Origin of the sequence: Rubrivivax albus (assembly GCF_004016515.1) — a bacterium.
GTDB lineage: Bacteria > Pseudomonadota > Gammaproteobacteria > Burkholderiales > Burkholderiaceae_C > Rubrivivax > Rubrivivax albus.
Genome location: NZ_SACT01000001.1, coordinates 1 through 57671, shown reverse-complemented (window position 1 = coordinate 57671; position 57671 = coordinate 1). Strand labels below are relative to the sequence as shown.

Sequence of the window (57671 nt, the reverse complement as noted above, 5' to 3'; positions counted from 1 at the left end):
ATCCGACAATTGTCGGGCCATGCACACCACCACCGCCCAGCTCTTCACCGAAGCCCGCACCCCCGGCGGGTGGCTCGACACCCCGGTGTCCGACGACACCCTGCGCGCGCTCTACGACCTGCTCAAGTGGGGTCCGACGGCCGCGAACAGCACGCCGGCACGCTTCGTCTTCGTGCGCTCGCTCGAGGGCAAGGCGAAGCTGCTGAACTGCGTGTCGCCCGGCAACGCGCCACGCGTGCAGGCCGCGCCGGTCACCGCCATCGTCGGCATGGACCTGGCATTCTTCGAGCACCTGCCGACGCTCTACCCGCAGACGGACGCCCGCAGCTGGTACGCCGGCAAGGACGCTGCGATCCAGGACACGGCCTTCCGCAACAGCAGCCTGCAGGGCGGCTACCTGATCCTGGCCGCCCGCGCGCTGGGCCTGGACTGCGGGCCGATGAGCGGCTTCGACGCGGCCAAGGTGGATGCCGCCTTCTTCGCCGGCACGGCGGTGAAGAGCAACTTCATCTGCACGCTGGGCCACGCCGACCCGGCGCAGGCGCGGCCGCGCAACCCGCGGCTGCCCTTCGAGACCGCCTGCGAGTTGGCCTGAGCCTCCTCACCGACCCCGGCTTCTACGCCGTCGCGGTGCCGGCGGTGCTGCTGATGGGCATGTCCAAGAGCGGCTTCGGCGCCGGCTTCGGCGCGCTGGCCGTGCCGCTGATGGCGCTGGCCATGCCGGTGCCGCAGGCCGCGGCCATCATGCTGCCGCTGCTGGCGGTGATGGACGGCCTGGGCCTGGCGGCGCTGTGGCGCGAACGCGACCGCGCGCTGATCCGCCTGCTGCTGCCCGCCGGGCTGGTGGGCACGGTGCTGGGCACGGTGCTGTTCGGCTGGCTGTCGGCGCACGTGGTCGCCGGACTCGTCGGCGCGCTGACGCTGGGCTTCCTGGCCATCCGCCGCTTCTTCCCGCCGCGGCGCGATGCACCGCCGCCGCCGCGCTGGCTGGGCTGGCTGCTGGGCATGACCTCGGGCTTCACCAGCTTCGTGGCCCACGCCGGCAGCCCGCCGATCGGCTTCTACGTGATGCCGATGCGGCTGTCGCCGGTGGTCTTCACCGCGACGATGGCGGTGTTCTTCGCCGCCATCAACGCATCGAAGTGGGTGCCCTACTGGTGGCTGGGGCTGATCGACACGACCAACCTGCTGGCCTCAGCCGTGCTGCTGCCCCTGGCCCCGTTGGGCGTCTGGCTCGGCGTGCGCATCGTGCGCATCATCCCGCCGCGGCTGTTCTACGGCCTGTTCGAGCTCGGCATGCTGTTCACCGGGCTCAAGCTGCTGTGGGACGGCGTCCAGGGCTAGCACGTCCTCGTCGCCGATCCAGGCCGCCAGCAGCGTCCAGGCCACGGCCAGCACCACCGGGCCGACGAAGATGCCCACCAGGCCGAAGGCGAACAGGCCGCCGATGACGCCGGCCAGGATCAGCAGCATCGGCAGGTCCGCGCCCAGGCGGATCAGCACCGGGCGGATCACGTTGTCGATGGTGCCCACCACCACCGAGGCCACCAGCAGCACGACGGCCCAGGTGGTGTCGCCCTGCCAGAACAGCCAGCCCACCGCGGCCAGCAGCACCGGCAGCGGGCCCACCTGGGCCAGGCACAGCATCAGCATCACGGCCGTCAGCAGCCCGGCCAGCGGCACGCCGGCGATCTTGAGCGCCAGCCCGCCGAGCACCGACTGCACCAGCGCCGTCACGCCCACGCCCAGCGCCACGCCGCGGATGGCGTCACCGGCCAGTTCCACCACATGCCGCCCGCGCACCCCGCCCAGGCGTTCGCCGATGCGCAGCACCGTGGCCGCCCAGGCCTCGCCGCCCTGGTACATCACCGCGGCGATGGCCACCGTGCCCAGGAACTGCACGATCAGGTAGCCCAGGCTGCCGACCTCGCTGACGAACCAGCGCGTCAGGTTGCCGGCATACGGCGCCACGCGCTCGAGCAGGCCGTCGATGCCGGCGGCCACCAGGCTCTGCCACAGCTCCACCAGCGTCGGGCCCAGCACCGGCAGCGTGGCCAGCCAGGCGGGCGGTTCGGCCATGCGGAACGAGGCCGCCAGCTTGGCCCATTCGACGATGCGGTCCACGTTGCCGACGATGGTGACGATGGCCACCACCAGCGGCACCACGAACAGCAGCAGCAGCGCCAGCGACATCACCGTCGTGGCCAGCCAGCGCCGGCCGCCGGCCACGGCTTCCACGCGGCGCATCAGCGGCCAGGTGGCGATGACGACCATGGCCGCCCAGATGGCCGGGCCGACGAAGGGGCGCAGCACCCACAGCGCGCTGACGATCAGCGCAGCCAGCGCCAGCACGCCCAGCGTGGTCTGGGCCAGGGCCAGGCGCGATGCGCCGGAGCTGTCTTCCGCAGCCATGGCCTCAGCGCCGCTCGACGTAGGGCTCCACGCCCACCGCATCGAGCCGGTAGCCGCTGGTGCCCATGCTGGAGGCAGCGCGCTCGATCCTCAGCTTGCCGCGCACCCAGACGGCTTCCATCGTGCGCGACTTGACGGGCGTCTTCGCGTGCACGTGCACGATCTGGTTGGCAGGCGGCGGCGGGGTGTGGATGCAGGCGCCGAAGTAGGGCACGAGCAGGAACGACGTCAGCCCCGCCGGCGTCTCGTCCAGCGGCACCACGAAGCCCGGCAGGCGCACGGCGCGGCCGTCCATGGCGGGCACGGTGGGGGCCTTGTCCCAGATCTCGCGCAGCTTCTCCAGCATGGCCTGGGCCTTGGGGTCGGCGTCGTTCAGGCCGCTGCCCTCCGGCGCACCCAGGCCCATGCCCTGGAGGTCCTTCAGCGGGTCCCAGTCCTTGGGCACGAGCTCTTCCCACTTGAGCTCGCGGAACTCGGCCGCGCGGGCGGGCAGGGCCGCCGCTGCAGAGGCAGCGGCCAGGCCCAGGAGCAGGTGTCGGCGTTGCATGCGAGGCATTGTGCCGCGCCTATGATGGTCCCATGCCCACCTCGCTCGAAGGCCGGTTCGTCGTCGCGATCTCCTCGCGTGCGCTGTTCGACTTCGAGGAGGAGAACCGCCTGTTCGAGGCCACCGACGACCGCGCCTACATGCAGCTGCAGCTGCAGCGGCTGGACCAGCCGGCGCCGCCGGGCGTGGCGTTTTCGCTGGTGCACAAGCTGCTGGCGTTCAACCGTGCCGATCCCGATGTGCCGCGGGTCGAGGTGGTGATCCTGTCGCGCAACGACCCGGTCTCGGGCATGCGCGTGTTCCGCTCGGCCCAGCACTACGGCCTGCCGATCGAGCGCGGCGTGTTCACCCGCGGCCAGAGCCCGTGGCGTTACCTGAAGCCGCTGGCCGCGCACCTGTTCCTGTCGGCCAACGAGGCCGATGTGCGGGGGGCGCTCACGGCCGGCGTGCCGGCGGCGCGCGTGGCCACGCACGCGGTGCGCGCGTCCGACGCCCACCCCGACGAACTGCGCATTGCCTTCGACGGCGACGCGGTGCTGTTCTCCGACGAGGCCGAGCGCGTCTTCCAGCAGGGCGGGCTGCCGGCCTTCCAGGACCACGAGCGCACACGCGTGGACACGCCGCTGGCGCCCGGCCCCTTCAAGCCGCTGCTCGAGGCCCTGCACAGGCTGCAGCAGTCACCGGCGCCGAACATGCGCGTGCGCACGGCGCTGGTCACCGCGCGCAGCGCACCGGCGCACGAACGCGCCATCCGCACGCTGATGAACTGGCAGGTCGACGTGGACGAGGCGCTGTTCCTCGGCGGCCTGGCCAAGGGCCCGTTCTTGCGCGAGTTCGAGCCCGACTTCTTCTTCGACGACCAGACGGGCCACGTGGAAAGCGCCGCCGGCCACGTGCCTGCCGGGCACGTGGCCGCTGGTATCGCGAACGAGGCCAACCCCTGCGAACAGGGGGGGTAGGCCAGCCGACGTCACGAGGCTTTCATCGCGCCGCCGGAGCATGGGTTCTCCATCAAGGAGGATTCCCATGTTCAAGTCCATCGCCGCGGCGGCCGTGCTGGCCGCTACCGCCATCGCCCCCGCGTCCAGCGCCCATGCGCTCACCATGGGCGACATTGCCTTCACTGGCTTCAACGCCGACCAGGACAACTGGTCCGTCGTGGCCCTGGCGGACATCGCGCCCGGCACCGAGATCTACTTCAGTGACAACGAGTGGAACGGCACGGCCTTCAACGACACCAACGAACACACCATGCTGTGGAACTCCGGCGCGGCAACCATCGCGGCCGGCACGGTGGTGCTCTTCACCGAGATCAGCTCCAGCAACTTCGGCGTCTCCGTCGGCAACCTCAGCCTGGCATCCGGAGGCGGTAGCAACTTTGGCCTCTCGGCCAGCGACGAGACGCTCTACGCCTACCTGGGCACCGACGCCGTCACGCCCACCCTGTTCCTGGCCGGCTTCAGCACTGAAAGCGGCACCGGCAACCTGACGGCGGCAGGGCTCACCCTGGGAGCCACTGCTGTCCAGGTGACCAACAGCGCGGACTATGCGGAGTACGTCGGGCCACGTTTGGGCCAGGCCACCTTCGGCGCCTACGCCATGCTGGTGAACGACGCCTCCTCGTGGAACGTGCTGGTGGGCGGCGACCAGAGTGCACTGGTGCCTGACACCACGGCCTTCAGCGTCACCGCCGTGCCCGAACCCGGCACCTACGCCATGCTGCTGTCGGGCCTGCTGGCGATCGGCACCTTCGTGCGCCGCAAGGGCTGAACAGCGCCATGCGTCTGCTGCACTCGATCGCCGCCGCTGCGCTGGCGGCCTGCTGCTTGCCCGCCTGGGCCCAGGCCAGCGTCACGATCCCGGCCCTGCAGGGGTCGGGGCTCGTCAGCCCGCTGGCCGGCCAGCGCGTGACCACCGAGGGCGTGGTCACACACGTGGTCAACAACGGCTTCTTCCTGCAGGACCCGGTGGGCGACGGCGACCCGGCCACGTCCGACGGCGTCTTCGTCTTCACGTCCAGCGCGCCGACGGTGAACGTGGGCGATGTCGTGCGCCTGACCGGCACGGTGACCGAGTTCGACGTCTCGGGCAGCACCGCCAACCCGGCGGCCGAGGCACGCCCGCTGACCGAGCTCACCAGCATCAGCGGCCTGACCGTGCTCGGCAGCGGCAGCGTGGCACCGACCGTGGTGACCCTGCCGGTGCCCGAGGCCGACGGCCTGGAACGCTACGAGGGCATGCTGGTCACGCTGCGCGGGCCGCAGGGTGACCCGCTGACGGTGCAGCAGAACTTCTTCCAGGGCCGCTACGGCCAGCTCACGGTGGCCGCGGGCGGGCGGCGCGAGACACCGACCAATGCGCATCGCCCCGGCACACCGGAGGCGCTGGCACTGGCCAGCCTGAACGCGCGCAGCACGCTGCTGCTGGACGACAACAGCAGCCGTCAGAACCCCGTGCCCACGCCCTACCTGGACCCGACCAGCGGTGTGGCACGTGCCGGTGACACGGTCGCATCACTGACCGGCACCATCGACTTCGGCCTGGCCACCAACAGCAGTGCGGGCATCGTGGCCTACCGGCTGCAGCCCACGATGGTGCCGGCCTTCACCGCCAGCAACCCACGCCCTGCCTCGCCCCCGGCCGTGGGCGGCAACCTGAAGCTCGCAGCCTTCAACGTGCTGAACTACTTCACCACGTTCACCAACGGCAGCGACGCCTTCGGCAACAGTGGCCAGACCTGCACCCAAGGCGGCAGCACGCCGTCGGCCAGCCTGTGCCGCGGCGCCAGCAACGCCACCGAGTTCGAACGCCAGCGCACGAAGATCGTCGCCGCACTCGCCGCCATCGACGCCGACGTGATCGGGCTGATGGAGATCCAGAACAACGGCGACATCGCGGCACAGCACCTCGCCGACGCGCTCAACGCCGTCACCGGTGCCGGCACCTGGGCGGTGGCCGGCGGCGCGGTCAGCGGTGGCGGCACGGGCACCGACGCCATCCGCACCGCGATGCTCTACAAGCCGGGCCGGCTAGCGCGCGTGGGTGCGGCCGTCAGCGACGCCGACCCGGTGCACAACCGCCCGCCGCTGGCACAGACCTTCGAGGCGGCCAACGGCGAGCGCTTCACGGTCATCGTCAACCACTTCAAGTCCAAGGGTTGCGGCGACGCGACGGGCCCCGACCTGGACCAGACCGACGGCCAGGGCTGCTACAACGCGCAGCGCACGGCGCAGGCCCACGCGCTGGCCGGCTTTGCCGCCAGCCTGACGTCCGGGGGCGGCCGCGTGCTGATCACCGGCGACCTCAACGCCTACGGGCAGGAGGACCCGATCACCACGCTGGCCGCTGCCGGCTACGCCGACCAGTTGTTGCGCTTCGGTGCGGCGGGGGCGCCGGTGTACTCCTATGTCTTCGACGGCGCAGCAGGGCGGCTGGACCACGCGCTGGCCAGTGCACCGCTGGCCGTGCTGGTGACCGGTGCGACGACCTGGGCCATCAACGCCGATGAGGCGTCGCTGCGCGATTACAACCAGGAGTTCAAGGCCCCCAACCTGTGTTCAGGCGCGCCCTGCCCGGCCGACCCGTACGCGCCGGACGTTTACCGGGCCTCCGACCACGACCCGGTGATCGTGGGCCTGGCGCTGTACAAGCCCGTGGCGGGCGACGCCGGGCGCAACGTGCTGATGGGCAGCACCGGCGACGACCTGATCACGGGCTTCGCCGGCGCCGACCGCCTCACGGGCGGCACCGGAGGCGACCTGTTCGCCTACACGTCGATGCGCGATGCGGGTGACGTGGTGACCGACTTCATCCCGGGCGAGGACCGCATCGACCTGCGCGCCCTGCTGGCGCCCACCGGCTACGCCGGCGAGGACGCGGTGGCCGACGGTGTCGTACGCTTCCGGCCGGCGCTGGGCGGCAGCACGCGGGTCGAGGTCGACCTCGACGGCCCGTCCGGCGGCGGCGCCTTTCGCGCCCTGCTGACGCTGCGCGGCGTGAGCCCGGTGGCGCTGGACGGCCGCCGCGACCTGCTCGTGAAGTGATGCGGAGCCCGACGATGAAACATCTCCTGACCCTGGCCGCGCTGGCCTTGCCCGTCGGCGCGGCACACGCCGGCTGGTCCACTGCCGGCGACGTGCTCGACAGCGGCACCACGCTGACCCTGACCACCGCCTGGCTGGCACCCGGTGACCCGGATGCGCCGTTCAACCTCAGCGGCTCGTCGGCGGTGGACATCGCGCTCGTCGAGGCCGCCGCCGGCGTGCCCGCCTACGCGCTGGATCGGGGCGAGGACGCGGCCACCGAAGGCTCGGTGGCCTGGCAGTCGCTGGCCGTCGCCGCAGGCGACACGCTGCGCTTCGAGTGGACCTTCGACAGCGTGGACGACACGTTTGCCGACCACGCCTTCGCGGTGCTCGATGGCCAGGTGTTCACACTGGCTACCGGTCCGGCCGCCAGCGCGGGCGCTTTCAGCCGCGTCTTCGACGGGGCGGCCACGGTGTCGTTCGCCGTCGGCGTGGTCGACCTGGCGGACGTGCTTGGCGTGTCGACGCTGATGGTCTCCGACCTGGCGCTCACGCCAGCGGTGCCCGAACCGGGCGGCCTGGCGCTGATGCTTGTTGGCGGCGGCGCGTTGTGGGTGCGGCGGCGCCTGGCCGCGACACGGTCGGCGCAGCACGGCTGAACGGGACCGGTCAGCGCAGCCAGGCCTGCAGCTGTGCCGCCACGTCGGCGCGGCTGAGCAGGTCGAAGTGGTTGGCGCCGGTGATGATCATGCGCCGGTCCGGGCGGAACCTCAGCCGCAAGGCCGTGTCGGCGTGCTCGCCGAGGGCACTGGCCAGTGGCACCAGGCCGTCGCCGATGAGGGCGTCGTGCAGCCCGCGCCGCGGCGCGACGGCGCGGGCCGTGGTGGCGGCCACCACATGGCAGGCCACGCCACGCGGCAGGGGCGTGGGGCGACGGTCGTCGTGCGTCTGGTCATGGCGGTGGCGGTGCTGCCCGTCCGCCGCCTGCACGTTGCCGTAGCGCAGGTCGGTGATGCCGGCGCTGCGCACCTGGCCCAGCCGGGCCAGCGGTGCGGCGTAGGGCGAGACACCCAGCGCCGCGTCCACCAGACGCCCGCCACGCTCCAGTACCGCCCCATGGTGCGGCGTGCCCAGGAAGACCAGGCGCGACAGCCGTCGGCGCCACGGCCGCCGGCCGGCGCCGTGGCAGGCACTGCGTGCCACCAGGCCGCCCATGCTGTGGCCGACGATCATCAACTCGTCCACCGGCACCGGCCAGTTCGTCACCAGGTCGTCCAGCGCCGCCCTGAAGTCCTGGCCGTTCTGGGACACATGGCGGCCGCTGTTGTAGTGCAAGTAGACGGGCGTGACGCCCAGCGCCTGCGCCAGCACCTGCCCATGGTCGTGCCCGCGGCGATGCCACTGCCCGTCGTGCATGGCCAGGCCGTGAACCAGCACCAGCACGCGCCGGGATGGCGTGGCCGCCGTCGTCGCCAGGGCGTCGCGCCAAGGCCGCCCGCCGATGCGCAGCCGCATCGGGATGGCCAGCGGGTTGCCGGAGTCGGCCAGGTGATCGCCGACCACGCCATTGAGTGCGGCCACGAAGGCCTCGCGCCGCGGGCCCGTGGCCGCCAGCCCGCCGGGCAGCACGCGCAACAGCCCGTCCAGGCCGGCGCCCACGACGCGGGTGGTGCCGCGCACCGCGCCGTAGACGAAGCCGGTGATGCCGCCGGTGCGGCCTGCCGGGCGCTGACCCAGCGGGTGCGGACGCGACAGCACCGTGTGGTGCATGGCCTCCACGATGTGGGTGACGCCGAGCACGGCCTGCACGCCCAGCCGCGACAGGCCGCGCAGGTCGGCCGGACGCAGCGGCAAGCCGCGCATCAACCGCGCTCCGGGCCGCTCTGAAGGTGGTGGCAGGTTCATGAGGTCACTCTGGGCCCGCTGGTGCCCCGCGGCAAGCGCTGCTTTAGGGTGCGCTCCCTTCTTGCGGGAGGGCGCACCCGGCCGGGCGAGTGCTCAGGTGCGGTAGCCGCGCAGGCCCTCGAGGTCCAGCACCCGCACGCCACCGTACTCCACGGCGATGACGCCGGCCGCCTGCAACGCACGCAGCGCCTCGTTGACACGCTGGCGCGACAGGCCCACCAGGTAGCCCAGCTCCTGCTGCGTGATGCGCAGCAGCGTGCCCACGCCCGGGTACAGCACCGGGTGGAACAGTGCCGCCAGGCTGCGCGCCACGCGCTCGTCGGGGTGCGTGAGTCGGTCGATCTCGCGGGCCGCGATGAATTGGCCCAACCGCTCGTTGAGCTGGTTCATCACGAAGCGGTTGAAGCCGATGCTGTGGTCCAGCAGCCAGTCGAAGGTCCGCACCGTGATGCCCGCCACCAGGCTGCTGCGAAGCGCCTGGATGTTGTAGCGGTAGTGCTCGTGCTTGAGCACCGTGCCTTCGCCGAACCAGCCACCGGGCGGCACGCCGGTGAAGGTCATGGCCTGGCCGCTGGCGCTGTCGTTGCTCATCTTCAGCAGGCCGTCGACCAGCCCCAGCCAATGCGCAGCCGGGCGGCCGACGCGGCAGATCACCTCGCCGGGTTCGGCGCGCACCACGCGCAGGTCGTCCACCGCCCGCACCCGCTCGGCCGGTGCCAGCGTGGCCAGCCAGGGAATGCCGGCCAGTTCGGCGTCGGTGGCTGCGCGCGAACGGGTGATGAGCGGCGTGGCGGCGGCGGTCACGGTGGAGGGCGCGGGTTAAACCTGACAGGGGCTTCCCGGAAATTGTCGTCAGAACGACAACAAGACGTCAAAGGGCTTTCCAGAATGCACGTGTTCCCCTGGAGGGCCGCGCCTTGACCGTCACCACCACCTTTCCGCAACAGCTGCTGCGCCATGCCGCCGACCGGCCGCAGGCCCCGGCGCTGCGCATCAAGGAGTTCGGCATCTGGCAGACCACCAGCTGGCAGGCGCTGGCGGTGATGGTGCGCGAGATGGCCGGCGGCCTGGCCGAGGCCGGGCTGCAGCGCGGGGAGCACGTGGTGGTCATCGGCGAGAACCGGCCCCGACTGTACGCCGCGATGCTGGCCACGCAGGCGCTGGGCGGCATCCCGGTGCCGCTGTACCAGGACGCTGTGGCGGCCGAGTTCGTGTTCCCGATCCAGAACGCCGAGGTGCGCTTCGCGATCGTGGAGGACCAGGAGCAGGTGGACAAGCTGCTGGAGATCCGCGCCGAGAACCCGCAGGTCACGCGCATCTGGTACGACGAGCCGCGCGGCCTGCGCAAGTACGACGAGCCGGGTCTGGCGTCGCTGGATGCCCTGCAGGACGTCGGGCGGGCCTGGAACACGGCGCACCCCGGCCAGGTCGACGCCGAGATCGCCAAGGGCCAGCCGGCCGACGTGGCCGCGATGTTCTTCACCAGCGGCACCACCGGCAAGCCCAAGGGCGTGGTGCACACCCACGCCACGCTGGCCGACCGCGCCGCCGCCGGCGCGCGTTTCGACAAGCTCACGGCCGACGAGGACATCCTGGCCTACCTGCCGCCGGCCTGGATCGGGCAGAACATCTTCAGCTACGCGCAGTGGCTGGCCTGCGGCTACACCGTCAACTGTCCGGAGAACGCGGCCACGGTGATGATCGACCTCAAGGAGGTCGGCCCCACCTACTACTTCGCGCCGCCGCGCGTGTTCGAGGGCCTGCTGACCAGCGTGATGATCCGCATGGAGGACGCCGGTGCCCTGAAGCGCTGGATGTTCCAGAAGGGCATGGAGCTGGCCCGCCGCGTGGGCCCGGACATCATGGACGGCAAGCCGGTGGGAGGCCTGGACAAGCTGAAGTACGCACTGGGCAACCTCTTCGTCTACGGCCCGCTGCGCAACACGCTGGGCCTGAGCCGCGTGCGCGTGGCCTACACCGCCGGCGAGGCCATCGGGCCCGACCTGTTCACCTTCTACCGCTCCATCGGCATCAACCTCAAGCAGCTGTACGGCAGCACCGAGACCGCGGTCTTCGTCTGCCTGCAACCTGACCACGAGGCCAAGGCCGACACCGTGGGCGTGCCGATCGAGGGCGTGGAGATCAAGCTCGCGGACAACGGCGAGATCCTGGTCAAGAGCCCGGGCCTGCTGCGCGAGTACTACAAGAACCCCGAGGCCACGGCCGAGGTGCTGACCAACGACGGCTGGTACCACACCGGCGACGCCGGCTTCCTGGACGCCGGCGGCCACCTGAAGATCATCGACCGTGCCAAGGACGTGGGCCGCCTGCAGGGCGGGCCGCACGACGGGGCGATGTTCGCGCCCAAGTACGTGGAGAACAAGCTGAAGTTCTTCCCCTTCATCAAGGAGGCGGTGGCCTTCGGCGACCGGCGCGAGAAGGCCTGCGCCTTCATCAACATCGACGTCGAGGCGGTGGGCAACTGGGCCGAGAAGCGCAACCTGCCCTACGCCGGCTACACCGACCTGGCCCAGAAGCCCGAGGTCTACACGCTGATCCAGGAGTGCGTGGAGAAGGTCAACGCCGACCTGGCGCAGGACGAGAAGCTCGCCGGCAGCCAGGTCAGCCGCTTCCTGATCCTGCACAAGGAGCTCGACGCAGACGACGGCGAACTCACCCGCACGCGCAAGGTGCGCCGCGGCTACATCGGCGAGCGCTACCAGGTGCTGGTGGACGCGCTGTACGGCGGCAAGGCCGAGCAGTACGTGGAGACCCAGGTCAAGTTCGAGGACGGACGCACCGGCATGGTCAGCGCGACGCTGAAGATCGCCGATGCCAAGACCTTCCCCGCCGTGAAGAGGGCTGCCTGATGGCTGCGTCGAGCGACAAGAACATCGGGGACGTGATCCTCGACGTCAAGAACATCTCGCTGGCCTTCGGCGGCGTGAAGGCGCTGACCGACATCAGCTTCGACGTGCGCGAGCACGAGGTGCGCGCCATCATCGGCCCCAACGGCGCCGGCAAGAGCAGCATGCTCAACTGCATCAACGGCGTCTACACGCCGCAGCAGGGCAGCATCAGCTTCCGCGGCCAGACCTTCAGCCACATGAACAGCCGCCAGGTGGCGGAGATGGGCATCGGCCGCACCTTCCAGAACCTGGCCCTGTTCAAGGGCATGAGCGTGCTGGACAACATCATGAGCGGGCGCAACCTGCGCATGAAGACCAACCTCTTCCAGCAGGCCTTCCGCAACCCCTGGTTCGGCGCGGCGGAGCGTGAGGAGATCGCGCACCGCGCCTTCGTCGAGAACATCATCGACTTCCTGGAGATCCAGGCCTACCGCAAGACGCCGGTGGGCCGCCTGCCCTATGGCCTGCAGAAGCGCGTGGACCTGGGCCGCGCGCTGGCGATGGAGCCGCAGGTGCTGCTGCTCGACGAACCGATGGCCGGCATGAACGTGGAGGAGAAGCAGGACATGAGCCGCTTCATCCTCGACGTCAACGACGAGTTCGGCACCACCATCGTCCTCATCGAGCACGACATGGGCGTGGTGATGGACATCTCCGACCGCGTCGTCGTGCTGGACTACGGCAAGAAGATCGGTGACGGCACCCCGGACGAGGTGCGCAACAACGAGGACGTGATCACCGCGTACCTCGGCACCTCACATTGAGGCAGACATGAGACCCTCACGCTCACTTCGTTCGCTGCCCCCCATGGGGGCTGTCAGCACCTTCGGAACGGCCGGGCGGAGCTGACATGGGCTTCTTCCTCGAAACACTCATCGGCGGCCTGATGTCGGGCATGCTGTACTCGCTGGTGGCCCTGGGCTTCGTGCTCATCTTCAAGGCCAGCGGTGTCTTCAACTTCGCGCAGGGCGCGATGGTGCTGTTCGCGGCGCTGGCGATGGCGCGCTTCGCCGAATGGATTCCGCAGTGGCTGGGCTTCGAGAGCCTGTTGCTGGCCAACATCCTGGCCTTCTTCGCTGCGATGGCGGTGATGGTGGCCACGGCCTGGGTGATCGAGAAGCTGGTGCTGGGCCGCCTGGTCAACCAGGAGGGCATCACCTTGCTGATGGCCACGCTGGGCATCACCTACTTCCTTGACGGCTTCGGCCAGACGATCTTCGGCAGCGACATCTACAAGATCGACGTCGGCCTGCCCAAGGAGCCGATGTTCATCCTCGAGAACGTGTTCGAGGGCGGTGTGCTGCTGAGCCAGGAAGAACTCTATGCCGCGCTGATCGCCGCAGCGCTGGTGGCGCTGCTGAGCCTGTTTTTTCAGAAGACCGGCACCGGCCGCGCGCTGCGGGCCGTGGCCGACGATCACCAGGCCGCACAGTCCATCGGCATCCCGCTCAACCGCATCTGGGTCATCGTGTGGAGCGTGGCCGGCTTCGTGGCCCTGGTGGCCGGGATCATCTGGGGCAGCAAGCTGGGCGTGCAGTTCTCGCTGAGCCTGGTGGCCTTGAAGGCGCTGCCGGTGGTCATCCTGGGTGGCCTCACCAGCGTGCCCGGCGCCATCATCGGCGGGCTGATCATCGGCGTCGGCGAAAAGCTCTCGGAGATCTACCTCGGCCCGATGCTCGGCGGTGGCATCGAGATCTGGTTTGCCTATGTGCTGGCCCTCGTCTTCCTGCTCGTGCGGCCGCAGGGCCTGTTCGGCGAGAAGATCATCGACCGCGTCTGAGCCCGAAGGAAGCAGAACATGCTCTACCGCGAGAACGGCCAGTTCAAGACCAGCTACACGGCCGACCAGCAGATCTTCCCGATCCTGCAGGACCGCGTGGCCATCGGCCTGATCCTGGCCTTCGCCTTCCTCGTCGTCCCGGCGGTGGCGCCGGAATACCTGTTCCGCGCCATCCTGGTCCCGTTCCTGATCCTGGCGCTGGCGGCGCTGGGGTTGAACATCCTCGTGGGCTACTGCGGCCAGATCTCGCTGGGCACCGGTGCCTTCATGGCCGTGGGCGCCTACGCGGCCTACAACTTCGCCGTGCGCGTGCCGGGCCTGCCGCTGGTGGTGTCCCTGCTGCTCGGCGGGGTGTGCGCCACGGCGGTGGGCGTGATGTTCGGCATCCCGTCGCTGCGCATCAAGGGCCTGTACCTGGCGGTGGCCACGCTGGCCGCACAGTTCTTCGTCGACTGGCTGTTCCTGCGCGTGAGCTGGTTCACCAACGATTCCGCCTCGGGGTCGGTGGCGGTGGCCGACCTCAACGTGTTCGGCTGGATCGTCGATGCGCCGGCCGAGAAGTACCTGCTGTGCCTGGCCTTCCTGACCGTGTTCGCGATGCTCGCGAAGAACCTGGTGCGCAGCCACATCGGTCGCGAGTGGATGGCCATCCGCGACATGGACGTGGCCGCCGCAGTGATCGGCATCCGCCCGGTCTACGCCAAACTCACCGCGTTCGCGGTCAGCTCCTTCATCGTCGGCGTGGCCGGTGCGCTGTGGGGCTTCGTGCACCTGGGCAGCTGGGAGCCGGCGGCATTCTCGATCGACATGTCGTTCCAGCTGCTGTTCATGATCATCATCGGCGGCCTGGGCTCCATCATGGGCAGCCTGTTCGGCGCGGCGTTCATCGTCGTGCTGCCGATCGTGCTCGACCAGCTCGGCATCGCGGTGGGTTTCGACACCGCGCTGGCCTCGCACCTGACCTTCATGGTGTTCGGGGCCCTGATCGTGTTCTTCCTGATCGTTGAACCGCACGGGCTGGCCCGGTTGTGGTCCATCGCCAAGGAAAAGCTGCGGCTCTGGCCGTTCCCGCACTGACGAGTGCATTCCCACTACCCTGCAGGAGACAGACGATGAAGTTCAAGTCCATGGTGCTGGCCGCCGCCGTGCTGAGCACCGGCCTGGCCGGCGTGGCCACCCAGGCACTCGCCCAGTCGAGCGAACAGTTCTTCCCGGTGCTCGTGTACCGCACCGGCCCCTACGCGCCCAACGGCGTGCCCTTCGCCAACGGCTACGTCGACTACCTCAAGCTGGTCAACGCGCGCGGCGGCATCAACGGCGTGAAGGTCAGCTACGAGGAGTGCGAGACCGGCTACAACACGGCCAAGGGCGTGGAGTGCTACGAGCGCCTGAAGGGCAAGGGCGCCTCGGTGTTCCAGCCGCTGTCCACCGGCATCACGTTCGCGCTGACCGAGAAGGCGCCCGACGACAAGATCCCGCTGATCACCTCGGGCTACGGCCGCGCCGACTCTGTGGATGGCATGGCCTTCAAGTGGAACTTCCCGCTGCTGGGCACCTACTGGACCGGCGCCAGCGTGCTGGTGCAGCACGTCAAGAAGACCAGTGGCCTGAAGGGCAAGAAGGTGGCCCTGGTCTACCACGACAGCCCCTACGGCAAGGAGCCGATCCCGATGCTCGAGGAGCTGGGCAAGCAGGAGGGCTTCTCGGTCGAACTGCTGCCGGTGGCGCACCCGGGCATCGAGCAGAAGGCCACGTGGCTGAAGATCCGCCAGTCGCGCCCGGACTACGTGTTCCTGTGGGGCTGGGGCGTGATGAACTCCGCCGCGCTGAAGGAAGCGGTGGCCACCGGCTACCCGCGCGACAAGATGTACGGCGTGTGGTGGTCGGGTGCCGAACCTGACGTCAAGGACGTGGGCGCCGCCGCCAAGGGCTACCACGCGCTGACGATGCAGGACGGCGCCACCGACAAGACCACCATCGTCAAGGACATCCTGTCCATGGTGCACGCCAAGGGCCAGGGCACCGGTCCGAAGGAGGAAGTGGGCCAGGTGCTGTACCTGCGCGGCCTGACCGCGGCGATGATGGCCGTCGAGGGCGTCAAGCGCGCCCAGGAACGCTTCGGCAAGGGCAAGGTCATGAATGGCGAGCAGGTGCGCTGGGGTCTGGAGAACCTGGCGCTGGACCAGAAGAAGCTCGACGCGCTGGGCTTCGCCGGCATGATGCGCCCCCCCCCCCCCCCGGGTCCGAGGGCTCCGAAAGGAGCCTTCGGCCCAGCACCGCGCGCGATGCTGGGCCGAGGAAGGAAACCCGTCCATGTCCAACTTGCTCCTCAACGTCAACGGCATCGAGGTCATCTACAACCACGTGATCCTCGTGCTCAAGGGCGTCTCGCTGCAGGTGCCCGAAGGCGGCGTGGTCGCGCTGCTGGGCGGCAACGGCGCCGGCAAGACGACCACGCTGCGCGCGGTAAGCAACCTGCTGGCCGGCGAGCGCGGCGAGGTCACCAAGGGTTCCATCGAGCTGCGCGGCGAGCGCATCGAGAAGCTCAGCACCTCGGACATGGTGAACCGCGGTGTGGTGCAGGTGATGGAAGGCCGGCACTGCTTTGCGCACCTGACGATCGAGGAGAACCTGCTCACCGGTGCCTACACGCGCAAGGACGGTAAGGCCGCCGTGGCGCAGACGCTGGAGAAGGTCTACACCTATTTCCCGCGCCTGAAGACACGCCGTGGCAGCCAGGCGGCCTACACCTCCGGCGGCGAGCAGCAGATGTGCGCCATCGGCCGCGCGCTGATGGCCGACCCGAAGATGGTGCTGCTCGACGAGCCCAGCATGGGCCTGGCGCCCCAGCTGGTCGAAGAGGTGTTCGAGATCGTCAAGGAGCTCAACCAGAAGGAGAAGGTGACCTTCCTGCTGGCCGAGCAGAACACCAACCTCGCGCTGCGCTATGCCGACTACGGCTACATCCTGGAGAACGGCCGCATCGTGATGGACGGCGAGGCCAAGGCGCTTCGCGAGAACGAGGACGTGAAGGAGTTCTACCTCGGCATGGGCGGTGGCGACCGCAAGAGCTTCAAGGACGTCAAGAGCTACCGGCGGCGCAAGCGGTGGCTGGCGTGAGCGCGGAAGACGACTTCGGCGGCTTTGCGCCGCCACCGTTCAAGGCTGCGGAGGCGCTGGTGCAGTTGCGGCGCCAGTTGCGCGACCTGCGGCCGCTGGCCGAGCGCGGCACCCGGTACGAGATCGGCGGGCGGGCCGTGCTGGAACTGGCGGCGGAGGATGCGGCCATCGTCGCGCGCATCGCCAGACGGCCGGCGCTGACGCCGGAATGGACCACCAGCCGGCTGGGCTCCAGCCTGGACGTGCGCCGCTTCGTCGACACCGTCAGGCAGCGGCTGCGCCAATGGGACAACGACGAATGAGCGAGTTCTACGACGACCTGGAGACCCGCGACCCCGAGGTGCGCGAAGCCGCCTGGCTGGCCGCGCTGCCCGCCGCCGTGGCGCGGGCCCAGGCCACGACGGCCGGTGCGGCCTTGCTGGCCGGCGTGGACCCGCTGGCGGTGACCAGCCGCGAGGCGCTGGCCAGCCTGCCGGTCACGCGCAAGAGCGAGCTGCTGGCGCGCCAGCAGGCGGCGCGTGCCGACGGTGGCGACCCGTTCGGCGGCTTCTCCGCCATCGGCTGGCGCGCGCTCGGCCTGCGCCCGGCGCGGCGCGTGTTCCAGTCGCCGGGCCCCATCTACGAGCCCGAGGGTGCCGCCGCCGACTACTGGCGCTTCGGCCGTGCGCTGTACGCCGCCGGCTTCCGCGCCGGCGACCTGGTGCACAACAGCTTCAGCTACCACCTGACGCCGGCCGGCTCGATGATGGAGACCGGCGCCCACGCCATCGGCTGCACCGTCTTCGCCGGCGGTGTGGGCAACACCGAGCTGCAGCTGCAGGCGATGCAGGAACTGCGTCCCGACGCCTATGCCGGCACGCCCAGCTTCCTGCGCATCGCGCTGGAGAAGGCCGACGAGGCCGGGCTGACGCTGCCGTTCCTGACCAAGGCCTCGGTGGGCGGTGAAGCCTTCCCGCCGTCGCTGCGCGACTGGCTGGCCGCGCGTGGCGTGGCCGCCTACCAGAGCTACGGCACGGCCGACCTGGGCCTGGTCGCCTACGAGACCGCGGCCCGCGACGGCCTGGTGCTCGACGAAGGCGTGATCGTCGAGATCGTGCGCCCCGGCACCGGCACGCCGGTTCCCGATGGCGAGGTCGGCGAGGTGGTGGTCACCACGCTGAACCCGGACTACCCGCTGGTGCGCTTCGGCACCGGTGACCTGTCGGCGCGCCTGCCCGGGCACTGCCCCACGGGCCGGACGGCGCCGCGCATCCGCGGCTGGATGGGGCGCGCCGACCAGACCGCCAAAGTGCGCGGCATGTTCGTGCACCCGGGCCAGGTGGCGGAGGTGCTCAAGCGGCACCCGGAAGCCGGCCGCGGCCGGCTGGTGATCGAAGGCGAGATGGCCAACGACCGCATGACGCTGCGGGTGGAATGTGCCGCGCCGCCGGAAGGCCTGGCCGGCGCGATGGCCGGCACGCTGCGCGACGTGACCAAGCTGCGCGGCGAGGTGGCCCTGGTGGCCCCGGGCAGCCTGGCCAACGACGGCAAGGTGATCGAGGACGCCCGGCGCTACGACTGAGCGCGGGTGAAGCACGCCGGCGCCCCCGGGGAAGTCCCAGGGAAAGGGCTACGTAGTTCCCGTCCAGCAGGGGTATTGCCGAATGCCTAGCATTCGCGCTCGTCGTCAACGCTCCTGAAGGAGACATCCGCATGAAGAAGTCCCTGGTCACCCTGATCGCCATGAGCGCCGCGCTGGCCGCGGGCAGCGCCCTGGCCTTCCCCGACAAGGCCGTCACCATCGTCGTGCCGTTCTCGGCCGGCGGCCCCACGGACAAGGTGGCACGCGACCTGGCCGTGGCCCTGGGCGCGCAGCTCAAGCAGACGGTGGTGGTCGAGAACGTCGGCGGCGCCGGCGGCACGCTGGGCGCCACCAAGGTGGCCAAGGCCGCGCCGGACGGCTACACGCTGCTGCTGTACCACATCGGCATGGCCACCTCGGCGTCGCTGTACCGCAACCTGCCGTTCAAGGCCACCGAGGACTTCGAGTACCTCGGCATGATCAACGAAGTGCCGATGACGCTGATCGGGCGCCCCACGCTGCCGGCCAGCAACTACGCCGAACTGGTGAAGTGGCTGGAGGCCAACAAGGGCAAGGTCAACCTGGCCAACGCCGGCCTCGGCGCCGCGTCGCACCTGTGCGGCCTGCTGTTCCAGCAGTCGGTGAAGATCGACATGACCACCGTGCCGTACAAGGGTACGGCACCGGCCATGACCGACCTGCTGGGCGGCCAGGTCGACCTGATGTGCGACCAGACCACCAACACCGTGCCGCAGATCGCCGGCGGCAAGGTCAAGGCCTTCGCCGTGACCAGCATGCAGCCGCTGACCGCGCCGGCGCTGGCCAACCTGCCCACGCTCGACAGCCAGGGCCTGAAGGGCTTCAACGTCGCCATCTGGCACGGCCTGTACGCGCCCAAGGGCACGCCCGCGGCCGTGACCGGCAAGCTCAACGAGGCGCTTCGCGCCGCGCTGAAGGACGCCGACTTCATCAAGAAGCAGGAGGCCCTGGGCGCCGTGGTCGTGACCGACGGCCGCCTGGCGCCGGCCGAGCACAAGAAGTTCGTCGCCGCCGAGATCGACAAGTGGGGCGTGGCGATCAAGGCCGCCGGGCAGTACGCCGACTGAGGACGTGAGCCCGTGCCTGCGCACGGGCGAACGCCTCAGGAGGAGCCAGTCATGTCTCGCATGACTGGCGCGGCCTGCAGGGCGACTGACGGCCACACCGAGGGTGGCCTGACCGCTGCTCTTGTTGTCCGACGAGGCCGCCCACGGGCGGCCTCTTTCACGTCACCCGCAGCGGGATCGTCACCGGCCCGTCGTTGACCAGGTGCACCTGCATGTCGGCACCGAACTCGCCACACGCCACCTGCGGGTGGCGCTCGCGCGCCAGCGCCAGCACGGCCTCGTACAGCCGACGTCCCTGGTCAGCGGGCGCTGCGCCGGTGAAGCTGGGCCGGTTGCCGCCGGCGGTGTCGGCCGCCAGCGTGAACTGCGAGACAATGAGCAGGCCACCGCCGGTGTCCTGCACGCTGCGGTTCATGCGGCCGACCTCGTCGGCCAGGATGCGCAGTTTCAGCATCTTGTCGACGAAACGCCGGGCCTGAACCTCGGTGTCGGCAGGCTCGGCGCAGACGAGGACCAGCAGCCCCGGGCCGATGGCGCCGACCGTGCTGCCATCCACCTCCACGCGCGCCTGCTTCACGCGCTGCACGAGGCCGATCACAGCAGGTCCTTCGGGTCGTCGAAGTGCGCCTCGACGTCGGCCGGCAGCAGCTGGATCGTCGCCCGCAGGCCGGGCACGGCGCTCATCAGCGCCTGCTCCACCGACGTGCGCAGCGCGGCGGCACGGCGCAGGCTCCAGTCAGCCGGCATGTGCATGTGCAGGTCCACGAAGCGCCGGGCGCCCGCGCGGCGCGTGGTCACGTGGTCGAAGCGGATCGTGTCGTGCGCGAACTCGGCCAGCGTGGCCTGGATACTGGCGATCACCTCGGGTTCCAGGGCGTGGTCCATCAACCCCTGCACGGAGCGGCTGATCAGGCCGATGGCCTCGCGCCCGATGTTCAGCGCGACCGCGATCGCGATCACCGGGTCCAGCCAGAGCCAGCCGCTGAAATGCACCGCCACCAGGCCGGCGACGACGCCGATGGAGGTCCAGACATCGGTGAACAGGTGCCGCGCATCGCCCTCCAGCGCCATCGAGCGGGCCTCGCGCGCCTTGCGCAGCATGGCCCAGGCCAGCGCGCCGTTCAGTGCCGTGGCCACCAGCGACAGCGCCAGCCCGATGCCCAACTGCTCCAACGGCTGCGGCGAGATCAGCCGGTCCACCGCCGAGGCGATGATGGCCAGCGCCGCCACCAGGATCAGCACGCCCTCGAAGCCGCTGGAGAAGTACTCCGCCTTGTGGTGACCGTAGGGGTGCTCGTCGTCGGCCGGCTGCGCCGCCAGCGTGACCATCGCCAGCGCGAAACTCGCACCAGCCAGGTTGACCAGCGACTCCAGCGCATCCGACAACAGGCCCACCGAGCCGGTCAGCCACCAGGCGCCGGCCTTCAGCGCGATGGTGGCCACGGCGACGACCACGGACAGCTTCAGGTAGGACGCGACTTGCATGCGGGCATTGTCACCGGCCCCCGGGCCGAATCTCACGCCCCGCCGCTGACCCGGTCCACGTTGGCCGACCCGCCCCTACGCTGGCCGCGGATCAGCCCAGCGTCACGCGTGCGAACTTCCGCTTGCCCACCTGCACGACCACGGTGCCGGCGGCCAGTTTCAACCCCTTGTCGCTGACCACGGCGCCGTCCACGCGCACGCCGCCCTGCTCGATGAGGCGCAGCGCCTCGCTGGTGGACGGCACCAGGCCGGCCTGCTTGAGCAGGGCGCCGATGCCCAGGGGCGCGCCGGGCAGCGCCACCTCGGGGATCTCGTCGGGGATGCCGCCGCGCGACCGCAGCGCAAAGTCGGCCTCGGCGGCATCGGTGGCGGCATGGCCGTGGAAGCGTTCGGTGATCTCGCGGGCCAGCATCACCTTCGCATCCTTGGGGTTGCGGCCACCGGCGACCTCGGCCTTGAGCGCGGCGATCTCGGCCTCGCTGCGGAAGGACAGCAGCGTGTACCAGCGCCACATCAGGGTGTCGCTGATCGACAGCACCTTGGCGAACATCGTCGGCGCCGGCTCGGTGATGCCGATGTAGTTGCCCTTGCTCTTGGACATCTTGTCCACGCCGTCCAGGCCCTCGAGCAGCGGCATGGTCAGGATGCATTGCGGCTCCTGGCCCTCCTCCTGCTGCAGGTGGCGGCCCATCAGCAGGTTGAAGGTCTGGTCGGTGCCACCGAGCTCGAGGTCGGACTTCAGCGCCACCGAGTCGTAGCCCTGCATCAGCGGATACAGGAACTCGTGGACGCTGATCGGCGTGCCTTCGCGGAAGCGGGTGCTGAAGTCCTCGCGCTCCATCATGCGCGCCACCGTGTACTTGGCGGCGAGCTTGATCATGCCGCGCGCGCCCAGCGGGTCGCTCCATTCGCTGTTCCAGCGCACCTCGGCGCGGTCCATGTCGATCACCAGGCCCACCTGGTCGAAGTAGGTCTTCGCGTTGGCCTCGATCTCGTCACGCGTCAGCGGCGGGCGCGTGCTGTTGCGGCCCGAGGGATCCCCGATGGTGGTGGTGAAGTCGCCGATGAGCGGAATCACCACGTGCCCCAGGTCCTGCAACTGACGCATCTTGTTGAGCACGACGGTATGGCCCAGATGCAGGTCCGGCGCGGTGGGGTCCATGCCGAACTTGACGCGCAGCGGCACGCCGGTGGCCTCGCTGCGCTGCAGCTTCCTCAGCCAGTCGGCCTCCGGCAACAGCTGCTCGGCACCGCGACGCGTGATCGCCATCGCTTCCTGTACACGGTCGGAAGCGGATGCAAGCGCTGTAACCAGATCGGACATGACAAAGTTATCGGTATTTGTTCGCGGGATCGGGCCCGTTGTGCGACGCTATACTCGGACCCTCGTTTTAGGGGGTCGACGGTGCGCCGCGGCCCGGCCGGCATGTGTGATGCATGCTCTTCGGACCTGATTCTAGTGGCCTGACACCGTTGCGACCCGACCTTGCCGCTCCATTGACCCACCGGCTCCAGCGCCATGCGCAGCAGGCGCTGGCGTGGCACCGTGCCCACCAGAAGCTGGTGCACGGCAGCGTGCTGGCCGGTCTGGTGGGGTTCTCGGCTCTGGCTTTCGGTGTGGCGCCGCTGGCGCCCGATGCCTCGGCCCTGCCGCAGCGGCTGGTGACCGAGGAGATCGTTCCGGAAGGGCTGCAGGCCCAACTGGAGGCGCTCGAGACGCTGGAGCTCGACCTGACCCGGGCCGACCTCACCCGCAGCAGCGACACGCCGCAGGGTCTGCTGGCGCGCCTGGGCGTGGTGGACGACGAGGCCGCGGCTTTCCTGCGCAAGGACCCGACCGCACGGCGCCTGTTCCAGGGCCGCGCGGGCAAGATGGTGCAGGTCACCACCAACGATGCCGGCGCGCTGACGCAGCTGGTGGCCCGCTACCCGGCCGAGCGCAGCCAGGACATGCTGACCCACTTCACCCGCCTGACGGTGGAGAAGGTGGCCGACCAGTGGTTGGCCCGGCTGGACACCGCGCCGCTGGAAACGCAGGTGCGCCTGGGCAGCGGCACCATCACCAGCTCGCTGTTCGTGGCGGCCGACGAAGCCCGCATCCCGGACCCGATCTCGATCCAGATCGCCGAGGTCTTCTCCAACGAGATCGACTTCCACCGCGAACTGCGCCAGGGCGACACCTTCAGCGTCGTCTACGAATCGCTCACCGCCGACGGCGAGCCCATCACCTGGAACAGCGGCACCGGCCGGGTGCTGGCGGCCGAGTTCGTCAATGCCGGCAAGGCCTACCACGCCGTCTGGTTCCCCGACGCTGGCAACGGCAAGGGCGGCTACTTCGCGCTCGACGGCAGCAGCAAGCAGCGCACCTTCCTGACCAGCCCGATGGCGTTCTCGCGCGTGAGCTCCGGCTTCGCGATGCGCTTCCACCCGATCCTGAAGAAGTGGCGCGCGCACAAGGGCATCGACTACGCGGCACCTCGTGGCACGCCGATCCGCACCGTGGGCGCCGGCGTCGTGGAGTTTGCCGGCTGGCAGAACGGCTACGGCAAGGCGGTGGAGATCCGCCACGGCAACGGCAAGAGCACGTTCTACGCGCACATGAACCGCATCGACGTGCGCAAGGGTCAACGGGTGGACCAAGGCGACAACATCGGCCAGGTCGGCTCCACGGGTTGGTCCACCGGGCCGCACCTGCACTTCGAGTTCCGGGTCAACGGCAACCACCAGGATCCGCGCAAGCTGCTGAAGTCCGGCGAGACGGTGCAGCTGGCCGCCGCGCTGCGCCCCCGCTTCGAGCAGGTGGCCCAGGGCGTGAAGACACAGCTGCGCATCGCCGAGTCCATGCGTGGCGTGATTGTCGACGCCGAATAGGCATCTCCGGCTGCCCGGCAGCACCACGCGCAGGGCGCGATCCCCGATGACGACGCTGTACGCCGGGCTGATGTCCGGCACCTCGCTGGACGGCATCGACGCCGTGCTGGTCGAAGCCGAACCGGCGGGCCAGCTGCTCGCGCACCACCACCAGCCGCTGCCGGCGGCGTTGCACGACGAGCTCCTGGCCCTCAATGCCGTTGGCGGGGTCGATGAACTTGCCCGTGCAGCAGGGGCGGCGCGCGACCTGGCCGACGCCTATGCCGGCTGCCTTGCCACCCTGCTCGACAAGGCCGGGGAGCCGGCCCGCAGCGTGCGCGCCGTTGGCGCCCATGGTCAGACGGTGCGCCACTGCCCGGCCGAGGGCTACACCATCCAACTCCTGGACGCGGCCCGTCTGGCGGAACGTGGCGGCATCGACGTCGTGGCCGACCTGCGCAGCCGCGACGTGGCCGCCGGTGGCCAGGGTGCGCCATTGGTGCCGGCGTTTCATGCCGCCCGCTTTGGCCGTGCCGGGGCAGACGTGGCGGTGCTCAACCTGGGCGGCATCGCCAACCTCAGCCTGCTGGCGGCCGACGGCCACGTGCGCGGCTTCGACACCGGGCCGGCCAACGCGCTGCTCGACCACTGGGCACAGCGTCATCTGGGTCAGCCCTACGACGCAGACGGGCGCTGGGCCGCGGGTGGACAGGTACAGCCCGGCCTGCTGGCCGCACTGCGCGAGGAGCCCTACTTTCAGCTGCCGCCGCCCAAGAGCACTGGGCGAGACCTGTTCGAGCCCGGCTGGCTGCAGGCGCGTCTGGACCGGTTCCCGCCTGCGGCGCCACAGGACGTCATGGCCACCCTGCTGGCGCTGACTGTCTCGACCGTGATCGACGCGCTGCGCCTGCAGGCTCCGAACACCACGCGTCTGCGCGTGTGCGGTGGCGGCGCGTTCAATGCCAGCTTGATGACGGCGCTGGCCGCCGGGCTGCCCGGCGTCGATGTTCAGGACACGAGCGCCGACGGCGTGGCGCCGGACCATGTCGAGGCCTGGGCCTTCGCGTGGCTGGCGCAGGCTTTCGTGGAGCGACGGCCGGGCAACCTGCCAGCGGTCACCGGCGCGAACGGCCCGCGCGTGCTGGGCGCCCTCTACCCCGCCTAGGCGACGGGGATTGGATCAGACCGAGAACGACGACCCGCAGCCGCAGGTGGTGGTGGCGTTCGGGTTCTTGATCACGAACTGCGCGCCCTGCAGATCTTCCTTGTAGTCGATCTCGGCACCGACGAGGTACTGCAGGCTCATCGCGTCGATCAGCAGGGTGACGCCGTTCTTCGACATCTGCGTGTCGTCGTCGTTGACGATCTCGTCGAAGGTGAAGCCGTACTGGAAGCCGGAACAGCCGCCGCCTTGCACGAACACGCGCAGCTTCAACTCGGGGTTGCCTTCTTCGGCCACGAGGTCGGCCACCTTGGCCGCCGCGCTGTCGGTGAAGACCAGCGGCACGGGCATTTCTTCAGTGGCGGGGGTCAGGTTCTCGGCAATCGCGTTCATGGTCTTCCTCGGGAAATCAGGCGTCGTTGGCAGCGGCCAGGGTCAACGCCGGTCGTTCGGTGGCCTTCAGCGGCTTGAGCTCGCCGTCGATGGTGGCACCCGGGTGCATCTCGAGCACTTCGTAGTGCACGTCACCCACGACACTGGCCTTGGGCTGGAGTTCCAGCATCTCGGTGGACGTCACGGGTCCGCACACACTTCCGTTGATGATCACATGCGCGGCCTTGACCTTGCCATGGACCCGGGCTTTTTCGCTGATCACGACCAGGCTGCCGGCTTCCGGTTCGGCCAGGACGTCACCTTGGACCTCGCCATCGATGCGCAGGCCATCGGCGAACCGGAGCTCACCCCGCAGCACGGTGCTGTCGCCGACCAGCGTGCGGATGGGCGCGTGCGCCTTGCGTGAGAACAGCATCGGGTCGTCTCCTTCGGCGAATCATCGAAGCGTGAGCGTCTGGCTCGCCTGCACCACGCCGTCGCCGTCGGTGATGCGGGCCTGCACGGTTTTTAGCACGACCGCCTGCGGGTGCTCGATGACGCCTTCCAGGCGCGCGTACTGACGCATCTGCAACGGCTGCGGGCCGGCGGGCAACCCGGCGGTCCAGGACTGCCCGTCGAGCATGCCGGACAAGCGGATGTCGTATCGACCCTCGAAGGGCGAGGGTGAACGGCCGGGCTGCATCAGCAGCAGCTGGAACCGGGTCTGCCCGGGTGCGACCGCTTCGGCGTGCAGCGCACGCACCTGCAGCCGGCTGCCTCCGGCCGCCGGCAGCAGGCGCTCGAAGAAACCCAGGTCGGCTTCCAGCGCCTGCTGGCGCGTCTGCGCCTGGCGCAGTTCCTCGGTCAGCCGCTCCTGTGCTGCACGTTCGGCCTTCAGCAGGCCGTCGGCCGCGTTGGCGATCGACTGCGCCCGGTCGCGCTCCTCGCGCAGCGCCGTCACCTCGGCACGCAGACGCACCACCTCGTCGCGCAGGCCGGCATCGACGCCGGCGAGTTCCTTGCCCGTCTCGAACGCCCACAGCGCCAGCGCGCCGGAGAAGCCCAGAACGAGCGCAGCCACCGCCCAGCGCAACGGCCAGGGCAGGTGGCTGCGGACAATGACACGCGGCGCGCTGACGGAGAGTCGGCGCCGCAGCAGTTTCCAGCGCATGGGCTCCGGGGCGGCGGCCGCCGCGCGTGCGGACGGCCGTCGGTGGCGGGCGACGGCATGCGCCGCCCGCGGCCGGGATCAGCGCTTGCTGAACTGCTTGCGGCGGCGGGCGCCGTGCAGGCCCACCTTCTTGCGCTCGACCTCGCGGGCATCGCGGGTCACGAAGCCGGCATGGCTGAGCTCGGGCTTGAGCGCCGCGTCGTAGTCGATCAGCGCACGGGTGATGCCGTGGCGCACCGCGCCGGCCTGGCCGCTCTCGCCGCCGCCGTGCACGTTGACCTTGATGTCGAAGGCCGCGTCGTTGGCCGTGAGCATCAGCGGCTGCTTGACGATCATGATCGAGGTCTGGCGGCCGAAGTACTGGTCGATCGGCTTGCCGTTGACCGTGATCTGGCCGGTGCCCTTCTTGATGAAGACACGCGCCACCGACGACTTGCGGCGGCCGGTGCCGTAGTTCCACTGTCCGATCATCGCGTCCTCACAGTTCCAGGGTCTTGGGCTGCTGGGCGGTGTGCGGGTGCGTGGCACCGGCGTAGACCTTCAGCTTCTTGATCATCGCGTAGCCCAGCGGGCCCTTGGGCAGCATGCCCTTGACCGCCTTCTCGAGCGCGCGACCCGGGTGGCGGGCCTGCATGTCCTTGAAGGAGGTGGCATAGATGCCGCCCGGGAAACCGGAGTGGCGGTAGTAGATCTTGTCGGTGCTCTTGGCACCCGTGACACGGATCTTGTCCGCGTTGACGACGACGATGAAATCACCGGTGTCGACGTGAGGCGTGTAGATGGCCTTGTGCTTGCCGCGCAAACGGAGTGCCACTTCGCTGGCAACACGTCCGAGCACCTTGTCGGTGGCGTCAATCACGTACCACTCGTGCTTCACCTCGGCCGGTTTGGCGCTGAAGGTCTTCATGAGGGTCTTTCGAGGGCGGGTCGCCCCGCCGGTGTCAACGGCAGCGTGGTCGGTGCCACCCATGACCGGGGTCTCCTTCGGAACCGCTTGTGAAGCGCCGTGAGCCGACATGGGCATGTCGATCCTCGGCGCCGGGCAGCCTCTCGGGGCGACTTGTCCGGGCACGTTTCCCTGGCCGTTTTTCAGGGAAAGCCCGCGAGTATACAAGGAAGCGCGGCGCGTCACAGTCTGGCTCGGCGTGAGATTGTGGCCGCGCATTTGAGGGTAAACCCTATGAATTGTGGTTAGCATGCGCGCACTGCTGCTCTGAAGGGGCCACACGATGGCAACCGACCACTCCGCCGGCGGCACGCCGGCAGCCGGCACCGCCACCCGGGCGCCGGACACCCCGCGCTGGGTGCCGATCCGTTCTCTGGCGCCCCGGCACCGGCCACGCATCCTGGCCCACCTGCTGGACCTGCCCGAGAGCGACCGCTACCTGCGCTTCGGCCACCCGGCCACCGACGCGCAGATCGGCCGCTACGTGGACCTGATCGACTTCGATCGCGACGAGGTCTTCGGGATCTTCAACCGCTGGCTCGAACTGCTGGCGATGGCCCACCTCGCGCACATGGGCGACCATGCCCAGGCGCACACGGCCGAGTTCGGGGTCTCGGTGCGGCCCACGCACCGGGGCCGCGGCTTCGGCGGCCGCCTGTTCGAGCACTCGATGCTGCATGCGCGCAACCGCCATGTCGACACGCTGGTGGTGCATGCGCTGTCGGAGAACCTGCCGATGCTGCGCATCGCGCGCAGCGCCGGCGCCAAGGTGCACCGCGACGGCGGTGACGCCGAGGCGGTGCTCAAGCTGCCCCCGGAGACGCTGGGCACGCAGGTCGAGGAACTCATCGGCCGCCAGGCCGCCGAACTGGACTACAACCTCAAGCGCGGCGCGCGCCGGCTGGACGACCTGCTCGGCATCATCGCCGACGTGCATGCGGGCGTCGGCGGCAGCGGCGGGCTGGGGTCCCAGTGACCGGCGGATTTCCCGTTGGGTGAGTGTGCGTAGCAGCACCCGCAGCCAGGGGGCAATCCCAAGGTCGTGCGAGGGGTAACATCCGGCCTCGACGCGTCGGCCGTTGCCCGGCGGTCAATGCCTGCGCATGTCGCCCGACACCATCCCCTGGATCATCGCGATCGCCTCGGCGGCCCTCCTGGCCGCCGCAGCCACGCTGTGGGCTCTGCGCCAGCGCAAGACCGAGCCGCCGCCCCTGCCCGAGGAATGGACGCTGACCGCCCGCCCGGTGTTCAGTTCCGACGAGCGCCGCGTCTACCGGCAGCTGCGCGAGGCGCTGCCGCACCACATCGTGCTGTCCAAGCTGCCGCTGGTGCGCTTCTGCCAGCCGACCGACCCGCAGCAGGTGCGCTACTGGTACGAGCTGCTGGGCTCGATCCACGTGGGCTTCGCGATCTGCAGCGCCAACGGCCGCGTGCTGGCCGCCATCGACATCGACACCGAGCGTGGCAACTCGCGCCGCGCGCTGCAGATCAAGCAGAAGGTGCTGGCCGCCTGCCGGGTGCGCTACCTGCGCTGCCCGGTGGACCACCTGCCTTCGGTGCCCGAGCTGCAGTTGCTGGTGCCGCAGCAGATGCCCGCGGCGCGGGCACCGCTGGCCGCGTCGCCGGCCCCGGCGCCCGCGCCCGGCGGCCGGCGACGCCAGCACCGGGCCCTGTGGCAGGACTCGGGCTTCTTCCAGGATTCCTTCTTCGGCACCGACAGCCGCATGAGCGGCGACGGTGGCGCCCCCAGCGAACTGGGCGGCTTCATGCGTGGCCTGTCGACCCTGCCGCCGGCGGCGGCCGGTGACGACGAACCGGGCATCGACGGCAAGCGCGCCGCACCGGTGCGGCATTGACCTTGACGGCACCGGCTGCCTACGCCGGTTTCGGCCCCCAGCAGGTCCTCGACGCCCTGGACGCGGCCGGGCTGCGCGGTGATGGCCGCATCCTGCAGCTCAACTCCTACGAGAACCGGGTCTGGCAGCTGTTCCTGGAGGACGGCCGTGCGGTTGTGGCCAAGTTCTACCGGCCGGGCCGCTGGACCGATGCGCAGATCCTCGAGGAGCACGCCTTTGCGCTGGAGCTCGCGGCCGCCGAGGTGCCGGTGGTGCCACCGCTGGTGCTGACGCCGGCCTCGTCGGCGTTGACCTGGCTGCCCGCGGACGCGCCGACACTCGGCGTCCTGCCGGGCCCCCTGCCCCATCGGTTCGCCGTGGCGGCCCGCTGTGCCGGCCGCGAGGCCGAACTCGAGCAGCCGGGCGCGCTGCGCCGGATCGGCGCCTTCATCGGCCGCCTGCACGCCGTCGGCGCGCGCCAGCCGTTCCTGGCGCCCACGACGATGGCCCCTGCCAGGGATGCGGCACAGGCGCGTGATGCGCTGCTCGCCCAGGGCCATGTCACCGATGCCGAACGCCCGGCCTGGGCCGACGCCTCGGCGCGCGCCGTCGACGCCATCGCCGAAGCCTTCGCGCGTGCCGGGCCCCTGGCCACGCTGCGCCTGCACGGCGACTGCCACCTGGGCAACGTGCTGTGGCGCGACGGCCCGCACGTGGTCGACCTCGACGACGCCTGCAACGGCCCGGCGGTGCAGGACCTGTGGATGCTGGTCTCCGGCGACGCCGCCACGATGCGCCGGCAGTTCGACGAGCTGCTGGCCGGCTACGAGGACTTCCGCGACTTCGACGACGGCGAACGCCGGCTCGTGGAGCCCTTGCGCACGCTGCGCATGCTGCGCCACGCGGCGTGGATCGCGGCGCGCTGGCACGACCCGAGCTTTCCGGCCAGCTTCACCTTCTTCGGCACGCCCGCCTACTGGTCGCAGCAGACGGCCCAGCTGCGCGAGCAGTGTGCGCTGATGGCGGGCCGCTGACGGTTCATCCGTCCTCCGGCGCCCACCACGCCAGACCCAGGAACAGGCAGGCCTGCAGGAAGGGCCGGATCTCGGCCACCGATTGCCCGCTGCGCCGCTGAAGTTCGGCCGGCGAGAGCCGGGCACGGAACATCATCGACGCCAGTTCAAGGTGGCGCGGCAGCCGTGTGTACTGCTGCACCGATGGATCCTTGCAGGTGGCCAGCGGGGTGTGCCAGCCATCCGCCGGCTGGTCCAGCAGCCGCCGGTCGCCCAGCGCGATGCCCAGGTCCCACACCAGCGCCGGCAGTTCACGCGCGATGGCGTCCGCACCCGGGCTGTCGTAGTCCTGCACGGTGGGCACGCGCCGCTGCACGCGCAAGGCCTGCTGTGCCGCCGGGTCGATGAGGGCGTAGCCCTGGGCGAAGTCCAGGCGCATGGTCGCCTGCGGACCATAGGCGGCAACCAGGCCCTTGACGTCCGGGGCCATCAGGCCGCGCAGCACCCAGGTCACCAGCAGGTCCTCCGCCGGCGTGAACGGTGGCGCATCCAGCGTCTGTGGCGCGTCGTCGAAACCCGACGGCAGGCTGGAGGCGGCCACCACGCCCGGGTCCCAGCCGCTGGCACCGAACTGCGGCGACAGGCCACGCACCAGCGGCAGCGCACGCAGCTGGGTCAGCAGCGGCCGGGCGTCCGCGATGCCGGCCAGGCGGTGGGCCGGCGTCTGCTCCGTGAACCGGCGGTCGGCCAGCACCAGGTCGCCGGCGCGGGTGTCGATCTCCAGCAGCAGGTCCAGCGTCTCGCCCAGGCGCTCGCAGATCAGGCGGAGGTCGCGCACCTGCGTGTCGGTAAAGCCTAGCGGCTGCAGACGCAGCCGGGGGCGGCGTTCGGCGTGCCGGCTTGCCGGCATCAGCCGGGTCCAGAAGGCGGCATTCATGGCGCGGGAGACCGTGGCGGTGAACATGCCTGCACGATAGGCAGCGCCGGTCCGGCCTCCCATCCGGACACGGCCGATTCGGCGCTCAGGGATTCCCTGAACCGGCGCTGGCGTTGCACAGGTCTGGCAGGCGCAAGGTCATGCACTCGCCGCGTCCACCCGGACCCGGCTCCCCGGTCAACGAGCCACCATGCCGCCGTGCGACGCGGCGCACGAACAGCAGTCCCAGGCCGACACCGCCGGCACCGCCGACCCGCAGCGCCTCCTCCCCGCGCACCAGGGCCTGCCGCTGGTCTGCCGCCAGGCCGGGGCCTGCATCGACCACCTCGATGCGGGCTCCGGCCGGGTCACGCCAGGCGCGCACGGCCACCGTCGTGCCGGGTGGTGCGTGCTTGACCGCGTTGGACAGCAGGTTGGCCAGGGCGCGGGTCGCGAGCGCATGGTCCAGCCACAGCGGTGCGTCGGCGTCCACCTGCACCGACAGCGCCACGCCAGCCGCGGCGGCGGCGGCCCGCCACTCGGCCACGGCCTCGTCGACCAGGGCCGCCAGGTCCAGGGCCTGGGGCACCAGCGGCCGCGTCTGCGCCCGTGCCGCGTGCACGAAATCGTCGGCCAGCGCCAGCATGCGTGCCGCGAGCCGGCGCATCTCGGGCACCAAGTCGTCGGCGGGGATCGGCAAGCGACCCTGCTGCGCCAGGTCGGTCAGCATCAGCATGCTGCTGGCCGGACCCCTCAGATCGTGACTGACGAAGGCCAGGGTCTCCTCGCGCAGACGCTGCGCCTCGCGCACCGACGAGAGATCGGCCAGCGACACGACGAGACGAAGACGCGCCGACAGGTCGACCATCGCCAGGTGCAGCAGCCAATGGCCGGCCCCCAGACGAACCTCGACCGTCAGGCCGGTGCCGCCGGGCGTCAGGGCCGCAAGCCGGGCGGGCCAGTCGGTGGGCGGGTCGGTGGAGAACTCACCGATCAGCCGGCCCAGGTCGAGCCCGATGAGATCGGCGGCCGTCTCGACCTCGAACAGCGCCGCGGCGCGGGCGTTGGCCAACGCCACCCGGCCCTGGGCATCGCCGACCAGGGTGGCCGTTGGCAGGCTCTCCAGCGCACCGGCCAGGAACAGGCGCGCCTCGCGCAAGGACGCGCCCGCCCGCGCCAGGTCGTCCAGCCGACGCGCGAGTGGGTCGGGATCGGGGTCGGGGTCGGTGCCGAGGTCGCGCTCGTCAACGGCCGGCGCCACCGGCCGGGCGGACACGCGATGTTCGGCGCTCAGCACCGGCTCCTCGGCCAGGCGTCGGATCTCGCGGTCGAGCACCTGCATGGCGTACTCCAGCCGGCGCCAGCTCCACAGCGGGTAGGCCAGTGCTGCGGCAAGGGCGAACGGCAGCGGGCTCCACGCCCACCCGACACCCACCGACAACACACTGGCCACCACCGCCAGCGGCACCGAGATCAGGGCCACCGTCAACGCGCGACGTGCCCCCACGCGCCGGAAGCCGAACACGAGGCCGGCCACCGCGGCCGCACTGGCGATCGCTTCCCCCCACGCCGGCACGGGACGCAGCGCGCCGCCGTCGCGCAGCAGGGCGGTGGCGTTGGCCAGCACCTCGATGCCCGGCATGGCGCGGTGCCGGCGCCGACGGCAGCGGCGGCTCGGGCCGCGCCTTCAGCCGGAACGGCAGGTCGGCGTCCAGCCCCTCGAGGCCCAGGGCGTCGACGCCGCGCACGCGCAGCAGGTAGTCGCCATCGGGCAGTCCGACAAAGCGCAGTTCGCTGCCTTCGGGCCGGTGGGCGACGCGCAGGTCGCCGAGCACCTGCTCGAAGCGGGCGTCCCGCGCCAACTGGGCGCGCCAGGCCACCACGCCGGCCATGACTGCCGGTGTGGGCACGACGAAGCGCACGAGCACACGCTCCTGCAGGCGCGGCAAGGGCGCGAGGTCGGGCGCGGGCAGCAGACGCACCGGGTCGGCGACACGGCCGGACGTGTCGATGACGGTGCCGAACCCGGCCTGCACGCGTTGTTGGCCCGGTACGGCGCCCGAGACGGCCACCACGCCTTCAGTGACTTCGCCGCGGCTGCGCGCTGGCTCGGTGTCGCTGGCGACACGGAACCGGGTGCCTCGCACACCGAGCACGCCCTGTGGCGTGTCGATCCGGAACCCGGGTTCACCGCCGCGCGCCGGGGCGGCATCGACTTCGACCCGCCCACTGCCCAGGCGGGCGCGGGCACGGGTGACCGGCGTGTCGGGCACCACCCGCGACTCGGTCAACCCCAGGCGGCTGCGCGGGCGCAGACGCAGCACCGTGCCATCGACCAGGCGGACCACGGCGTGACCGTCGTCGCCGGTGACCACCTCGCTGCCTTCGTCCAGGGTGGCCGGCGCCTGCACCGTGCCGATGCTGCCCAGCAAGGTCGCAGGGCGCGGTTCGGTACGCATCCACGCGACCGGGATGCGCAGCCGCGCACCGACCGGGATGCGATCAGGGTCGGCAATGCGGTTCAGGCGCGCCACGGCGCGCCAGCGGCGCGGCTCGGCCAGCAACTGGCGGCCAATGCCGATCAGCGTGTCGCCGGGCACCGTCACATGCAGATGCTCCAGCGGCACCTGCGCAGCCGCCGTGAGCGGGGCAGCCGCGCCCAGACTGACGAGCACGGCCAGGGACACCGCACGCAGCGACGCGGTCATCGGGCCTCCCCGGTCCACTGCAACGCCATCCGCACCAGCTGCGCCGGGGAGTCGGCGCCGAGCTTGACCTTCAACGCCTGCTTGTGCGTCTCGATGGTCTTGACGCTGCGGTTGAGCGTATCGGCAATCTCGCGCGTGCTGCGGCCGGCGGCCACCAGCCGCAACACCTCGAGTTCACGCGGCGACAGGTCCGGCCGCGCCGGCGCCGGGCCGCCGACCCGCCGCAGCAGCGACTCGCGCATCGCCGGGCTCACGTAGACGCGCCCGGCCAGCACGGTGTCGACCGCGTCGAGCAGCGACGCCGTGAGCGCGGACTTCGACACGAAGCCATAGGCACCGGACTTCAGCGCACGCTCCGCATACAGGTCCTCGGCCAGCGAGCTGAGCACGATGACGCGCATGCCCGGGCACTCGGCCCGCAGGCGCGGCAGGGGCAGTGAGGCCGAAGTCGTCACCCAACGACAGATCCAGCAGCAGCAGGTCGCACGGCGCTTCGGCCAGGCGCGCCAGCGCCGATCGTGCATCGTGCGCTTCGCGGACGTCGAAGCGTTCGCCGAGAAGGCTGCGCACGCCGAGACGGACGATGTCGTGGTCGTCCACCACCAACGCGCTCGGCAGATCGTGCGGGGCTCCCGGGGCCATCTCGGACCTCTCCCCCGGCAGGTGCAGGGGCGAGTCCGATGTTAGCGGCCACCGCCCCGCGTCTTCAGCCCCCAACCAGGAGGCGGCTGATCCTGCGCACGAATGCCGACGGATCCTCGAGCTGTCCCCCTTCGGCCAGCAGGGCCTGCTCGAACAGCAGCGCCGCCAAGTCGTCGAACTGCTCGGCCCCTTCGGGCGCATCGAGCCGCCGCACCAGCGCATGCTGGGGATTAATCTCAAGGATGGGCTGTGCTTTCGGTGCCTCCTGCCCCGCGGCCTTGAGCATGCGCGCGAGGTGGGCACTGACGTCGCCCTCGTCGACGACCACGCAGGCCGGCGAATCGACCAGGCGGGTGGTCACGCGCACGTCCTTCACACGCTCGCCCAGCGATGCCTTGAGCTTGTCCACCAGCGGCTTGCTGGCCTCGGCGGCCTGCTCGGCGGCCTTCTTCTCGTCCTCGTCCTGCAGCTTGCCCAGGTCCACCGCGCCCTTGGCCACGCTGGTCAGCGCGTGGCCTTCGAACTCGTAGAGGTGCGACAGCATCCACTCGTCCACCCGGTCCACCAGCAGCAGCACCTCGATGCCCTTCTTGCGGAAGATCTCGAGCTGCGGGCTGCCCTTGGCGGCGGCCAGGCTGTCGGCGGTGATGTAGTAGACCGCGTCCTGGCCTTCCTTCATGCGCGAGACGTAGTCGGCCAGCGACACACCCTCGTCGGCATGGGTGGAGGCGAAGCGGAACAGCTTGGCCAGCCGCTCGCGGTTGGCGAAGTCCTCGCCGATGCCCTCCTTGAGCACCTGGCCGAACTCCTTCCAGAAGGCGGCGTACTTGTCCTTCTGGCTGGGCTCGTCGCTGTTGGCCACGTCCTCCAGCATGCTCAGCACGCGCTTGGTGCTGCCCTCGCGGATGGCCTTGACGTCGCGGCTTTCCTGCAGCAGTTCGCGGCTGACGTTCAGCGGCAGGTCGGCGCTGTCGATCACGCCCTTGACGAAGCGCAGGTACACCGGCATCAGCGCCTCGGCGTCGTCCATGATGAACACGCGCTTGACGTAGAGCTTCACGCCGCCGCGCTTGTCGCGGTTCCAGAGGTCGAACGGCGCCTTGGCCGGCACGTAGAGCAGCTGCGTGTACTCGGTGCGGCCTTCCACGCGGTTGTGCGTGTAGGCCAGCGGCGCCTGCTGGTCGTAGCTGATCTGCTTGTAGAAGTCCTGGTACTCGGCGTCGGTGATGTCGCTCTTGCTGCGCGTCCACAGTGCGGCAGCCTTGTTCACCGTCTCCCACTCGTCGGTGGGCACCTGGGCCTTCTTCTCCTCGTCCCAGGTCTCCTTGCGCATCAGGATCGGCAGCGAGATGTGGTCGCTGTACTTGCCGATGATGGACTTGAGCTTCCACGCGGAAAGGAACTCCTCCTCGCCCTCGCGCAGGTGCAGGATGACGTCGGTGCCGCGGCCGGGCTTGTCGATCGTCTCGACCTCGAAGTCGCCGCTGCCGGTGCTGCTCCAGCGCACGCCCTGGTCGGCCGGCGCGCCGGCGCGGCGCGTCTCCACCGTCATGCGGTCTGCGACGATGAAGCCGGAGTAGAAGCCCACACCGAACTGGCCGATCAGGTTGGCGTCCTTCTTCTGGTCGCCCTCCAGCCGCGCCATGAACTCGCGCGTGCCGCTCTTGGCGATCGTGCCCAGGTGGGCCACGGCCTCCTCGGCGCTCATGCCGATGCCGTTGTCGCGGATGGTGATGGTCTTGGCCTCGGCGTCGAACAGCACGCGCAGTTCGAGGTTGGGCTGGTCCTCGTACAGCGCGGCGTTGTCCAGCGCCTCGAAGCGCAGCTTGTCGCAGGCGTCCGAGGCGTTGGAGACCAGTTCACGCAGGAAGATCTCCTTGTTGGAGTACAGCGAATGGGTGACGAGGTGCAGGATCTGCTGCACCTCGGCCTGGAAGGAATGGGTCTGTTTGCTCATGGTCGGCAGGGACGGTTGAAAGACGAGCCGCTTGCGATCTTGGGGCGATGCGCAGGCATTCAAGGGCGGCGATGGCGCCGACGGCAGCGGGCCGGGTCCGGCGCGGCCAGGCCGCGCCACGCAGCCGGACCGTGCTGGTCCCGCCGTGCGGTGGCGTCAGGCATTCTGCCAGCCGAGGCGCGGTTCACGGCGCGCGCGACGCCGCATCCGGACCGGTCCGGCGGGCCGCTACGGTGACCCGATCGCCCGACGCAAGGTGGCCTCCAGGACCGCCAGGTCGAACGGCTTGACGAGGTGGCCGGCGAAAGCAGGCTGCGCACCGGGCGGCGGCGCGTTGACGGTGGCACTCGAACTCAGCGCCACGACCGGGATGGGGCGGGTCTGGTCATGCTCGCGCAGCCGGCGCAGGAGACGCGCGCTGTCCAGCTCGGGGCGGTCGACATCCAGCAGGATCAGGCTCGGGGGGTGCGCCTGGGCTTGTGCGACGCAGTCGTCCTCCCCCTCGGCGGTCCGCAGCTCGAGATCGGGATGATCCTGCAAGGCCGCAGCCATCAGCGCTGTCTCGAACGCCGACGCGTCGACGTACAGCAAGCTGCCGGCCAGCGATGGCGGTGGGTCTGGTGCTCGAAGCGCCGCCACGGCATCTCGAGCGGCGGCAGCCTCCGCCGCGATGGCCGGCGCGGCACCCGGCAGCCAGATCCAGAAGCAGCTGCCCTGCCCCGGCGTGCTCCGCACGCCGATCCGGCCCCGCATCAGATCGACGAGCCGGCTGCTCAAGGCCAGGCCGATGCCGGTGCCTTCGGTGCCCTTGCGCTCTGCATCCAGCCGTTCGAAGGGCACGAACAGGCGGCGCTGCTGCGCCTCGGACAGCCCCTCGCCCTGGTCGTGCACCTCGACGCGCCACCCATCGTCTGTGTGGCACACGTCGATCCTGACCTGGCCGTGGCGACGGTTGTACTTGATCGCGTTGGACAACAGGTTGAGCAGGACCTGCTTGAGCCGGATGCGGTCGGCGCACGCCCAGACCGGTTCCGGCGGCGTGGCCCCGGGTTGCCAGCTGATGCCGTGGGTGCGCACCAGCGGCGCGACGAGCCCGCTGCACTCGGCCAGCAGCGGCATGAGTTCCACCGGCTCGGCAGCCACCTCCAGCTTGCCCGCCTCGACCCGCGAGAGGTCCAGCACCTCGTTGATCAACTCGAGCAGGTGCTCGCCGCCGGCCAGGATGTCGCGGACCAGCGGGCGATGCGCCGGTGCCAATGGCGGGTCCTGGTCGGCCGCCAGCACCTCGGCAAAGCCGATGATCGCGTTCATCGGCGTGCGCAGCTCGTGGCTCATGCGGGACAGGAACTCGGACTTGGCCAGGTTCGCGCGCTCGGCCTCTTCCTTGAGCTCGAGCAACTGGCCCTGCGCACGCTTCTGCGCCGTGATGTCGATGGCGAAGGCGTAGCACACGGGCGCCTCGCCACCGCCAGGGCCCGGGGCCAGGGTGATCAGCAGGACCTCGTCCTCCGCACCACCCCCCCGTGGCCACCGGCGTTCGTGGACGACCGTCTCGCCCGCGAGCGCGCGCCGCGCAGCTGCGACGCTCTCGTCCAGAGTCTCGGCGCGGGCCACCTCACGGAGGTGTCGGCCCACGATCTCGGACTCCTCCCGGCCAAACCGCTGGCGCAGGCGGGTGTTGGCGAAGACGTAGCGGAGATCGGCATCGAGGCAGGAGATGTAGCCCGGAAAGGCCTCGATCAGCGCTCGTTGCCGAGCCTCGGCCGTTCTCAAGGCATCAACGGCCGCTTCCTCTGCCGTGATGTCGGCAAAGGTCCACACCCGCACCATGTGCCCACCGTCGACAAACGGGAAGCAGCGCCGCCGCAGCGTCCGGCCGTCCTTGAGCCGGACACGATCGTCGCCAAAGAGGTTGCCGCGGATGATCTCGTCCACCCGCCGCGCCTGCGCCTGGGGGTCGGCGAACATCTCGGCGGCGTGCCTCATGATCATCCGCGGCGTCAACTGTTCGCCCGGCGGCACGTCCATCCCCCACAGCGACAGCATGCGCTCGTTGTGGAACAGCACCGGCTCGTCGGGACCGGCTGCGCCGGACGCGAAGATGCCATCGCCGATGGCGTCCAAGGCCATGCGAAGGTTGCGCAGGCCGGCGTTCAGCGCGGCGCTCGCCCGTTCCTCCTCGGTGACGTCGCGCGAGACGACGATGACGCGGTCGACGGGGCGGCCTTCCTCGACGATCGGGTGGTAGACCGTCTCCGTGTTCACCCGATTGCCGTCGAATTCGGTCCAGCCACGGTAGGTGATCGTGCGCCGCTCGTCGGCCGCCACGGTGATCTGGCGCATACGTTCATCGCGGTCCACCAGACCAGGCAGGCTGCGCCCCTCGAGTCCCAACGCCTGCGCCCGCGTCAAGCCCGACAGCCGGCACCACGCGTCATTGACCATCTGGTAACGGAACTGGCCATCACGGCGAACCTGCAGGCTGACCGCCGTGGTCATCGAATTGATCGCGAACTCGTACTCCCGGAGTCGAGCCTCGGTGCGCTTGAGTTCGCTGATGTCCGTCCACAGCCCGACCGAACCCACCCTACGGCCCTCGAGGTCGGTGAGCGGCGTGGCGTTGTTGACGCAGTGCACCAGCGTACCGTCGGGGCGCCTGAGCGCCAGCTCGTAGCTGCCGCGGTCGCCTGCCCGCCGGCGTTCCAGCTGGGCCCGGAACACGGCGGCGTTCTCGTCGTCCACGAAGTCGAAGATCGTGCGCCCGAGCGCCGACTCGCGTGCGCAACCCAGCAGGGCACACATGGCCGGATTGAGGTCCGTGGTCCGGCCATTTACATCGATGAACCAGACGCCCTCGCGGGTCGTGCGAACGAGTTCGAAGAGCACATGGCTCTGTTCGACCAGCGCAGCGGCCGCGGCGGCCGACAGCGCGTCCCCGTCCTGGTTCGACGGACGCGCGCCCCCGCCCACCGGCACGGACGGGTGCAGCCGCTCCTCCACTTCGGCCAGCAGGGTCTCCAGGCGCAGGCTGGCCAGACGCGCACGCTCGCTCTCCGACAGGCGCAGCAGCGTGCTCTCGCGCATCGCGGCGCTGTTGCGCATGCTGGTCCACACCTGGTAAGGGAGGAAGATCGCCGCACCCCACAGGAAGGCCGGCTCGCCACCGGCGAGCCCGAGCCGGACGGCCACGGGAACGAACGCGGGCACCGCGTACAGCACCACCGCCACGGCGTCGTGGGCCAGCATGTTCGATCCGCCGATCGCCACGGCCATCAACACGAAGAACAGGTAGGCCTGGTACTGCGGGTTCTGTTCCGGGAACAGCCACCACGCGCTGAGGCCCCAGGCGACACCGGTGCCCAGCACGGAAAGCCGGTAAAGCCTCAGCCAGCGCAGCGCAGGCTCCACTGGCGTACCCAGCCGCCGATGCCACAGGCTGACCAGCAGCCGCGCCAGCATGACAACGACCAGCACGGCAAGCCAGGTGATGACGTCGACCGTCGAGACCATCGGCCACTGCAGCCACGCCACCAGCAGCCCGAACACGACGCCAGCCGCGGCCAGCCGCGGCGTCGTCTGTGCATACTGGCGCAGTGACTCGGCGCGCAACGCCTGCCGCTGCGCGGCCGTCAGATTGGTGCCATCAAGCCATGGCATCGCGACGGGCCGGGATGGCAATGCGCCTCGTGCCCCAGTGCCTCAACGGCAAGGGAACGACGGCCATGTTACCGATGACGGGCCATCCCATTCGAAAGTGCTCAATTGCCAATGGCACGCTCCGATGATGCTCGTACTGTCCAGGCTCCATGGGATGAACTGCCCTGGCGCCGGGGATCAATTCCCTCTCTAGGCAACGCGCCGTTGGGAGGATACTAGAGGTCATCATTTGTCGTACTTCCTGCCCTTGCAGGCTCCATTTATGCTCAGGCCCGCCCCGCCGATCCGGCGCGACCGTTGCGAATGTAAGTGTGCGACTGCTCCCCCCCACAGTGACCTGCTGCGGCCGCCACCGCCGGCTCCGCCGTGGTCGCGGGCTGGGGCGCGTGGGCCGCATGCCCGCCGCCCTGCCAGGGGCTGATCGCTGGAAGGGCTGAGGCATGTCGTTGGAGCAGGACTACCCTCCGCCGCCGACCGGCCCCACAGCGACAGACTCGACAACGCCATCGGGGTCGCCCGATGAGGCGTTGGCCCGCGGAGAGCTTCTGCTGACCGTCGAAGACAACCCCGTCAACCAGAAGCTCACCCGGCATCAGCTGCGCCTGCTGGGCTACGTGACCGACTTTGCCGACGATGGCCTGCAGGGACTGGCGCGCTGGCGCCAGGGGCACTACAGGCTCGTGCTCACCGATCTGCACATGCCGATCATGGACGGCTACGAGATGGTGAGGGCGATGCGCCGGGAGGAAGCCGCCAGTGGTAACCCGCGGACCGTGGTCGTGGCGCTGACGGCCAACGCGATGAAGGGCCAGGCCGAGTTGTGCCTGGCGGCCGGCATGGACGACTACCTGGCCAAGCCGGTGTCCTTGTCGCGCCTGGGCGGTGTGCTGTCCCATTGGCTGGGCCGTCCCTCGGGAAACAGGCAAACGGCCGACGCTTCACGGACCGAGCACGAGGAATCGTCGTCGCTGATCGACCAGGCGATGAGCGCGGTGGACGTGGGTGTGCTGGCGGCACTGGTTGGCAACAAGCCTGCATTGCTCGAACGCTTTCTGACCGACTACCTGCGCCACGGTCAGACCTACCAGCAAAGTCTGCTCGCGGCACTGGCCAGCGGGGATCTGCGGGAGGCTGGCGCTCTGGCGCACAAGCTGAAGTCGTCGTCGAGGAGCGTCGGAGCACTGGCCTTGGGGGAACTCTGCGAGCGCATCGAGTCTGCGGGCCGGGCGGGGCAACAGGTCGAGGTGGTTGCCCTGGGCCCGGCCCTGGCATCCCATTGGCGCGAGGTGGCTGCCGCGATCGAGGCGTGGCTCACCAGCGAATCCATGGCCAACGAGGACACCAGCCGGTGAGTGCCGTGCCTGCCATGCGCCTTGCCGATCCAGTCAGTGGTGCGGTCATGGTTCGTCGGGCGCTGGCCCGGCGCCCTGCAACAACGCCAACGGTGGAGTAGCACGATGGCCGCAGCACGCCCGATCCTCGTCCTCGACGACGAACCCTTCATGCTCGACCTGCTGCAGCACATGCTCGCGCGTGAAGGGTTCGACAACACCGTCTGCATGGGCGACGGCACCGCGGCGCTGTCCTGGCTGGATGCCCAGGACGAGCCACCACCGATGGTGGTTCTGGACATCAACATGCCGGGCATGGACGGTGTCGAGTTCGTGCGCCACCTGGCGGAACGCCGGTTCGCCGGCTGCCTGCTGCTGGTGAGCGGCGAGGACGAGTTGCTGCTGCAGTCCACCGAGAAGCTGGCGCGGGCCTACGAACTGCAGACCACCACGCCACTGCGCAAGCCGCCGACCGCAGAGGCGCTGCGCGCCGCGCTGGCGCAGCACCTGGCGCCGAGAGCCCCGGGGCGGCACCCCGCAACGCGCAAGGTCTACACCGCGGAAGAGGTGCACGCCGCCATCGAGGCCGGCCAGCTCGTGAACTGGTACCAGCCGAAGGTGGATGTGAAGACCGGCGAGGTCGTTGGCGTCGAGGCGCTCGTGCGCTGGCAGCATCCGACCGACGGCCTGGTGTTCCCCGACCAGTTCGTCCCCGTCGCCGAGAACGGCGGCTTCGTCCACGAGCTCACGCGCGTCGTCGCCAGGGCCGCCGTGATCCAGGCACGCGTGTGGCTCGACGCCGGCCTGAAACTGCGCGTGGCCATCAACGTGTCGATGGACGACCTGTCCACCCTGACGCTGGCCGACCACATGATCGCCGAAACCAGCGCCGAGGGCGTTCCGCCGCAGCACATCCAGATCGAGATCACCGAGAGCCGGCTGATGCGCTCGGTCACCAGCGTGCTCGACCAGCTGATCCGCCTGCGCCTGAAGCGCTTCCGCCTGTCGATCGACGACTTCGGACAAGGCCACAGTTCGCTGGCGCAGCTGCGCGACCTGCCGTTCGACGAACTGAAGATCGACCGCAGCTTCACCCACAACGCCGCTCACGACGGTCGGCTGCGCGCCATCTTCGAGGCCAGCCTGAACCTGGGCCGCATGCTGGGCATGGACGTCGTAGCCGAAGGCGTGGAGGACCGCGACGACTGGGACCTCCTTGCCGAAAAGGGGGTCACTATCGCGCAGGGCTACTTCATCGGCCGGCCCATGCCCGCCGATGCCCTACAGAGCTGGCTGCGCGAATGGGAAGCGCGACTCTGGCAGGACGGGCTGCTCCCACAGGACCACGACTGACACAGCCTAGCCAGTCACGCCATAGGCCCGGACCCGGACCGACCCGCACACGATGGCAAAGCAGCCTGCCCCGCCAAAGACACCCGTTCATGACCCGGCCATCGGCGCGGGCCTGGCGGAGATCGATCATCGCCACCTGCAGGTGGCGCTCTTGATCGACACGCTGAGACGCCACCTGCCAGCCGGGGCCGAACGGGACCTGGCCGAGCAGGCTGCGCGCGAACTGGCCGACTGCGTCTTGGCCTGTCGTCGGCTGCAGTCGGAAGCGCTTGAACGCGAGTTCTTCTGGTTCGAGAGCGAGCGCAGCGGGCTGATCGGCGGCTGGCGTGCCGAGCCGGCGAGCAACGCCTTCACCTGGACGGCTGGCGCGTCGACCATGCTCGAGCTGCCACCGGCCACCGTGCTTGGCCTGGACGGTGCGCTCGCCCTCTTTGAGCCAGGCTCGCGTACGCGCGTGGCCGGGCACCTGCAGTCGTTGCTGTCGGGCGGTGAACCGTTCGCGCTGCGGGCCCAGGTGCGCACGGCCCGAACCCGGGTGGTGAAGTGGGTCGAAGTGAGCGGCCGGGCCCGCTGCGACGACGATGGCCACATCGCCCAGATCGCCGGCACGATCCGGGACGTCAGCGCGCAGGTTCGGGCCGAGGACGAACAGCGCCGCAGCAATGTGTCGCTGGCCGAGCTGCAGCAGCTGGCGAAGCTGGGCACCTGGCAACTGGACCTGACCTGCGATCGGCTCGACTGGTCGAGCGAGGTCTACCGCATCTTCGAGATCGACCCGAACGAGTTTCAGCCGTCCTACACCGCGTTCCTCGAGGTCGTGCATCCGGATGATCGCGACGCGGTCAACGCTGCCTACCGGAATTCGCTGGTCACCCGCCAGCCCTATGCGATCCGCCACCGGCTGTGCATGACCGACGGCCGGATCAAGCATGTCCATGAACAGTGCCAGACCTTCTTCGACGAGGCCGGCCAGCCCGTGAAATCCTTGGGCACGGTCCAGGACGTGTCGGAGCAGGTGCTCGCCGAGGTGGCACTGCGTGAATCCCGGAACCTGCTGCAGGCGGTGATCGACCACGTCCCGATGCGCGTGTTCTGGAAGGACCGTGCGCTGAACTACCTGGGCTGCAACCCGGCCTTTGCCCGTGACGCCGGCAAGGCCTCGCCGGCCGAGCTGATCGGCAGGGACGACCGCCAGATGGGCTGGGCCGAGCAGGCCGATCTGTACCGCGCCGACGACCAGCGCGTGCTCGACACCGGTGTGTCCAGGCTCAACTTCGAGGAGCCCCAGACCACGCCCGACGGCCGGCAGATCTGGCTGCGGACCTCGAAGGTGGCCTTGAAGGACGACGATGGCGCGGTGATCGGCGTGCTGGGCCTGTACGACGACATCACCGAGCTCAGGGCCACGCAGGCGCAGCTGCAGGACTCGGAACAGCAGTTCCGCGACCTGTTCGAACTGTCGCCCGACCCGGCCTGGATCATCGACGACGAACGGTTCGTCGAGTGCAATCGGGCTGCCGTCGCAGTCCTGGGCTACGACGACAAGGCGCAGTTGATGGGCGTCCGTCCCGCGGCACTCTCGCCCGAGCTTCAGCCCGACGGCGAGGCCTCCGTCGCCAAGGCCAGGCGCATGATGCAACTGGCCCGGGAACGCGGTTTGAACAGGTTCGAGTGGGTTCATCGGCATCGGGACGGCAGCGATGTGCCGGTGGAGGTGACGCTGTCGGTCCTCATGCAGCGCGGGCGCCAGGTCATGCACTGCGTCTGGCGCGACATCAGCGAGCGGCAGCGGGCCGAAGCGGCCCTGCGCGCGAGCCAGGAGCGGTACGACCTTGCGGCGCGCGCCACCGACGACGGTCTGTGGGACTGGGACATGCAGACCCAGGCGGTCTACTTCTCTCCCCGGTGGAAAGCGATGCTCGGCTACGCCGAGCACGAGATGGAGGACTCCTTCGCGCTGTGGGAATCGCTGGTGGACGCGGACGGCCGTGCCCGGACACTGGCGCGGATCGACGACTGCGTCGCCGGCAAGGCCGACGGCTTCAGCGTCGAGTTCAAGATGCGCCACAAGGCCGGACACTGGATCGACATCCTGTCGCGCGCCACCATGATCCGCGATGCCGATGGCAAGGCCGTGCGCATGGTCGGCACCCACCTCGACATCACGGAACGCCGGCGCATCGAGAACGACCTGCGCCGCAGCGAAGCTTCCCTGGCCGAGGCGCAACGGATCGCCCACATCGGGAACTGGCAGTTCGACGCCCGAACCGGGGCCACCGAGTGGTCCGACGAGATGTACGGCATCTTCGGCCGCCAGCGCGATCACTTCGTGCCCAGCCTCAGGCGGTTCCTCGCCACGATCCATCCCGACGATCTGAAACCGGCCCGGGCGTCGGCCGAGGCGGCCATCGCCGACCGGCGCGCGCACGCCATCGACCATCGCATCGTCCTGCCCGACGGTTCGAACCGCTGGATCCAGGTCCGATTCGAGCCCAGGTTCGGCGACGATGGGAAACTGCACATGCTCACCGGCACCGTGCAGGACATCACCGACCGCAAGAATGCGGAGCTGGCCCTGCGCGAGAGCGAACAGCGGTTCAAGGACTACACCGATGCCTCGTCGGACTGGTTCTGGGAGATGGACAGCGACCTGCGCTTCACCTACTTCTCGGAGCGCAATGCACAGGTGCTCGGTGACGCGTCACAGCGGTCCCTGGGGCGCCGCCGGGAGGAGGTCGCGGACCCACGGGACCTGGCGATGCCGGAGTGGCAGGCCCACCTGGCCGCGCTGGAGCGGCACGAGCCGTTCCGCAACTTCGAATACCAGCTGCGCGGCGACTTCACCGGCCGCTGGCTCAGCGTCTGCGGCGTGCCGCACTTCGACGAATCGGGGGCCTTCCTGGGCTATCGGGGCACCGGCTCGGACATCACGGTGCGCAAGACGGCAGAACTCGCCGTCCAGGTCGAGCGCAGCCGCTTTCTCGACTTTTCGCAGAGCACGGCCGATTGGTTCTGGGAGATGGACGAGCAACTGCGGTTCAGCTATTTCTCCGAGAACTTCGAAGCCAACCATGGCACGAAACGGGCGGATTTGCTGGGCAGACTGCGCTCGGAACTGATGGCCGACCACGACCTCAACCCCCCCGACCTGGTCGCCGCCAACGATGCGTTGATCCAGCAGCGAAAGCCGTTTCGGGACTTCGAGTACCGCATCAAGACCGCACGAGGCGAGATCCGGTGGGTGTCGGTCAGCGGCGTCCCTGTCTTCGGTGTCGACGGCCGGTTCGAGGGGTACCGGGGCGTGGGCCGCATCGTCACGGAACGCAAGCTCCTGGAGATGGAGCTCGAGCGCCATCGTCACGAGTTGCAGCGCCTGGTCGAAGAGCGCACCGCCGAGCTGGTGCAAGCCAAGGCGCGCGCCGAGCAGGCCAACGTGGCCAAGAGTGCCTTTCTGGCCAACATGAGCCACGAGATCCGCACGCCGCTCAACGCCATCGCCGGCATGGCCCACCTGGTCAGGCGCGGTGGCCTCACGCCGGGCCAGACCGACCAGATGGGCAAGCTCGAGGGCGCGAGCGAGCATCTGCTGAGCATCATCAATGCCGTGCTCGAGCTGTCCAAGATCGAGGCCGGCAAGTTCGTGCTCGAAGAGACCCCGGTCTCCGTCAGCGCCCTGCTGGGCAACATCGTGTCCATGCTGCAGGACCGGGCCCGCGACAGGCAGTTGCAGTTGACCACGCAGATCGGTTCGCTGCCGCCACACCTGCTGGGTGACCCGACACGGCTGCAGCAGGCGCTGCTGAACTATGCGGGCAACGCCGTGAAGTTCACCGAGCGAGGCCATGTGGCCCTGCGCGCGAGCTGCGTGGAGGATACGGGCGACAGCGCGCTGCTGCGGTTCGAGGTCGAGGACACGGGCATCGGCATCGCGCCCGAGGTGCTGCCGCGCCTGTTCGGCGCCTTCGAGCAGGCCGACAGCAACACCACGCGCAAGCACGGCGGCACCGGCCTGGGGCTGGCCATCACCCGCAAGCTGGCCCAGCTCATGGGTGGCGATGCCGGCGTGGTCAGCACCGTCGGCGCTGGCAGCACGTTCTGGTTCACCGCGAGGCTCAAGGTGGCCCAGGACGCCGGTAGGTCAGGCGCGACGTCGCCAGGCACGCTGGCCGCGGAGGACCTCATCGCGCGCCGGCATCCGCACGCACGCGTGCTGCTGGCCGAGGACGAGCCCATCAACCGCGAGATCACCTTGACGATCCTCGAGGACGTCGGCCTCGTCGTCGATGCCGCCGTCAACGGCCGCGAAGCCCTGGACATGGCCGCGCACAGCGACTATGCGCTCATCCTGATGGACGTGCAGATGCCGGAGATGGATGGCCTGGAGGCCACGCAGCGCATCCGTCAGCTCCCCAGACACGCGGGCACGCCCATCCTGGCGATGACGGCCAACGCCTTCGTCGAGGACAAGAACCGCTGCATCGCCGCCGGCATGGACGACTTCATCACCAAGCCGATCGCGCCCCGGCACCTCTACGAGACGCTCCTGCAATGGCTGGGGCGCAGGTCAGGTCAGTACCCAGCCGCCTGACCCTCACGCCGTGAATCGCTGGCGGCCACGTAGCCCTCGACGGCCGGGTCACCCATGCGCCAGATGAACTGGCCGGAGCCGAAGTCCATGTAGGGGTCCAGCGTGGGCTTGAGCGCATGGCCCAGGCCGCGCAGGCCGTCGGCCAGCGCCGGCGCCATCGTGTGTTCGCAGTCGATGTCCAGCCCCGTGGCCACCTTCCAGCGCGGCGCGTCGCAGGCCGCCTGCGGCTGCTGCCCGTGCACCAGCATGCGCACCAGGGTCTGCAGGTGGCCCTGCGGCTGCATGTTGCCGCCCATCACGCCAAAGCTCATCACCGGCTGGCCGTCCTTCGTCAGGAAGCCGGGAATGATGGTGTGGAACGGCCGCTTGCCGGGCGCCACCACGTTGGGGTGGCCCGCATCCAGCGTGAAGCCATGGCCGCGGTTCTGCAGGCTCACGCCCACCTCGGGCACCACCACACCGCTGCCGAAGCCCATGTAGTTGGACTGGATCAGGCTGATCATCATGCCGGACTCGTCGGCCGCGGTCAGGTAGATGGTCCCGCCCTTGGGCGGCGTGCCGGGGCCGAAGGACTGCGCGCGATTAGGGTCGATGCGCTTCGCGCGCTCGGCCAGGTAGGCGTCGTCCAGCAGGTGGGCGGCGGTGACCTCGGTCATCGCCCGCGGGTCGGCCACCCAGCGGTAGGTGTCGGCGAAGGCCAGCTTCATGGCCTCGATCTGCAGATGCTGCGAGGCCAGGCTGTCCACCGGGTGCGCGGCCAGGTCGTGGTGGCGCAGCATGCCCAGCGCCATCAGCGCGGCGATGCCCTGGCCGTTGGGCGGGATCTGGTGCAGGCGGTGGCCGGCGAAATCCATGCCGATGGGTTCGACCCACTCGGGCGCGTAGCCGGCCAGGTCGGCCACCGTCATCGACCCGCCATGCGCCGCGCTGTGCGCGGCCAGGGCCTGAGCCACGTCGCCGCGGTAGAAGGCCTCGCCCTGGGTCTCGGCGATGCGGCGCAGCGTGCGGCCGGCGGCGGCGAAGCTGAACCGTTCGCCCGGCGTGGGCGCGCGGCCGCGGGGCATGAAGGTCTCGCGGAAGCCGGGCTCGTTCTCCAGCGCCGGCACGGCACGCGCCCACTTGTCGGCCGTGACCACACCCACGCCGTAGCCGCGCTCGGCGAGTTCGATCGCCGGCTGCAGCAGGTCGCCGAAGGGCAGCTTGCCGAAACGTTCCGACAGCGCCACCCAGCCGGCCACGGCGCCGGGCACGGTGACGCTGTCCCAGCCGCGCATCGGGAACTTTTCGCCGTGCTTCGTCAGGAAGTACTCGCGCGTCCACGCCGCCGGTGCGGTGCCGGAGCTGTTGAGGCCGTGCAGCTTCTGCCCGTCCCAGAGGATGGCGAAGTTGTCGCTGCCCAGGCCGTTCGAGCAGGGCTCGACGATGGCCATCGCCGCGGCGGTGGCGATGGCGGCGTCCACCGCGTTGCCGCCGGCCTGCAACATGCGCAGACCGGCCTGCGCAGCCAGTGGTTGCGAGGTGGCGACCACGTTGCGCGCGAACAGCGGGCTGCGCACGGTGGGGTAGGGGTTGTGCCAATCGAAGGCCATCTTGTCTCCTGCGGGTCAGCCAGCGGCGGCCGGGTCGCGCATCTTACGGGGGCCTCCAGCGGACAATGGGCCCCTGCCGCGAAACACACCATGAACCTGCCCGATGCTTTCCGGTCGCTGCCGGACCTGATCCGCGACCATGCCCGCACGCGGCCCGATGCACCCGCGCTGACCACCGGCGACGACGTGCTGTCCTATGGCGCACTGGACACGCTGATGGACCGCGTCGCCGCGGCGCTGCAGCGCGACGGTTGCGCGCCCGGCGGCACGGTGGCCCTGTGCGGTGCGGCGTGCAACGCCTACCTGGTGCTGTTCCTGGGCGCCTTGCGTGCCGGGCTGGCCGCCGTGCCGCTGGCGCCGGGATCGACCCCCGAACAGTTGGCCGGCATGGTGCGCGACTGCGGGGCCGGACACCTGTTCAGCGACGCCGGCACCACCGCCGCACTGGCCGGGCAGCCGCTGCCGCCGGAGCTGCATCGGCGTCGGTTCGACGACGATGACGCGCCGGACAGCTGGCGTCGCTGGCTCGCTCCCGAGGGCTCTGCACCGCAGCCGGTGGCGCTGCAGCCGGAACAGGCCTTCAACGTCATCTACTCGTCCGGCACCACCGGCACGCCCAAGGGCATCGTGCAGCCGCACGCCATGCGCTGGGGCCAGGTGCGGCGCGCGGCCACCGCCGGCTACGGGCCGGACGCGGTGACGCTGATCGCCACGCCGCTCTACTCCAACACCACGCTGGTGGTGGTGGTGCCGTCGATCGCCCACGGCGGCCACGTGGTGCTGATGCCGAAGTTCGACGCGGCAGCCTACCTGGCGCTGGCGGAACGCCACCGCGCCACGCACACGATGCTGGTGCCGGTGCAGTACCGGCGGCTGATGGAGAGCCCCGTCTTCGACCAGCACGACCTGCGCAGCTTCCGCTTCAAGGCCTGCACCAGCGCGCCTTTCCCGGCCGCGTTGAAGGCCGAGGTGCTGCGCCGCTGGCCCGGCGGCCTGACCGAGTACTACGGCATGACCGAGGGTGGCGGCAGCTGCATCCTGCCCTGCCACGAAAACCCGGACAAGCTGCACACCGTGGGCCGGCCGGCCGAGGGGCACGACATCCGCCTGATCGACGAGGACGGCCGCGAACTGCCGCCGGGGCCGGACACGGTGGGCGAAGTCGTCGGCCGCTCGCCCAGCATGATGACCGGCTACCACGGGCAGCCGGCCAAGACCCGCGAGGCGGAGTGGTTCGATGCCGAGGGCCGGCGCTACATCCGCACCGGCGACGTCGGCCGCTTCGACGCCGACGGCTTCCTGATCCTGATGGACCGTCGCAAGGACGTGATCATCAGCGGCGGCTTCAACGTCTACCCCAGCGACCTGGAAGCGGTGCTTCGCGAGCACCCGGCCGTGGCCGACGTGGCCGTGGTCGGCGTGCCCTCGGCGCGCTGGGGCGAGACGCCGGTGGCCTTCGTCGTGCTGCGAAGCGGGGAAGGCGACGATGCCGGCACGTTGCGGGACTGGGCGAATGCGCGCCTGGGCAAGACGCAGCGGCTGGCCGACCTGAGGCTGTGCGGGACCCTGCCGCGCAGCGCGATCGGCAAGGTGCTCAAGCGCGAACTGCGTGACACCTACGGCGCGGCACCCGACTGACCGCTGTCGCGCACGCGATTGCCTTTGGTCAAGGCTTGCCGACAATCGCCCAATCACGACACTGGAGACCCCGCCCATGCAAGCCCTGCGCTGCCACGCCTTCGGCCCGATCGCCAACCTGGTGGTCGAGGACATCGCCTCGCCCGCGCCTGGCGCCGGCGAAGTGCTGATCGACGTGCACGCCGCGTCCATCAACTACCCCGACACGCTGATGGTGCAGGGTCTGTACCAGGTGAAGCCACCGCTGCCGTTCACGCCGGGCGCCGAGCTGGCCGGCGTGGTGGCCGCCGTCGGCGACGGCGTGCGTCATCTGAAGGTGGGCGACCGCGTGGCGGCGTCCACGGGCACCGGCGCCTTTGCGCAGCAGGCCGTGGCCGAGGCCACGCGCGTGATGCCCCTGCCGGACGGCATGGACTTCGACGCCGGCGCGTCCTTCGTGCTGGCGTACGGCACCAGCATCCATGCGCTGCGCACGATTGCGAAGCTGCAGCCGGGTGAGACCTTGCTGGTGCTGGGCGCGGCCGGCGGCGTAGGCATCGCCGCGGTGCAGATTGCCAAGGCCATGGGGGCGCGCGTGATCGCCGCCGCCTCCAGCGACGCCAAGCGCGCGCTGGCGCGCGAGGCTGGCGCCGACGAGACCGTGGATTACACGCAGGCCGAATGGCGCCGTGAAGTCGAACGCCTCACCGATGGCAAAGGCGCCGACGTGGTCTACGACGCCGTGGGCGGGAACTACGCCGAGCCTGCGCTGCGCGCCACGGCCTGGCGCGGCCGCTACCTGGTGGTGGGCTTCGCCGCTGGCGAGATCCCCAAGCTGCCGCTGAACCTGGCCCTGCTGAAGGAGCGCGCCATCCTCGGCGTGTTCTGGGGCGCGGCGATGACCCGTGAGCCAAGGCAGCTGATGGCCGACCTGCAGCAGCTGGCCGCATGGTTCGCCGAAGGTCGTGTCACGCCGCCGGTGACCGAGCAGGTGCCGCTGACCGGGGCAGCCGACGCGATGAGCCGTCTGGCCACGCGGCAGGCGATGGGCAAGCTGGTGGTGCGGCCGCGCGGTTGACGGCGCCAGGCGCGGCGCCTTCGTCCAGCGTGCCGCGTGCCGCGAGATGCGCCGGCGGCGCAGGGTGCGGCGCCTGGCCGTCAGCGGGCGATGACGACGCGCTGCCAAGGACCAACGCCCACCGTGGGGCAGCCTTGTGCAGCGAATGGCAGGCAGGATGAAGGCCCGGCATGGCTTCGACAGACCCCGGAAACGACAAAGCCCGCATTGAGCGGGCTTTGATACGTCCGGGTCGGGACGCGCTATTTGGTTGCGGGGGAAGGATTTGAACCTTCGACCTTTGGGTTATGAGCCCTCCGCCCTCCGGCGGCAACCGTCGATCTGAAGTGTACATCAATCGGCTTTGTTCTGTGCTGACAACAACATACGCGCGGTCCGGAGCGCTTGCGCCGGACCCCTTGCCACACCAAAGCAGGCCGATTTCGCTGCGACGGACCAGACAGCCCAACCTGCGGATTGCAGTCGGGATCCGACCGTTGGGATGAACGCAAAGGGTGGCCGGCGCGGCCGCCCTGGCGAAGTTGCTGGATGCCGCGCGCCAGGAGATGGGGCGTGCGCGCAGGCACACGTTTGCCCGCGCGGCCGGCCAGCATCAAGCGCCTCCCGGTCACTGCAGCGCCGCCGTGTCGGCCTCGGCCTCCGGCCACAGCGCAGGAAAGTAGAAGCGCAGCGCATGCAGGGGCAGACCAAACCGGACCTTTCCTTGCACCGTGTCGCTGCGCAACAGCCCGCGGCGCACCAGCGCCGAGATTACGTTCACGGCCGTGCGCTCGCCCAAGCCGGTCATCCGCTTGAACTCGCCGCGCTCGATTTCCAGGCCGGTCACGAAGAGGTAGTGAAGTGGACGTAAGGCCTCAATGCGCACACCGCTCCTGACGGACTCCTGCTCATAGGTCAGGCAGGCCGCGATTCGCTGGTCGATGGCACCCAGGTTGAGCATCGAGCGCATGAACGACACCTGGTCGATGCAAACGTCCAGGACATAGTCGATCCAGTCGACCAGGGCCGATTCGCTGAGATTGCCCCGGCCGTCCAGGTCGCCGCGCCGTGGTTCGTCAGCGGCAGCCAGCAGCGCGTAGTAGCGGTCGACAGACCGGGCGAATCCGCGCAGGGGCGACCACATGCCGCCCGTGTATCCCAAGGCGCTGAGAATGGTGTGCGTGTGCAGGCGCATGACTCTGCCATTGCCGTCGACGAACGGGTGGACCCACCCAAGACGCTGGTGAGCAGCGGCCATCGCCACCAAAGCGGCATCGCCGCGGCGAACGCCTCCATAGAAGAAGGCCCAGCGATCAAGGAAGGTGCCTACGCTGGCGGCCGTGGGCGCCACATGGCGTCCCACGCTGACCTCCCGGTCCCGCAGCGTGCCGGGCTCGATCGGCGCGCCTTGATCGGTCTGAAGGTCGCCCGCAGGCAGCCTGGAGAACAGGGCGCGGTGGATGTCCTTGACCGCCTGCGCCGAGTACAGATCGACCGCCCCGGCGGCACCTGAAAACCGCGCCTCAAGTTCGATCTCAGCGTCGATGTGGGCGATGGCCAGGCGCTGGCGCGCAGCCAGCTTGGCGTCCTGCGAGAAATCCTTGCGCAGCGCCTGCTCCAACTCGAGCGGGCGCGTGTGCTGCCCTTCGATGCGGTTCGAGTAGTACGAGTTCATGGCGCGCAGCAGGCCGCGCAGTTCTGCTGCGAGTGTCTGACTGGCCAAGCCGCTGGCCGACAGGGCCAAGTCGTGCGCCTTTGCCAACAAAGGCTCCTGGCGCGCCGAGGAAGGAAGCAGCGGCTCGAACTGGTGAGGCTGATCGAACATCTGGGTGCTCATGCGAACATTGACTGCTTCATAACTCAATGTCGGGAATAGACTTTTTGGCAATCGTGCGCCAATTATTGCGCACCTTGATGCGAAGTTCCTTGCCAAGGGCGTTCGGACTGCTTGAAGCACCGGACCTCGCGCCCGAGACGCTGGATCTAGGCCCGGACTCAAACGGACCGGACCCGGGGACGCCCGGCTTCAGCGCCCGCTGCCCGGCATCTCCCGATGTTCATGTCCTGTGCACGAAATCACTACTAATGCCTTCCGCAAACTTTCATGTAAGTTATTGATTTTGAAAGCCTTTTTGTCGTAACAGGATGTACGATTTTGCGATTATGAAGGTGCCGTCAGTAGGCTGAGCGCATGTTCAATTCGCCGGGCACCAGAGCACCGCCTCCTCCCGGCAGCACGCACCGGTCATGACAAAGCCCCTGCCGTCCCACGCCCGCTTCGAATTCCAGCAGACGCCACTCTGGGCCATAGGTGATTGGGACACCTCGGTCATGCAGATGCAGATGCAGGTCGGGCGCCTCGGCAACCACCTGATCCCACATGAACTTTGGACGGCCGACGCCTTGCTCCACCTATGCGTCGTTCACCTGCCCGTTCTCGTGGTCGACCCCAAGCGCGCGAACTGCTATCGCGTGGTTGCCAACGCCGAGGCCTTGCCGCTGGTACGCATGCGACTTGACGCTCGCGAGCGGATACCCAGCCTGGTTGCCAGGCGAGGTCTGGCAGAGAAAGACCGACAGCTACTCCTGGGGCTCGGTCACATGGGGATTTCGGCACTGTTCCGCGACCGGGTAGGTCAGGTGACCACGATGGCGTCCTTCTGGCTACACCTGTGCAAGTTGGGCATCAATCCTGTTGATCCTGGCCGACAGCTCGTCGGTCGTCAGATACGTCTGGCTCATGCTACCCTCCATCGCAGTTGATAACTTCACTCATCAAACGCAGCGTCAAGCTGTCGTCTGATGCGAACTATTGACATCGCGCGATCTTTTGCAAGATCGTTTGATGACTTTTTTTATCAAACGTTGTTTTGGGGAAGCGCGTGATCCGGTTCAGGCTCGCAGAGCAGATCGAGAAGCTCCAGTTCAAGCAGTCGCGCCGGATCACGATCCAGGAAGTCGCGGAGTCCACGGGCGTGAACCGCATGACCCTGTCGAAGATCCTCAATCACAAGGGCCACAGCACGGGCACCGACACCCTGGACAGGCTGTGCACCTATTTCGGATGTCGAATCGAAGACCTCGTCGAGCACGTGCCTGACGAGCTTGATGCCGCATGACGCGAAGTAGCGGCTTGCTCAGCAGACAACTAGATGACCAGGCCGGAGGACACGGTGCGTGAGTTCGTCGACCTTCGGCTGAAATGGGCCGGCTGGGTCGTTCAGGACATGGCGCAGTTGAATCGGACGGCTTCCCTAGCTAGGCTGCCGACCGCTGATGTGATGAAGCAGACAATTTGTCGATTGCCTGCGAGCTGCACTGGCGGCATTTAGGAGCGCGGCGGCGAGCATGCCGAAGTCCACGAACCCTACCGACAGCGACTAGGACCGCCAGCCGCCGATGACACAAGCCCAACGGTCAAAGGGACGAACCACTGGTCTCGGGCCGGTTCTGTGACGTCACAGAACCTGTCACAGATCCTGTCACAAGGCCCAGAAACGACGAAGCCCGCTCGAGGCGGGCTTCGCAAGTGCCTGTCGGCACTCATGTTTCTTGGTTGCGGGGGAAGGATTTGAACCTTCGACCTTTGGGTTATGAGACCGTCTACCATCCGTGTAACCCAGATGGTTCACATCTGGCCCGGATGGTTCTAAGAGGGGTGTCACACCACTTTTCCCTCTAGAGCCAGTCGCTAGGGTGGTGTGACGCTTAACGCCACCTGCACTCTAGTGCCATCTCTTCAGTGTCACACCAAGCTTCCCGTGAAGCTTGAGGTGCCGCTTCAACGCTGCGACCATAAATCACCATGACGAGGGCGTCAACCTCGACGCGCTTGAGGGCGTCAGCCTGCTACATGGCGGCCAGTCGTCGCGCCAGCTCGTCGTGCTGCTGAGCAAACCTCTTGCCGTTACGGCGCAGCTTCTCGAGGTTTACCAGCTTCCACTGCAAGGCAGGTAGTTGCTCAAGGTGAGGGTAAGGCATCAGCGCCCAGTTCGGCACGGCTTGGGCCATCGACAGCAGGAACTCACGTTGGCGGGGCAGCAGGATGCGCGGTAGCTCGTACAACAGACGGCCGCGCACTGCCTCGAGTGCGCTCAGTTCTACTGGTGCACCCGTCATGCCCTCGAACTCGTACTTGAAGACAGCCGCGAGAGGCTTCATTGTCGGGAACAGAACCTCGTGGATCGGCCGGTTGTGCCCGGCCAGGTACACCACGAAGCAATCCAACATCTCTTCGCCCCACAGGTGCCCGGTGTCGAGCATCAGCTTGACGTCGAACAGATCCCGAGGGTGCTGCCTGTCCAGCGCCGCCACCAGCTTGCTGCCGTAGAGCTCCGCTGACGACAAGGTCGGGAGTTCGATGCTGGCCGCGAAGCGCTCTTGTGCGGCTGGCACCAGTCGGCGCGGCTCTACCGGCAACACCGTGCCACGGAAGACGTAGTTCACCTCGACCTTGACCTCAGCGTCATCGGCCCGGATGTACAGCTTGGCTTCGTGGCCCTCCGCCGTTTTCGGCATCACCACGCCGTACCCCATGCGGGCCACCCGCTCACGGATGGCTGCCAGTTCTTCGCCAATGGCCTGGATGGCAGCCTGGCGCGGCATGTCATGGCGCGTGAACACGACGTCGATGTCGACGGACAAGCGCGGCATGTCCTGCAGAAAGAGGTTGAGCGCTGTGCCGCCCTTCATCGCCAGCAGCGGGTTCACAAACACCGCCGGCGCGATGTCCAGCAACAGCCGCACCGTCCGAACGTACGCGTCGTTCACTTCGGCCTCTTGAGGTTCAGGCGTTCGCCGGTACGGGTCTTCGCTACCCAGCGGCTTCCACCACCCAGGCGCTCGCTGGCGGCCCTGGCCAAAGACTTCCAAGGCAGGTCTAGCTCATCGGCAAACGTATGCGCCAGGCGCGCGACCTTGATGCGCTTGAGGTGGCGCAGCAGCGCTTCGAGTACATCCAGGCGCAAAGACCGCGCCGCTTCGACGAGATGGCGCGCCTCTTCGAGACCCTGTCTCTTGCCGACGTCGCTCAGCAGTTCAAGGATCGCCCGCTCTGGCCCCGAGACCGGCACGTCTGCACGGCCCGCCGGCAGTGGTCCCAGGCTCAGGTCGGGAGGCATGACGGGGTCGAACAGGTGCGTAGCCTGGTACGTAGCGGGAAAGGACGAGGTGAACCAGTTCGGGAGGGCACCGGGGCGATCCCCCCAAAGCACCAAGCGCTCCTTCACGGCAAGGTTGTGCCGCACCCCGCGCCAAGACAGCGCGGTCTTGCCTGCGACGTGCAGACCCGGGGTTTCCGCCGCGAGCCTGGCCAAGGCGGCATCGCGATCGAGTTGATCTCCGGGCAGCAGGTAGATGCCGCGCCCGAGGCGGGTGAGCCAACCACTGTCCGCCAGTCGGGCCACCTGTTGAGCGGCCAGACCCCGCTCGCTCAGCCACTGCGTGGTGAGTGGACTACCGCGCGGCACTTCTGGCAGGAGCTTGCGGAATAGAAGACTTGGCGTCGTTCCCATCCTGCGGAATTTACGCGGATTTTTCTATGCCGTCGAGCGCCTTCGATCGCAGAGGCAGTTGTAGCCTCCGCCGCCCCGCAGCATGGAAACCTCAAGGCAAATTACATCAGGCGCAAATTTCGGAAATAAAAACATTCCAATGAGCCTGGTGTCACCTTGCCGAGCGCACCGATCAACCCGAGGGCCGCATCAGGACACAGCACCCCGGCACCCCTGGATCAGCCAGGGTAATGCTTCCCGCTGAACGCGCCGCACCACCTCGCTCAGTGCCGGCGCATCAATCCGAGCACGCTTCAAGAAGGCCGCCCAGACCGTCTGCCGAGAAGCGTTCGCGTTGAACTCCTCGCTCAGGAGGAGGGGTCCTGACTTCGGAACTGGCTGAACTCGATCCCGAAACGCATCGGTCACAGCGGCAGTTGTCAACGCCGAAGTAAATCTGACCCACTTTGCCGGGTTGTCGCCGAAGTAAATCTGACCCACCCAGGCACGATGGATCGCGCTGCTCGGACGCGCAGGGCGTAGCCCGAAGCGGCCGAGCAGCGCG

48 protein-coding genes and 4 pseudogenes (1 of these 52 running past the window's edge) are annotated in these 57671 nt (G+C 69.3%); 27 read left to right on the top strand and 25 right to left on the bottom strand.

Annotated features, from left to right (window positions below; translation table 11 throughout):
* Positions 1-2 carry a 2-nt sliver of a DUF1841 family protein gene (locus tag ENE75_RS00255; protein WP_128194461.1) on the bottom strand. It extends 430 nt beyond the left edge of the window, so just 2 of its 432 coding nucleotides fall inside the window; only part of the start codon is in view: it crosses the left edge, with 2 bases visible at positions 1-2; its stop codon lies beyond the left edge, outside the window.
* Between the two features lie 17 nt (positions 3-19).
* Between ENE75_RS00255 and ENE75_RS00250 the strand changes: the two genes are divergently transcribed.
* Together ENE75_RS00250 and ENE75_RS00245 are read left to right on the top strand one after the other, a co-directional pair.
* The gene (locus ENE75_RS00250; RefSeq protein WP_128194460.1) at positions 20-595 is read left to right on the top strand and encodes a malonic semialdehyde reductase; all 576 of its coding nucleotides are present in this window, start codon (positions 20-22) and stop codon (positions 593-595) included.
* 53 nt (positions 596-648) lie between these two features.
* The gene (locus tag ENE75_RS00245) at positions 649-1344 is read left to right on the top strand and encodes a sulfite exporter TauE/SafE family protein (RefSeq protein WP_128196643.1); all 696 of its coding nucleotides are present in this window, start codon (positions 649-651) and stop codon (positions 1342-1344) included.
* Positions 1345-1365: 21 nt separating this feature from the next.
* Here ENE75_RS00245 and ydiK read toward each other — a convergent pair.
* Together ydiK and ENE75_RS00235 are read right to left on the bottom strand one after the other, a co-directional pair.
* Positions 1366-2412 (bottom strand): annotated as a pseudogene (gene ydiK, locus ENE75_RS00240) (AI-2E family transporter YdiK); the annotation flags it as partial.
* 4 nt (positions 2413-2416) lie between these two features.
* The gene (locus tag ENE75_RS00235; RefSeq protein WP_233258863.1) at positions 2417-2959 is read right to left on the bottom strand and encodes a DUF3299 domain-containing protein; all 543 of its coding nucleotides are present in this window, start codon (positions 2957-2959) and stop codon (positions 2417-2419) included.
* Positions 2960-2991: 32 nt separating this feature from the next.
* Here ENE75_RS00235 and ENE75_RS00230 point away from each other — a divergent pair, with 32 nt between their 5' ends.
* The 4 genes from ENE75_RS00230 to ENE75_RS00215 all read left to right on the top strand — a co-directional run bounded on the left by ENE75_RS00230 (position 2992) and on the right by ENE75_RS00215 (position 7643).
* Positions 2992-3918, top strand: coding sequence for a 5'-nucleotidase (locus tag ENE75_RS00230; protein ID WP_128194458.1), 927 nt, complete (start codon positions 2992-2994; stop codon positions 3916-3918).
* A gap of 67 nt (positions 3919-3985) precedes the next feature.
* Positions 3986-4729 (top strand): PEP-CTERM sorting domain-containing protein, encoded by a 744-nt coding sequence (locus tag ENE75_RS00225; protein ID WP_128194457.1) that lies wholly within the window; start codon positions 3986-3988, stop codon positions 4727-4729.
* An 8-nt stretch (positions 4730-4737) separates the two neighbouring features.
* Positions 4738-7002 (top strand): ExeM/NucH family extracellular endonuclease, encoded by a 2265-nt coding sequence (locus tag ENE75_RS00220; RefSeq protein ID WP_128194456.1) that lies wholly within the window; start codon positions 4738-4740, stop codon positions 7000-7002.
* A 14-nt stretch (positions 7003-7016) separates the two neighbouring features.
* Positions 7017-7643, top strand: a complete 627-nt coding sequence (locus tag ENE75_RS00215; protein WP_128194455.1) for a PEP-CTERM sorting domain-containing protein — start codon at positions 7017-7019, stop codon at positions 7641-7643.
* Positions 7644-7653: 10 nt separating this feature from the next.
* On the opposite strand, the gene ENE75_RS00210 is transcribed toward ENE75_RS00215, so the two are convergent.
* Positions 7654-8889, bottom strand: a complete 1236-nt coding sequence (locus tag ENE75_RS00210) for an esterase/lipase family protein (RefSeq protein ID WP_233258862.1) — start codon at positions 8887-8889, stop codon at positions 7654-7656.
* A 93-nt stretch (positions 8890-8982) separates the two neighbouring features.
* Positions 8983-9693, bottom strand: coding sequence for a Crp/Fnr family transcriptional regulator (locus tag ENE75_RS00205; RefSeq protein ID WP_128194453.1), 711 nt, complete (start codon positions 9691-9693; stop codon positions 8983-8985).
* A 113-nt stretch (positions 9694-9806) separates the two neighbouring features.
* Between ENE75_RS00205 and ENE75_RS00200 the strand changes: the two genes are divergently transcribed.
* The 9 genes and pseudogenes from ENE75_RS00200 (at position 9807) to ENE75_RS00160 (ending at position 19365) form a co-directional block, all read left to right on the top strand.
* The gene (locus ENE75_RS00200; protein WP_128194452.1) at positions 9807-11759 is read left to right on the top strand and encodes an AMP-dependent synthetase/ligase; all 1953 of its coding nucleotides are present in this window, start codon (positions 9807-9809) and stop codon (positions 11757-11759) included.
* Complete coding sequence (locus tag ENE75_RS00195; protein WP_128194451.1) at positions 11759-12562, top strand: ABC transporter ATP-binding protein; 804 nt, start codon at positions 11759-11761, stop codon at positions 12560-12562. Before ENE75_RS00200 ends, ENE75_RS00195 begins: the two co-directional genes overlap by 1 nt.
* An 86-nt stretch (positions 12563-12648) precedes the next feature.
* On the top strand, positions 12649-13578 hold the full coding sequence (locus ENE75_RS00190; RefSeq protein WP_128194450.1) for a branched-chain amino acid ABC transporter permease: 930 nt from the start codon (positions 12649-12651) through the stop codon (positions 13576-13578).
* Between the two features lie 18 nt (positions 13579-13596).
* On the top strand, positions 13597-14655 hold the full coding sequence (locus tag ENE75_RS00185) for a branched-chain amino acid ABC transporter permease (RefSeq protein WP_128194449.1): 1059 nt from the start codon (positions 13597-13599) through the stop codon (positions 14653-14655).
* A 35-nt stretch (positions 14656-14690) separates the two neighbouring features.
* Positions 14691-15806 (top strand): annotated as a pseudogene (locus tag ENE75_RS00180) (ABC transporter substrate-binding protein); the annotation flags it as partial.
* Positions 15807-15891: 85 nt separating this feature from the next.
* Entirely contained in the window at positions 15892-16698 is an 807-nt protein-coding gene (locus ENE75_RS00175) for an ABC transporter ATP-binding protein (RefSeq protein ID WP_128194446.1), read from the top strand.
* Complete coding sequence (locus ENE75_RS00170) at positions 16695-17000, top strand: hypothetical protein (RefSeq protein WP_128194444.1); 306 nt, start codon at positions 16695-16697, stop codon at positions 16998-17000. Before ENE75_RS00175 ends, ENE75_RS00170 begins: the two co-directional genes overlap by 4 nt.
* On the top strand, positions 16997-18259 hold the full coding sequence (locus ENE75_RS00165; protein ID WP_128194442.1) for a phenylacetate--CoA ligase family protein: 1263 nt from the start codon (positions 16997-16999) through the stop codon (positions 18257-18259). Before ENE75_RS00170 ends, ENE75_RS00165 begins: the two co-directional genes overlap by 4 nt.
* Before the next feature lie 131 nt (positions 18260-18390).
* The gene (locus ENE75_RS00160; RefSeq protein WP_128194440.1) at positions 18391-19365 is read left to right on the top strand and encodes a tripartite tricarboxylate transporter substrate-binding protein; all 975 of its coding nucleotides are present in this window, start codon (positions 18391-18393) and stop codon (positions 19363-19365) included.
* 157 nt (positions 19366-19522) lie between these two features.
* On the opposite strand, the gene dtd is transcribed toward ENE75_RS00160, so the two are convergent.
* The 3 genes from dtd to tyrS form a co-directional block, all read right to left on the bottom strand.
* Entirely contained in the window at positions 19523-19963 is a 441-nt protein-coding gene (gene dtd / locus ENE75_RS00155) for a D-aminoacyl-tRNA deacylase (protein WP_128194438.1), read from the bottom strand.
* The gene (locus ENE75_RS00150; protein ID WP_128194436.1) at positions 19960-20850 is read right to left on the bottom strand and encodes a cation diffusion facilitator family transporter; all 891 of its coding nucleotides are present in this window, start codon (positions 20848-20850) and stop codon (positions 19960-19962) included. Before ENE75_RS00150 ends, dtd begins: the two co-directional genes overlap by 4 nt.
* Before the next feature lie 91 nt (positions 20851-20941).
* Positions 20942-22120: a tyrosine--tRNA ligase gene (gene tyrS, locus ENE75_RS00145; protein ID WP_233258861.1), complete on the bottom strand. Its 1179-nt coding sequence runs from the start codon at positions 22118-22120 to the stop codon at positions 20942-20944.
* 203 nt (positions 22121-22323) lie between these two features.
* Between tyrS and ENE75_RS00140 the strand changes: the two genes are divergently transcribed.
* The gene (locus ENE75_RS00140) at positions 22324-23721 is read left to right on the top strand and encodes a M23 family metallopeptidase (protein WP_233258860.1); all 1398 of its coding nucleotides are present in this window, start codon (positions 22324-22326) and stop codon (positions 23719-23721) included.
* A gap of 46 nt (positions 23722-23767) precedes the next feature.
* Positions 23768-24865 carry an anhydro-N-acetylmuramic acid kinase gene (locus tag ENE75_RS00135; RefSeq protein ID WP_128194429.1) on the top strand — a complete coding sequence of 366 codons (1098 nt, stop codon included), beginning with the start codon at positions 23768-23770 and terminating at the stop codon, positions 24863-24865.
* 15 nt (positions 24866-24880) lie between these two features.
* Here the strand turns inward: ENE75_RS00135 and erpA are convergent, their stop codons facing one another.
* The 5 genes from erpA to rplM form a co-directional block, all read right to left on the bottom strand.
* Positions 24881-25255, bottom strand: a complete 375-nt coding sequence (gene erpA, locus ENE75_RS00130) for an iron-sulfur cluster insertion protein ErpA (protein ID WP_128194427.1) — start codon at positions 25253-25255, stop codon at positions 24881-24883.
* Positions 25256-25271: 16 nt separating this feature from the next.
* The gene (locus tag ENE75_RS00125) at positions 25272-25667 is read right to left on the bottom strand and encodes a bactofilin family protein (protein WP_128196641.1); all 396 of its coding nucleotides are present in this window, start codon (positions 25665-25667) and stop codon (positions 25272-25274) included.
* A 24-nt stretch (positions 25668-25691) separates the two neighbouring features.
* Positions 25692-26405 carry a DUF6776 family protein gene (locus ENE75_RS00120; RefSeq protein ID WP_128194425.1) on the bottom strand — a complete coding sequence of 238 codons (714 nt, stop codon included), beginning with the start codon at positions 26403-26405 and terminating at the stop codon, positions 25692-25694.
* A 78-nt stretch (positions 26406-26483) separates the two neighbouring features.
* Positions 26484-26876, bottom strand: a complete 393-nt coding sequence (gene rpsI / locus ENE75_RS00115) for a 30S ribosomal protein S9 (protein ID WP_128194423.1) — start codon at positions 26874-26876, stop codon at positions 26484-26486.
* 7 nt (positions 26877-26883) lie between these two features.
* Positions 26884-27312 (bottom strand): 50S ribosomal protein L13, encoded by a 429-nt coding sequence (gene rplM / locus ENE75_RS00110; protein WP_128194421.1) that lies wholly within the window; start codon positions 27310-27312, stop codon positions 26884-26886.
* A 322-nt stretch (positions 27313-27634) separates the two neighbouring features.
* Between rplM and ENE75_RS00105 the strand changes: the two genes are divergently transcribed.
* The 3 genes from ENE75_RS00105 (at position 27635) to ENE75_RS00095 (ending at position 30220) form a co-directional block, all read left to right on the top strand.
* Positions 27635-28327, top strand: a complete 693-nt coding sequence (locus ENE75_RS00105; RefSeq protein WP_128194418.1) for a GNAT family N-acetyltransferase — start codon at positions 27635-27637, stop codon at positions 28325-28327.
* Positions 28328-28454: 127 nt separating this feature from the next.
* Entirely contained in the window at positions 28455-29207 is a 753-nt protein-coding gene (locus ENE75_RS00100) for a DUF2726 domain-containing protein (RefSeq protein ID WP_128194416.1), read from the top strand.
* 2 nt (positions 29208-29209) lie between these two features.
* Entirely contained in the window at positions 29210-30220 is a 1011-nt protein-coding gene (locus tag ENE75_RS00095; protein ID WP_128194414.1) for a serine/threonine protein kinase, read from the top strand.
* Between the two features lie 4 nt (positions 30221-30224).
* On the opposite strand, the gene ENE75_RS00090 is transcribed toward ENE75_RS00095, so the two are convergent.
* The 7 genes and pseudogenes from ENE75_RS00090 to ENE75_RS00060 all read right to left on the bottom strand — a co-directional run bounded on the left by ENE75_RS00090 (position 30225) and on the right by ENE75_RS00060 (position 40079).
* Positions 30225-31163: a hypothetical protein gene (locus tag ENE75_RS00090; protein ID WP_128194412.1), complete on the bottom strand. Its 939-nt coding sequence runs from the start codon at positions 31161-31163 to the stop codon at positions 30225-30227.
* Positions 31164-31221: 58 nt separating this feature from the next.
* The gene (locus ENE75_RS25190; protein ID WP_233258938.1) at positions 31222-31761 is read right to left on the bottom strand and encodes a sensor histidine kinase; all 540 of its coding nucleotides are present in this window, start codon (positions 31759-31761) and stop codon (positions 31222-31224) included.
* Positions 31762-32359: 598 nt separating this feature from the next.
* Complete coding sequence (locus ENE75_RS25185; protein WP_128194408.1) at positions 32360-33823, bottom strand: FecR domain-containing protein; 1464 nt, start codon at positions 33821-33823, stop codon at positions 32360-32362.
* The gene (locus tag ENE75_RS25180) at positions 33820-34278 is read right to left on the bottom strand and encodes a LuxR C-terminal-related transcriptional regulator (RefSeq protein WP_233258859.1); all 459 of its coding nucleotides are present in this window, start codon (positions 34276-34278) and stop codon (positions 33820-33822) included. The genes ENE75_RS25185 and ENE75_RS25180 overlap by 4 nt, the downstream gene beginning before the upstream one ends.
* 40 nt (positions 34279-34318) lie before the next feature.
* A pseudogene (locus tag ENE75_RS25770) lies at positions 34319-34465 on the bottom strand (hypothetical protein); the annotation flags it as partial.
* Positions 34466-34529: 64 nt separating this feature from the next.
* The gene (gene htpG, locus ENE75_RS00065) at positions 34530-36422 is read right to left on the bottom strand and encodes a molecular chaperone HtpG (RefSeq protein ID WP_128194401.1); all 1893 of its coding nucleotides are present in this window, start codon (positions 36420-36422) and stop codon (positions 34530-34532) included.
* Between the two features lie 228 nt (positions 36423-36650).
* The gene (locus ENE75_RS00060; RefSeq protein WP_128194398.1) at positions 36651-40079 is read right to left on the bottom strand and encodes a PAS domain S-box protein; all 3429 of its coding nucleotides are present in this window, start codon (positions 40077-40079) and stop codon (positions 36651-36653) included.
* A gap of 440 nt (positions 40080-40519) precedes the next feature.
* Here ENE75_RS00060 and ENE75_RS00055 point away from each other — a divergent pair, with 440 nt between their 5' ends.
* The 3 genes from ENE75_RS00055 to ENE75_RS00045 all read left to right on the top strand — a co-directional run bounded on the left by ENE75_RS00055 (position 40520) and on the right by ENE75_RS00045 (position 47351).
* The gene (locus ENE75_RS00055; RefSeq protein WP_128194396.1) at positions 40520-41431 is read left to right on the top strand and encodes a response regulator; all 912 of its coding nucleotides are present in this window, start codon (positions 40520-40522) and stop codon (positions 41429-41431) included.
* A 105-nt stretch (positions 41432-41536) separates the two neighbouring features.
* Positions 41537-42763: an EAL domain-containing response regulator gene (locus ENE75_RS00050; RefSeq protein ID WP_128194394.1), complete on the top strand. Its 1227-nt coding sequence runs from the start codon at positions 41537-41539 to the stop codon at positions 42761-42763.
* 52 nt (positions 42764-42815) lie between these two features.
* Positions 42816-47351 carry a PAS domain S-box protein gene (locus ENE75_RS00045; protein ID WP_128194392.1) on the top strand — a complete coding sequence of 1512 codons (4536 nt, stop codon included), beginning with the start codon at positions 42816-42818 and terminating at the stop codon, positions 47349-47351.
* On the opposite strand, the gene ENE75_RS00040 is transcribed toward ENE75_RS00045, so the two are convergent.
* Positions 47333-48940 carry a gamma-glutamyltransferase family protein gene (locus ENE75_RS00040; protein ID WP_128194390.1) on the bottom strand — a complete coding sequence of 536 codons (1608 nt, stop codon included), beginning with the start codon at positions 48938-48940 and terminating at the stop codon, positions 47333-47335. The genes ENE75_RS00045 and ENE75_RS00040 overlap by 19 nt on opposite strands.
* Positions 48941-49030: 90 nt before the next feature.
* On the opposite strand from ENE75_RS00040, the gene ENE75_RS00035 reads away from it, so the two are divergent.
* Positions 49031-50578 carry a class I adenylate-forming enzyme family protein gene (locus ENE75_RS00035; RefSeq protein ID WP_128194388.1) on the top strand — a complete coding sequence of 516 codons (1548 nt, stop codon included), beginning with the start codon at positions 49031-49033 and terminating at the stop codon, positions 50576-50578.
* A 76-nt stretch (positions 50579-50654) separates the two neighbouring features.
* Positions 50655-51635, top strand: coding sequence for an NADPH:quinone oxidoreductase family protein (locus ENE75_RS00030; RefSeq protein WP_128194386.1), 981 nt, complete (start codon positions 50655-50657; stop codon positions 51633-51635).
* Positions 51636-52242: 607 nt separating this feature from the next.
* Here ENE75_RS00030 and ENE75_RS00025 read toward each other — a convergent pair.
* On the bottom strand, positions 52243-53439 hold the full coding sequence (locus ENE75_RS00025) for a Fic family protein (protein ID WP_199232216.1): 1197 nt from the start codon (positions 53437-53439) through the stop codon (positions 52243-52245).
* Between the two features lie 422 nt (positions 53440-53861).
* Here ENE75_RS00025 and ENE75_RS00020 point away from each other — a divergent pair, with 422 nt between their 5' ends.
* Positions 53862-54377 carry a hypothetical protein gene (locus ENE75_RS00020; protein WP_128194382.1) on the top strand — a complete coding sequence of 172 codons (516 nt, stop codon included), beginning with the start codon at positions 53862-53864 and terminating at the stop codon, positions 54375-54377.
* 119 nt (positions 54378-54496) lie between these two features.
* Entirely contained in the window at positions 54497-54733 is a 237-nt protein-coding gene (locus ENE75_RS00015; protein ID WP_128194380.1) for a helix-turn-helix domain-containing protein, read from the top strand.
* 730 nt (positions 54734-55463) lie between these two features.
* Here the strand turns inward: ENE75_RS00015 and ENE75_RS00010 are convergent.
* The 3 genes and pseudogenes from ENE75_RS00010 to ENE75_RS25175 form a co-directional block, all read right to left on the bottom strand.
* Positions 55464-56384, bottom strand: a complete 921-nt coding sequence (locus tag ENE75_RS00010) for a nucleotidyl transferase AbiEii/AbiGii toxin family protein (protein ID WP_128194379.1) — start codon at positions 56382-56384, stop codon at positions 55464-55466.
* Positions 56381-57127, bottom strand: a complete 747-nt coding sequence (locus ENE75_RS00005; RefSeq protein WP_128194377.1) for a type IV toxin-antitoxin system AbiEi family antitoxin domain-containing protein — start codon at positions 57125-57127, stop codon at positions 56381-56383. Before ENE75_RS00005 ends, ENE75_RS00010 begins: the two co-directional genes overlap by 4 nt.
* 189 nt (positions 57128-57316) lie before the next feature.
* Positions 57317-57671: pseudogene (locus ENE75_RS25175) on the bottom strand (hypothetical protein); the annotation flags it as partial.

Coding starts and splice junctions, on each gene's coding strand:
- ENE75_RS00225 (WP_128194457.1), top strand. CDS start 3,986: ATGTTCAAGTCCATCGCCGCGGCGGCCGTGCTGGCCGCTACCGCCATC.
- ENE75_RS00245 (WP_128196643.1), top strand. CDS start 649: ATGGGCATGTCCAAGAGCGGCTTCGGCGCCGGCTTCGGCGCGCTGGCC.
- ENE75_RS00185 (WP_128194449.1), top strand. CDS start 13,597: ATGCTCTACCGCGAGAACGGCCAGTTCAAGACCAGCTACACGGCCGAC.
- ENE75_RS00150 (WP_128194436.1), bottom strand. CDS start 20,850: ATGCAAGTCGCGTCCTACCTGAAGCTGTCCGTGGTCGTCGCCGTGGCC.
- ENE75_RS00040 (WP_128194390.1), bottom strand. CDS start 48,940: ATGGCCTTCGATTGGCACAACCCCTACCCCACCGTGCGCAGCCCGCTG.
- erpA (WP_128194427.1), bottom strand. CDS start 25,255: ATGAACGCGATTGCCGAGAACCTGACCCCCGCCACTGAAGAAATGCCC.
- ENE75_RS00250 (WP_128194460.1), top strand. CDS start 20: ATGCACACCACCACCGCCCAGCTCTTCACCGAAGCCCGCACCCCCGGC.
- ENE75_RS00035 (WP_128194388.1), top strand. CDS start 49,031: ATGAACCTGCCCGATGCTTTCCGGTCGCTGCCGGACCTGATCCGCGAC.
- ENE75_RS00215 (WP_128194455.1), top strand. CDS start 7,017: ATGAAACATCTCCTGACCCTGGCCGCGCTGGCCTTGCCCGTCGGCGCG.
- ENE75_RS00100 (WP_128194416.1), top strand. CDS start 28,455: ATGTCGCCCGACACCATCCCCTGGATCATCGCGATCGCCTCGGCGGCC.
- tyrS (WP_233258861.1), bottom strand. CDS start 22,120: ATGGCGATCACGCGTCGCGGTGCCGAGCAGCTGTTGCCGGAGGCCGAC.
- ENE75_RS00175 (WP_128194446.1), top strand. CDS start 15,892: ATGTCCAACTTGCTCCTCAACGTCAACGGCATCGAGGTCATCTACAAC.
- ENE75_RS25190 (WP_233258938.1), bottom strand. CDS start 31,761: ATGCTGGCGCTGGCCGACGATTTCGTGCACGCGGCACGGGCGCAGACG.
- ENE75_RS00105 (WP_128194418.1), top strand. CDS start 27,635: ATGGCAACCGACCACTCCGCCGGCGGCACGCCGGCAGCCGGCACCGCC.
- ENE75_RS00195 (WP_128194451.1), top strand. CDS start 11,759: ATGGCTGCGTCGAGCGACAAGAACATCGGGGACGTGATCCTCGACGTC.
- ENE75_RS25185 (WP_128194408.1), bottom strand. CDS start 33,823: ATGACCGCGTCGCTGCGTGCGGTGTCCCTGGCCGTGCTCGTCAGTCTG.
- ENE75_RS00165 (WP_128194442.1), top strand. CDS start 16,997: ATGAGCGAGTTCTACGACGACCTGGAGACCCGCGACCCCGAGGTGCGC.
- ENE75_RS00190 (WP_128194450.1), top strand. CDS start 12,649: ATGGGCTTCTTCCTCGAAACACTCATCGGCGGCCTGATGTCGGGCATG.
- rplM (WP_128194421.1), bottom strand. CDS start 27,312: ATGAAGACCTTCAGCGCCAAACCGGCCGAGGTGAAGCACGAGTGGTAC.
- ENE75_RS00135 (WP_128194429.1), top strand. CDS start 23,768: ATGACGACGCTGTACGCCGGGCTGATGTCCGGCACCTCGCTGGACGGC.
- ENE75_RS00055 (WP_128194396.1), top strand. CDS start 40,520: ATGTCGTTGGAGCAGGACTACCCTCCGCCGCCGACCGGCCCCACAGCG.
- ENE75_RS00005 (WP_128194377.1), bottom strand. CDS start 57,127: ATGGGAACGACGCCAAGTCTTCTATTCCGCAAGCTCCTGCCAGAAGTG.
- ENE75_RS00210 (WP_233258862.1), bottom strand. CDS start 8,889: ATGAACCTGCCACCACCTTCAGAGCGGCCCGGAGCGCGGTTGATGCGC.
- ENE75_RS00235 (WP_233258863.1), bottom strand. CDS start 2,959: ATGCAACGCCGACACCTGCTCCTGGGCCTGGCCGCTGCCTCTGCAGCG.
- ENE75_RS00220 (WP_128194456.1), top strand. CDS start 4,738: ATGCGTCTGCTGCACTCGATCGCCGCCGCTGCGCTGGCGGCCTGCTGC.
- htpG (WP_128194401.1), bottom strand. CDS start 36,422: ATGAGCAAACAGACCCATTCCTTCCAGGCCGAGGTGCAGCAGATCCTG.
- ENE75_RS00020 (WP_128194382.1), top strand. CDS start 53,862: ATGACAAAGCCCCTGCCGTCCCACGCCCGCTTCGAATTCCAGCAGACG.
- ENE75_RS00030 (WP_128194386.1), top strand. CDS start 50,655: ATGCAAGCCCTGCGCTGCCACGCCTTCGGCCCGATCGCCAACCTGGTG.
- ENE75_RS00230 (WP_128194458.1), top strand. CDS start 2,992: ATGCCCACCTCGCTCGAAGGCCGGTTCGTCGTCGCGATCTCCTCGCGT.
- ENE75_RS00120 (WP_128194425.1), bottom strand. CDS start 26,405: ATGCGCTGGAAACTGCTGCGGCGCCGACTCTCCGTCAGCGCGCCGCGT.
- ENE75_RS00060 (WP_128194398.1), bottom strand. CDS start 40,079: ATGCCATGGCTTGATGGCACCAATCTGACGGCCGCGCAGCGGCAGGCG.
- rpsI (WP_128194423.1), bottom strand. CDS start 26,876: ATGATCGGACAGTGGAACTACGGCACCGGCCGCCGCAAGTCGTCGGTG.
- ENE75_RS00160 (WP_128194440.1), top strand. CDS start 18,391: ATGAAGAAGTCCCTGGTCACCCTGATCGCCATGAGCGCCGCGCTGGCC.
- ENE75_RS00050 (WP_128194394.1), top strand. CDS start 41,537: ATGGCCGCAGCACGCCCGATCCTCGTCCTCGACGACGAACCCTTCATG.
- ENE75_RS00090 (WP_128194412.1), bottom strand. CDS start 31,163: ATGTTCACCGCCACGGTCTCCCGCGCCATGAATGCCGCCTTCTGGACC.
- ENE75_RS00025 (WP_199232216.1), bottom strand. CDS start 53,439: ATGTTCGATCAGCCTCACCAGTTCGAGCCGCTGCTTCCTTCCTCGGCG.
- ENE75_RS00045 (WP_128194392.1), top strand. CDS start 42,816: ATGGCAAAGCAGCCTGCCCCGCCAAAGACACCCGTTCATGACCCGGCC.